We start from the raw sequence: 45,274 nt of genomic DNA on the forward strand, positions 1-45,274 counted from the left end.
GATTTCCAGACACGCTAAGTGTAGTAAGATTTTTTAACTCTGAGATTTCAGGTGGTAGCTCCTTCAGTTGATTATCGTGTATGTTAAGTTCCTTTAGATTTGTCAACTTTAAAATTTCAGGAGGAAAGGATGTGAGTTGATTTTTGTTCACCCAAAGTTCAGTAAGATTTTTCAACTCAACAATTTCAGGAGGAAGGGAAGTGAGTTGGTTTCCAGACACGTCAAGTGTAATAAGATTTCTTAACCTTGAGATTTCAGGCGGTATCGAGGTCAGTTGATTATCATGTATGTAAAGCTTAATGAGAACTGTCAACTTTAAAATTTCAGAAGGAAAGGATGTGAGTTGATTTTTAGACACCCGTAGTTTAGTAAGACTTTTCAATTCCGAAATTTTAGGAGGAAGATAAGTAATTTGATTTCTAGACATCCCAAGAAAAGTAAGATTTTTCAATTCTGAAATTTTAGGTGGCATCTCCTTTAGTTGATTTCCAGATACGCTAAATTCAGTAAGATTTTTTAACTCGGAGATATTAGGAGGAAGAAATGTAAGTTGATTATTATATACATAAAGTCTTTTAAGATATTTCAGCTCTGAGATTTCAGGCGGCAGCGAAGTCAATTGATTGTTATACAGGTAAAGTTTAGTAAGATTTTTCAACTCAAATATTTCAGGAGGAAGAAATGTAAGTTGATTTCCAGACACGCTAAGTGTAGTAAGATTTTTTAACTCGAAAATTTCAGGCGGTAGATTCTTCAGTTTATTCCTGGGTATATAAAGTGTAGTGAGATTTTTTAACTCTGATATTTCAGGAGGTAGCGACGTTAATTGATTACTAGATAGGTAAAGTTTGGTAAGATTTTTCAACTCAAATATTTCAGGCGGCAACGAAGTCAATTCTTTGGACGAAAGGTCTAGTGTAGTCGCGTTACTTTCTTTAGCTTTTAAAATCAGATCTTTGATTTCATTTAGTTTCATCTGAAGTCCCTGCCTAAAAAACAATCAAAAGTTCAATAAATCTTGAAACCTCAATCATTTAAATTATATCAGATAAAATAAAAACTGATTCAAAAAATAGGAGTCGTTGTCATCTAAATAACTTTCGATTTTAATCGATAGTTGGGGAAATAATCGGAAAATATTGGTAAAAAGTAAAAAACGAAATTTTGTTAATTTGGCGTTCCGAAAATGATCCCGAGCGTATGATCGAATTGTCATAGTTTTTCTATTTTACTCGAAAGCCCTATAATGCGTTGCATTTCATCAATCGTATTTATATTAGCAAAAGTCCTAAGTTCAGGATCAAGCCCTTTAATTTCCGAAACCTCAACAAAAACAACATCCTTCATCTCAAAAACCGGCGTCAGTACAGAACGTTTTCCTTTCTCAAAGGCTTTTTCAATTTCAGAAATCATTTTTTTCGAATAGACCGCATGCAGAGGCTCGAATTTTCGATCCTCCCATTTCGGAAGGGCAGCGTCATGCCCGCTTGCTTTCTCAAACAGCAGGTCTACAACTTCGGGGTTTACAAAAGGCATATCTCCGGCGCAGACAAAAGAATATTCTGCTCTGGATTCAAGCAGCCCCGCCCGGATGCCTTCAAGTGGGCCGGCGTCTTCCAGAGTATCAAAACAGAAACGGATTTCACGGGCAGGGAATTTTTTAAGCACAGGCCTGAACTTTTTTTCCTGGTTTTTGTCCCGGACCGAGAGAATAACCTCGCCCACAACCCGAAAAAGGCTTTCAAGCAGGCGCTCAAGAATTGTTTTTCCTTCAAATTCGAGAAGGGCTTTTTCGACCATGCCCATCCGCCTGCCCCTGCCACCCGCCAGCACGACTGCACTTCTGAGTTTTATTTGTTCTTTTTCTTGTTCTGTTTTTCCACCCATTTGATCATTTCCGGGACTTTATGGTTTAGATTTAACTTTCGTTTTTCCTTTCTGCTTACCTGCGTTTTTTTCTTTCGGCTTGTCTTTAGATTTCATGCCTGCTTTTTATCTTGCTCTTTATCGTGAACCCAGAATTCCTCTTTTTCCGTGAATTCCTTTTTCCAGATCGGAGCTTCAGACTTTATACGTTCTATAGCTTCGCTGAGAGCAGGGAAAAGTTCTGTCCTGTGCGCAGATGCGATAACAATGTATACTATATCTTCTCCGGCTTTGATAACGCCTGTTTTGTGGTGGATCAGGACTTCAAGGATGCCTTCTTTTTGTTTGAGTTCTTCCCGGATCAGATCAAGGACTTTTGAAGCTTTTGGCTCGTACTTTTCGAATTCGAGCCTGGAAGTTCTCTCTTCTTCGGCCAGCTCGCGAACGATGCCTGTAAAGGTGCCGATTGCGCCTGATTTTCGGATGACAGGGTTTTTTCTGGCTTTCTTTATAAGAGCTTCCAGTGTATAGCGGTCAGGCTGAGCAAGGGAGAGTCCTACAAGGGAAGCTGTAAGCTCTTCGTGCATATCAATGTCTGCCGGCAGCCTGAAAACAACGTTGGAAACGTTAGGAAGGTCACCAATCACAATTTTCGGAAGATTGCTTTCCTTAAACCCTTCTACCACAGCAAAATCGAGCCCCTGGTCGCAAAGCAGGTCAAGCGCGTCTTCAAGGTTCAAATTCCTGGAAAAGCTGACAACTTCAGTACCTATCGCTTCTGTGCCTGTTATTCCTATTACCATATCAGCCCCGGCATCAAAGTGCCTGCCTGTATCGGTCTCTGCTGGATTGAGACGCTGCTCACCCATATGTTTTATAGTGCCTACTGTCCCGAACCCGGAAAGATTCCGAACAAGGGCTGAAACTACGGATGTCTTACCCGATTTTTTATACCCGACAACTGAAATGACTTTCATCAAAGAGCGTTATGGACTTTCCGGTATAAGTAAGGGTCGGCACTTTTTATTTTTGAATTTTGTAGAAAGTTTTGTGGAGATTCAAATCTTAAAACTTCAAAATTATTCGGAAATAGTCAAATACGTTTAAAATTTGAGCTTCATAGCAAATTTCTTATTATATAAAATTTCCTGCGTAAGTTCATATTATATCAATCAAAAACAGAGGAATGTATCTAAGCTATGTTTTATGGTAAAAGGTAATAATATAAGAAGTCAGGGCGGGTTTCAAGTCCCACGCCCAAAACTTTTATTCAGATTTTATTCTTGCTTTTAAGGAGTATAATGCAAGAATCTGTTTTAAATCTCCTGTTTTTACTTCATGTCGTAAGATGTCTACTTTATTTTTTATTTAAAATTGATATTTTACTATTTATTTAAATATTCTTTATTTCACCGTAATATAGTTTGATATCTTTTTAGTGTTACTGCCTGCTGCATTTTTCACAGTTAAACTAACAGTGTACTTTCCTGCTTTTGTGTATTTATGTACAGGATTCTTGGCTGTTGAAGTACTTTTGTCACCAAAGTTCCAAGACCAGGAAGCAGGTGACTGTGTGCTTTTATCTGTGAATTTTACTGTTAAGGGTTTTTTCCCAGAGACCGGCGATGCATAAAAAGCAGCAACTGGAGGGTAAACCAGAGTACCCATATAAATATCTTCAGCTGTGCCAAACTCTTCTTCACGAGCATCCGCCCATACTATACGATTTCCATAGATCTTTGGGAACGCCGTATATGGTTTTTCATCAGGAATCCAAGTTTCAATGTTGTTGGAGAGATCATATATCCAGATATATGTACCATCCCAATCGGTATCAGCCGTCCCTACTATCTTGTCGCCGTAGATAGATACCTCAGATGTAAGTTCAGGGATCCAAGTCTCCTTGTGAGTGGAAAGATCGTACACACCAGTTTCGGCGGGGCAGGGATAAGCCGGGTCACTCATTGGATCATTCTTGCGAGCATCCGCCCAAACGATTCTATTTCCGTTGATAGCAGGATTAGACGCATTTCCGCTAGTGCTGATCTTAGTTTCTTTCTTAGTAGAGAAGTCGTATATGTAAATGTCAGAGCCCCATTCTCCTTCCTTGGTATTGCGGGAGTCTTGCCAAACTATCTTATTCTTATAGATATCAGGCATCTGTGCGGATTGATTTTTGGTAATCTGAGTCTTCTTCTTGCAAGAAAGATCATACATCCATATATTTCCATATTCATATGCAGAAGTCGAATCCTGCCACAGAATAATGTTATCGTAGACTTTAGGATTATACGCATTTCCACTAGTAGTAATCTGAGTTTGTTTTTTAGTGGAGACATCATACATGTAAATATCGGATTTTTCACTCCGAGTATCCGCCCACACAATCCTGTTTCTATGGATCGCAGGCGTGGATGCTTTTCCGCTAGTGCTGATCCTAGTCTCTTTCTTAGTACCAAAATCGTACATATAAATATCGTTCTTCTCATTGCGCCAATCTTCCCACACGATTCTACCCCCATAGATAGCAGGAGATCGCGCCGTTTTGCTCGTGGTGATTCGAGTTTCAATGATCTTTGGCTCAGCACTAGTTGTTACTTGTGTAACACCTGACTGGTCAATGCTCGGTTGTGCGACATTTTGAGGATCATTTCCAATGGATGCCGACGCTGTTGACGAAACAATAATTAAAAATAATATCAAAGCCGCTGATGCTAGTATTATTGAATTAAAATATTTCTTATTGTTCACTTATCTACCTTCTTAATTCTTTGTTATCATTTTAAGTTGCTAACATTGTAACTTGTTCCGATTTTTAAATTTTCTCTTTTGAATCACAAATTTATAATATTTAGATTATAGCTCTATTTTTATAAACTGTAAAAATAGGTGGTCCACCAAATTAGTTGGTATTTTCCGGATTATTCACACATTAGCATTCTGATCTTATTTTTTGCTTTATGTGCACTCAATTTCCTGTACACAGGTAAGCTTAGAAAACAGATGAAACTAAGCAAAAATACTCAAATATCAACCAGCTATTAATGCACCACCAACGTTTTGTGAAGATTCAAATATCGAGACTTCAATATTATCTAGTAAGAGTTAGATACCTTTAAAATCTTAGTTTTATAGCAAATTTGTTTTTATAGAATTTTCTACATGAGTTTACTGTCTGTTAATCGAAAAAAAGACAGAAAAAACGGGAAAGAAGGAAAGATGGGAAAAAGGGGGTTAATTATGGAAATTAATAATATCAGGATTCATGATATTCCTGAAGAGGAACGCCCAAGGGAAAGGCTTATTCGAAATGGGCCGGAATCGCTTTCTAACGCAGAACTGCTGGGAATAATCCTGAGGACAGGGTCAAAAGAAGAGAATGTTGTCAGCCTGTCAAACCGGATACTCTCAAAATATAGCATCAAGCAGCTCAGTCTTACAAATGTCTCAAGGCTTATGCAGGAAAATGGAGTTGGAAAGGCAAAAGCTGCCCAGATAGCTGCGGTTTTCGAACTTGCCCGCCGACTTGAGACTTTTGTGGAAGAGCCAAAAAGGAAAATCTGCTCCCCAAAAGATGTATACACGCTCATGTATCCTAAAATGCGTGAACAAAAAAAAGAAAAATTTATAACGCTTTGTCTTGATACAAAAAACCAGATCCTGAAAGAAGAAGTAGTATCTATCGGCAGCTTAAACGCGAGCATCGTTCATCCGCGTGAGGTTTTCAAGTCTGCTCTTATGGAATCATCAGCATCGGTAATTATGGTACATAATCACCCTTCAGGGGATCCAAGCCCAAGCCGAGAGGACATAATGGTCACCAAGAAAATAGTCGAAGGAGGAAAACTCCTTGGAATTGACGTGCTTGACCATATTATTATTGGAGATGGCAGATACGTAAGCCTCAAGGATGAAGGCTTTGTAAGGTAAAAATATGAATCCGAAACTCCTATAGAAGAGAACTTTTTATCTGAATATTCTTCTAAGAGTCATATCTGCCCGCTTAGAATAGTGTCTTTCAAGGATTACAGTCTTCTGTCGAATATGACTTTATTGACCAAAGCCTGCCGAAAATTTACTTTCAAGGATTATAGTCAAATATGATTAATAATTTGTATTCAGCCTGATCACCTGTAAAAATCCACTTTAATAACTTACTAAAATTACGATATCTATATATATCTATAAGAAATGGGCTTTTCGATCAAACAAATTTCCCTCCCTGTTTCTATTTCCCTTAAAAAGGAGGTTTTCTGAATTACAAAACATATAAACGCCTGTGCACTGGACAGCAGAGACATTAAGGAAGTAATCCTGGATGATCCCTATACTGTGCCTTATAAGGGTATTTACGCTATCTGTGACGCGGCAAATGAGTATGCGGAGATAATTGAGCACTCCAACTGTTATAGCGGGGCCTCTTGGTCCCTTTACCATTACGCAAAAGCACCCCTTGTCCTGAAAGCCCGTTCAACCGGAAATATGATCCGTTATTTCATGAAAACCGGGACTTCAGAGCTCGAACTTAAACCTTCCGTCGCAGCTGCAGGTATTGAGTCCGTGATCGTGCAGGGGGATGAAGTAGAAATCACCTATGCCGGGTTAGGAGGTGGAGGTGTGGGCGCAACACGGTGCAGGGCATTTGCAGACGGAATTCTTCGCTACAGGATTTCCGAGTCAGGAGGCGAGAAATGCGCAAGGGGGACGATTACAGTTCCACGCAGGAACCGTGTCCTCATAGGTATAGATGATACTGACTCAAAAGAAATCGGAGCTACCTGGACTCTGACTCACAATATTGCAAAAGAACTGGACTGCCAGGAAGCCGTTTATCTTTCCCATGCTCTTGTCCAGCTTTTTCCGGTTCCAGAAAAGACCCAGAACTGCATGTCCACAGTGCTTGAATTTGGCTGTGTAGATGAAAACGCAAAATCAAGGCTTGTAGACAATTTCAAAAAAGCACTTAAGAAATATACTGCTTCATCCCAAACCGGAATGGTTGTCCTTTCGGATTTCTATGCAAAAGGACTATACAAGTACAGCAACCGCTGTCGGACTGAAAGGATTTCGAAAGCCGAGGCTTTGCAATGTGCAATAGAAAACGGCGTGGAAGTCCTTCTTGACGGCAACGGAGTAATAGGTGCACTTGCCTCTCTCCCCTGGTTTGGAAGGCCTGAGGAGTCCATAATTTCTGGTACTGAGATCAAGCCTCTTGCCATGGATAAGACTAAAAGTAACATTTAAGAAAAAAGAGATCAGAAAGCAAGAACGCTGAAAAGAAGCTTCAAATTGAGATTTAAATTATTAGAATCTTTGGTTACATGGAATCTCAAGTTATAAGAAATTTTGAATTCAGCATCCTTCGAATTCCAGCAGCGTGGGATCACTTTGAAAGAAGAAAAAGAAGCATCAGAATGTACTGGGTTTGAAGCCCTTTATCTTGCAGCTCTTGACAGTGATGTCAGCTTCATAACAGGTGTTCCCGGATATCCTGTTACCTCGCTTATGGAACTTTTTTTGAGAAAACCCGCGGAAGAAGAGCTTTTAAATGCCTCAAAAGCGAAGACGCTTGTCTCCGGATCAGCAACTTCCAAGATAGTGCTAGATTATAGTGCCAGATGGCTCACAAACGAGAAAGTTGCCCTTGAAACAGCTCTAGGGGCATCGGTTTCGGGCAGAAGGGCACTTGTGCTTGTAAAGCATGTGGGAATGAATCTGCTTTCAGACCCTCTTATAACCTCGGTCACACATACCATAGGAGCCGGCCTTGTAATAATTGCAGGTGATGATCCTGGCGCAAAGGGCTCTCAGAATGAACAAGACTCCCGCTGGTATGGCCGAATAGCAGAAATAGCTGTATTTGATCCTGCCTCTCCCGATACGGCATACAGGGCTCTAAGACGAGCTTACGAGCTTTCGGAAGAGACAAAGACGCCTGTTATTCTGAGGGTCACTGCAGGCCTGGAAAGGAGTAAAGGAAATATAAAACGCCTTCCAGAGTCTTCAGCTCCTCATCCTGAGTTCGACCGTGCAATCTGGAAAAACCGGATGGTGGAAAAACACCGACTTTTTCACTCCAGAACCTACCCTCTGCTGGAAGAGGAAGCTGAAAACACTGACCTTAACGTGGTAAAGAAAAGGACAGCCGAGAATACAGGGTACGGATTAGATTCGAGATATGGACAGATAGGGATTATTTCCTCAGGTTTCACATCTTCGATCGTTGAAGAAATACTGAAAACGCAGGAAGAGTTCCGCGCTGAGGTTTTTTATCCTGTAATTTCTCACCTGTCCCTTGGCCTTGTAAACCCTCTTCCCCTCAAAAAGATAAAGACTTTTCTGAGATCTAACCAGAAGGTACTCGTCGCCGAAGAGTCCGAGCCTTTTATAGAAGAACAGATCAGGATCATAGGTAATGTTTATGGGAAAAAGACAGGGCACCTTCCATACGGGCAGGTCAGGCATGAAGATATTGAATTCGCCCTTGAACACCTTGAAGACGAAATTTTAGAACCTGCAGATACTACTTCTCTCAACGCCGCAAAGAAAAATAATAGGACCGGGATCTGCGACGATTGCGCGTATCTTCCCCTCTACCGCTTTCTCAGCACTCTTGATGTGCGGGTTGCCGGTGACATGGGCTGTTCCGTCCGGAGCGCACCTGATCCCCTTGCGGCAGTCGATGTTAGCTTTGCTCTTGGCTCGGCAATCTCTGTTGCATGTGGCTTTGAGAAAAAGGGCATAGCCGTAATCGGAGATTTCGCCCTGGCACATTCGGGCATTCTCGGGCTTCTAAGTGCGGCGACTACAGGCTGCAATGTGCTTGTGCTTGTACTCCAAAATGAGGTTGCAGCCATGACTGGCGGACAGTCAGTCCCTGATCTCAGGAAAGTGGTTGAGGCAATAACCCCTGACGTTTCAGTCTTCGATATTGATACTAATGAGAAAGAAGCGCCAGATGACACTGGAAATATGACAGATGTAACTGAGAAAGCGATGGATAAAACTGGAAATAAGAAGGAAGCAGGGCGTGAAATGGAAAAGCAAATATCAAATCCCAAACTTCCTGAATTGATCCAGGCAAAACTTGCGCTTCACGGGCTTTCCGTAATATTCATAAAAGGGAAGTGCAGGAAATATCGATCATAAAATCTTTCGTATTTTTATTTAAAGTTCCATATCCGTCGTTTCCAATGCCAAGGTCAAAAATATTTATAAACTTCTTATGAAGGTAGATCTGAAACTAAAACAGATTTATTTTCTATCGTTTTTACAATCGTTTTTGTCTTACAAAATATTAATATTCACACAGTGATATTTTTCTGGCTTGTATATCTCCTTCTAATTATATTAATATAACTTTTACTGGATTTATAAATAAAAAACATCATATCAAAAAATTGATAATGAAGAAAAATCAATTAAGTTTAGGGAAAATTGTTGGGCGCTTTTCGTCGCTTTAACAGAAACTTAGAATTAATACTCAAAAGGTGTGAGGGGGAAAAATTGGAGAGAAAATTTCAGATTTTACTGACAATCGGGGCTTTATTGCTGGTAATGGGCTTGCTCCTGAATTTTACCAAAGACCCGCTTATATGGGGAACAGGGACTGTAACTGCACTATTCATGATTCTGCTTTTCAGGCTAGATCCTCTAAGTCCGAACGATTAATACGAAAAAGAAGAAAGGAGAAAACGAAGGAGAAAAGGGAGAAATAAAGGCTCTCTTTTCTTTGCCTAAATCTCAAAAATTTAATTATCAAGATTACCGCATTTTATCCATTCTGGAATTTTTCTTACTTTTTACATTTTACAGTTAGCTTCTATTTTGTCTGATTTTGATCCACATAATAACGCTTATGAATTAATTAACTGATTCTAAATAATTTTAAATATTTTTGTTGATAACTATATAAGAAAGTTAACCTTTAAAAGTTTTGACCTCTCTGGTCCTTATACGCTCCTTCAATCGCAAAACGGGAAAATTCTGAATAAATAATGGGAAATCTGAATAAATAATAGAAATATCTGTATCAATAAAAATGAAAAGGTAAAAACCATTTTTCTCTCAAGCCTTTTTTAAAAGGCTTGAGAAATAAGGCGGAAAAAGTAAAATTTGCTTTTTCGCTCAAGCCTTTTTTAAAGAGGCTTGCAGTAAAAACCCACCTTCCGAGCAGGCAGGCTCCAGTTCAATATAGAATCCAAAGAGACCGGGATGAGATAATGAAGCATCGAACAAAGATAGTTGTAACTAGCTTAATTCTTTTAATTGTTTTAGCTTCCCTACTTACAGAAGGATGCCTGGAACAGAGTTCCGGGTTAAGCAGGGAAAACGGAACAGAAGTTAAAGGAGAAGTTGACACCCACGGACTCTCTCAAGGGGGCCACCTTAAAACCGAAGAAGTAACTCTTTCGGGTTCAAGGGCAGGAGCTTCCCCCATTGCAGGAAATTACACGCTTGAAGCTCTTGATGTTGAGTTAAAAGTGCCTTCTTATGAGCTGCCCTTACAAAGTAACGAAATTTCGAACTATGGAGACTTTTCCGAGAAAATTTTCCTAGATGACTCAGCTCTTAAAATGCTGGAAAGCAATGGTTTTGTAGTAATCGAAAATCCTTACGGTTCCGCCGAAGAAGACATAACTAGAATGTATTCGACCCTCAAAGACCAGGAGATCCCTATTTTCATTACCACGGATTCCCTGCTACATCTTTACCATATCCAGTTTGATGAGACTCTGCGCCAAATCGAAGAGCAGGAGTTTTACGATACTCTCTGGGAGACCGACCTTGCTCTGCTAAACGCTTCTATTGAGAAGTATAACAGCACCGTAGGGGAAGAACAGGAAGCTGCAAAAAGAAACGCGGCCTACTTTGCAGTTGCTTTAAGCCTTCTACAGCCGAAGTTCTCTGAAGATACAGCAAGACAGTACCAGTTCGAAATTCCAGAATTCGTAATAAAAGATGTTGAAGCTGAACTTGCCCTTATCGAAGCCCACCAGGGTTTTGAACTTTCTCCAATTTTCAAATATCAGGAAGACTATTCCCAGTATGCCCCGCGAGGCCACTATACTCGTTCCGAAAAACTGCAACACTATTTCAAGGCTTTTATGTGGCATGGCAGAATGAGCATGCTCTTGAAGGAGAAGCTGATTGAATCGGAAGATCCTACAAAGGATGCCCGCATCCAGACTATCCAGGCAAGCCTGATCGCTTCCCAGCTCCAGAGTGAGCCTGAACTTCTTGAGAAATGGGACCGGATCTACGAGGTTACAGCTTTTTACGTAGGTTTTTCAGACGACCTTGGGCCCTATGAATATATGGAAGCTTTGGATTCGGTCTTTGGCAATGGAAAAAGGGAATTTAAAAATACAACAATTGAAGAACTCAAAGTTAAGCTTGCAGAGTTCCAGGGCCCGAAAATTTATGGAGGTATCGGGAGATGTGCTGTTGAGCCGCCATTTACCCCTGAAAAGGCTGACGAATGTCTCGAAAATACCACTGGCTTCCGCTTTATGGGTCAGCGCTTTATTCCGGATTCCTATGTATTCTCAAACCTGGTCGGAGTTTATACTGGAAAATATACGGGGGAATTTACTGAAAATGAGAAACCCTTTACTCTCGTAATTTCAGAAGCCGGACCTGTTCGCGGTTTTCCGCGGGGACTTGATGCGATGGCTCTGCTGGGCTCGGAAAGGGCTGTTTACTGGCTCAACGAACTGAATGATTCCAATTACGAAGACTACGATGTTCAGTATGGAAAGATGGATTCAGAGTTCTCGAACTTTAGCGCGGCTGACTGGAACAGAAACCTCTACTGGTCCTGGCTTTATTCCCTTCAACCTCTCTTAAAAGACTACGGTTCAGGCTATCCGACCTTTATGCAGACTGATGCCTGGCAGGACAAGGAACTGAGCACGTCGCTGGCTTCTTGGACTGAACTAAGACACGATACTATTCTTTACGCCAAACAGAGCTACACAATGAATTTAACCGCTTTGGCACCTCCGGAAGAAAAATCGGTCGCTGGCTACGTAGAGCCTGTTCCTGACTTTTATGCCCGCTTGCTTGCCTTAACTAAAATGACAAATCAGGGCCTGGATGAAATGGGCGTGCTTGACCCAATTTCGAAATCAAGGCTCACAAACCTTGAAGAGGTTCTTTCCAGGCTTCAGGAGATCTCGGAGAAGGAACTCGAAAACAAAAAACTGACCGACGAAGATTACGAATTCATCAAAAATTTCGGAGACCAGCTTGAGGGCACCATAGGTGACGTTGATGAGAAAGCCAGAAAAACTACAGTCGTGGCTGATGTCCATACCGACGGCAACACAGAGACCGTGCTCGAAGAAGGTATCGGGTATGTTGACATGCTGGTGGTTGCATATAAACTTCCGGATGGAAGAATCCTTGTGGGAGCCGGGCCTGTTATGAGCCATTACGAGTTCAAACAGCCAATGGAAGCTCGCCTGACCGATGAAAAATGGAGAGAAATGCTTGAAACAAACCCGCCGGAAAGGAATGAGTGGGTTTCAACTTACAGGGCTTAGTTTCTGCTGAGTAAGATCAGATCGTAAAAAATTAGAAAACAACAGGAAATAAGAAGGAAATAAAAAGAATAGGAAACTGAATCAAAGCGTAAATAAAAAACGTAATGGGAATAGTAAGGAGTTTTCAAATAGAAAACTTCTCCTCTCTCTTTTCAGTTGTTTTACTTTCCTGTCTGACCTGAGTAATTAGCCTTTCAAGCTGGTCCCGTGAGATGCTTTTATGTTTTTCTTCAGTGCAGACCTTGACTTTCTCGATCAGGGCGCAAAGTTCCTCCCGCTCAAGACAGAAACCTATGCTATTAATAATGCCTTGGAGGGCTTTTGTGCCTGTGTGCTTTCCGACAACAAGGTTGCGCTTCCCACCTACCATTTCAGGGAGGAAGAGTTCATATGTACGCGGCTCTTCGAGGATTGCAGCAACGTGAATTCCGGATTCGTGGGTAAAGGCATTTTGCCCGACAACGGCTTTGTTTACCGAAGGCACAATACCTGAATATTCCGAGACCATTCTGGAAAGAGTAGTCAGCTTTGTCGTATCATAGCGATCTATGCCATACTGTATCCTGAGGGCTACCATTACTTCTTCAAGGGAAGCGTTTCCTGCCCTTTCTCCGATTGCGTTAACTGTAGTATGGAGTTGTTTTGCTCCGGCTTCGGCGGCTGCAAGGGTATTTGCAGTAGCCATTCCAAGGTCATCGTGGCAGTGGATACATATAGAGGTATTGACTTCTTTGAAAATTTCGCTAACAAGGTAATGGGTTGTAGTTGGGTTCAGGATACCTACAGTATCTGCAATGCTTACGTACTGCACCTTATATTCGTTTTCAACTTCCTTAAAAGCTTGCTTCAGGCGATCTATCGGGGTTCGACTTGCGTCCTCGGCTGCAAAACGTATTTTTAATCCATGGTCGGTTGCATATTCAATGGTTTCCTTGGCGCAGCCAAGCATCTCTTCAAAACTTCGGTGATACTTGTATTTGAGGTGCATGTCTGACATTGCGATGAAAATACTTACAATATCAACATCACATTCAAGGGCAGCGTCCACATCACCTTTTACTGCTCTTGAGAGGCAGCAGATTCTTGAATTAAAGCCCTGATTTGCAATTTCCTTCACGGTCTCTTTCTCATTTGCGGAAACCACCGGAAATCCGGCTTCTATAACCTCAACGCCCATCGAATCAAGCTCACTGGCCATTGCCAGCTTCTGTTCTTTCGTGAATACGACACCTGGGGTCTGTTCTCCATCGCGGAGTGTCACGTCACAGATTTCTATATCTAGGGGGCGATATTTGATAAAATCCATAAGTTTATTTCTAGAGTACTGCTCGTTCTCTGACATTATTACTACTTCCTGTGATTTTCAATTATTGTGAGGAATTTTCAATTATTGTTAATGATATTTGGGTAATTTTTTATGATATACAGGTCATCTACTTGAAAAATAACTCAAAGGCTTTAATAAGGAGGTATCAGGGTTCAAACGCCCATAAAAGTCAGAAAATCTTGTATCTCGTCAAAATTAAGCATAGCTTAACCTTCACATGTATAAATGTTTTCCTTGAAGGAAAATTGTTGCCGGTAGCAAGGCTTTCACAATTTCACGAAGGGTAATTTATTTTGAGAATATTTGACCTTATTTAGGATAGCTAAAATATTGATAAGATAAAGGACTCCAGAGATTCAAAAAATAGATTCTAACGGATTCAAACTTCAGGGATAATCGGGGTTATGAGAAAATCAAAAATTAGGCAAAGTTTTTTTCTCAGGCAAGTTTCCTCTGAACCCGTTCATAAAAACAGCTATCCGAAATCTTTACAAAACGTGCAGGATATTTGGATTTTTTAAGTTTGACGATATCATCAGGCTTGATCCTGTAGGATTTCTGTCCGTCAATTGCAATGACAGCTTCTTTTTTTGGAGCCGACAGCTTTATTGCAATCTCGCTATCAGACGGAATGACCCAAGGCCTTGAAGAAAGTTTAAAGGGAGCTATAGGGACAACCACGATAGCATTTACCCTGGGATGTATAATAGGGCCGCCTGCACTCATCGCATATGCGGTAGAGCCTGTAGGGGTTGCAAAAACCACACCATCTGCACGCATCGAGTCAAGAAGGCAATCTCCGACATAAACCTCAAACTGAATGATCTTCGCGGGCTTTGCAGACATTATCGCAATCTCATTCGTTGCGGTCTCAACCATCTCTCCGTTAAGGAAAACATCGACTCTCATTCTTTCGCTGTACGAAAAGCCGTAAAGCACTTCTTCTATGGTTTCAAGGGCGTCTTTGGGCTCGACATCTACAAGAAAGCCGAGCGTACCCATATTAATTCCAAGTATAGGAAGAGGATCTCTCATTTTGGCGATATTACGGAGGACTGTACCGTCGCCTCCTACACTAATAATGAGTTCCACTCCTTTTTCCCTCATTTTCTCAACCGGAATCCCTTCGATCCCGAGCGCTTCAGCTGTGGGAGTGGAAACATAAATTTTGACCTTCGAGCTGAAATGGGCCAGAATTTCCCGCACTATTTCAAGAACTTCAGGCCTATCACAGCGTGAAGAGATCCCTATTTTTTTAATTGCCAACTTCTCCTCCCGAAAGTAATTCTAAAAGCTTTTCGTGCACAAGTCCATTGGATGCAACCATTTCCACTCTGGCTGTAACATTATCCGGAAGTCTCAGAGAGTTCCCATACCCATCCGTGACAAGCCCTCCTGCTTCCTCCAGAATCAGTTGGCCTGCTGCAACATCCGTAACACGCAGAGCATTTCGAACATCTACAAGAGCATCAAGTCTTCCTGAGGCTACATAGCATAGTTCGAGAGCTACACTTCCAAACAGCCTTACCCTTCTGACGTTTTTGTATATCTTTCGGGTTCTCTCTATATTTTGCCGGTAACCGTACACACTTACACATAATTCTCTCAGATCTGTGTTAAGGGAAGGTTTGATGCTTTTTCCATTTAGGTAAGCCCCTTTTCCGGCTTCGGCATAATATTCCTCGCATAACGCAAGGTTACTTACATACCCAAACCTCAGGTCTGAAAGGTCAAAGGAGGTCACAGCAAGTGAAATGCTGTAGAAAGGAATCCCCACAGAGGAATTATAGGTTCCGTCAAGAGGATCAAGAACAATAGAGAACTCGGGAGAATCTCCTAAAATAAGCTCTCCTATCTCCTCGCTTATAATTCTCATTGATCTGCCATCAGCTTTAAGAACCTCTAAGATAGCGTCCTCTGCTGCACGATCTATTCTAGTAGTCGGAGTTCCGTCAGCTCCCATACAAACAAAGCTATACGCTGCATCAGTACTTGCAAGATCATAGATAGAGTCCGATGCGGCTTTGAAAGCCTCCCGAGATAATTTCAAAAAGCTTGAATCTGTTGAATCCATATCTGAGCCATTTTTTCCAGTTGAAAGTTCCAAGTTATATTCTCCTTACGCAAAACATAAGGATTTAGAGTTTCGATTATTGATTTTCGTAAGAAATTCAATGTGAAATATATAATGTGATATAGAACACTTGAGTTTAAAAAATATTGCTCCAGATATTCAGGTTAAATATCAGGAACAACTTAAAAGCCGGAGTCTATGGACACTTAGATTCCGGTACTATATTTATTTATTTATTTATTTATTTATTTATTTATTTATTTATTTATTTATTTATTTATTTATTTATTTATTTATTATACAGGCCAATAGCCTTATTTGTCTTTTCAATTGACTTTGAACCGTCGCTCTCAAGTTCCATCATGGCTCTTATAGCGTCCACGTTTTCCGGAACTACAATTGACTCCTGATGGACGGCCTGGAAGAAGTATAGTTCCTTTTCATTTACAGTAATGGAATCTGGCCAGATGCAGTTCTCCCACATATCATTTCTGGGGCGGCCCATATCCCGTGAAAATTCCATAATTTCGGCTGTCGACGATATGCCCTGTCCTACAAGACGGATTCTTGGCTGGGAACCAAAGATATTCTTAACGTCTTCTGCAGTGCAATCCTTATTAACTTCCATATTTACAGTATGTACGTGCATTAGCGTTGTTGGGATCTTCAGGGCTGCACTTGTAATATTGATCTGCGGAAGTACGCTTTTTACATCAGGTCCATGGTGGGAAGGAAGCTTGATAGGATCAGGCACGATTGCGTTAATTGGCCCTTTCTTTATATCGTTCGGATCGGCTGCCCTCCTTGCAAGCACTACTCTAACTTTTTTCACTCCCATTTCCTTGTCTATCGGGTAAATAGCCCGGCAAAGTGCTGTAGTATTGCATGAGACAACCCTTACTAGGTCACGACCCACAGCCTGATCGTAATTGCAAATAGCGTTAAAGGAGAAATCTGCAAGTGAATGATCTTCGCCGCCCTGCCAGATTGCTTTTACTCCGGCCTTTTCATACATAGGCTTGTTTCCTTCCCCGACTCCCCCGGGCGTACAGTCCACAACAAGATCAGCCTTTTCGACCATTTCTTCAATCGTTCCAGCTGCAGGTATTCCGGCTTTTTCAAAAGCCTCGAGATTTGCAGCTGGAGCGTATATGTTATATCCCAGCTGGTGAGCCACTGCAGCTTCGTAGTTTGGCTTTGTTTTGGAGACTCCGATAATTTCCATATCATCCTGAGCCCGTACGGCATCTGCAACTCTTTTTCCGATAGTTCCGTAACCATTTACTGCGATTTTTGCTTTAACCATTTATATCCTTCCTGTTTAATCCTCTTCTACCCAACTCGAGATATCGCCTAAATCACTGAAAATTTAAAAATTTTGCCGGAGATCATAATTCCGGACAGTGGATCATATAAGTTCAGAGTGTAGGCATAAATTTAAGATGTATCCACAGGTTATAACTTTTCTTATAATTTTTGTCGGTTTGTTGCAAACTGCCCGACACGTAATCCAAGATCCTGCTTTAGCAGACCTTCTTCGAATGTCTTGACTTAAATCTGAATCTGTATCTTGGAACACATGGAGTTATAGATAAAGTCAGATAAATGCTTTTCCCGAGAGTTCTTATTAATTAAGGAATCTAGAAGAGAGATCCAGATATTCGGGAGCTTACAGATCCTTTTTCTATGAGTTATGCCCGAAAACTGAGAAATGACAGAAAAAGCGGGAAGAATATAAAATTCAAAGAGATTAATGAAAAATAAAAAATTTTAATTTGCAAGGATAAGAGCTTCTCCCCGTGAGAAGTTAACTTCCTTGATTGAACCTTCTATAGTTATTTTGTCTCCGAGAATTCCGGTAAGCTGGATTGAATGGCCTTCAACCAGGATCCTAGCGACGGAATCCATAATTCTCTCACGCTTGTCTCCACGGAGTAAGAAAACATTGATTTCACACATCTTTTTTATTTCTCCTTTTGATTCATTCCGATTTATTCAATTTTGTTGATCTTATTCAGCAGAATACTTATCATGCTCAGCTAAAATATATTTTATTCAATGTATAACGTTTTTAATGTGTATTTTATGCACTGTATAACGTTTTACCACATGCATAAGTTGTTTTATGCTAATATCCATTAGTGAGCCTGATAGATAAGAAGCTTCCGAAAAATCCCTTTGAGGAAAAACTCAGGGATAGTTCATCAGTTTTGCAACAGATAACCCCTGCTCAAGCCCAAGATCTTCAGCAACACACTCACATTTTGTAAGAAGCATATACGCAATAGGCCCGAAATTATGCTCGGAGAGAGTTTCGTAATTAGCCATACCTTTGCTGATTATAAGGGTTGAATCCTTCATGGCTTTGAGCAGTTCGGCCGGAGCTTCCTCAACTAGGACGCCTACGGCATTTGAACCGGTAGTTAGGATTCTGTCGACTTTTTTATCAATTTCAAATTCTTTTATTTCTTCTAAAGTTACGTCTGTCAGAATTGGTCCGCCTCGGACTACGAGTGTGATCTTTCCACCGAGTTTTTTGATAATATCAAAAACGAGTGTATCAAAGAGAATTTCTCCGCAATTGTCGGCAATGTAAACAGTATCCTGTAGGAGTCCAAGCATTTTAGGCGTGTCATCTACATCAAGCCCGTGTTTGAAATATTTCCTAAAAGCAGCCTCAAATTTATCTTCACTGGCCTCAAAGCCCATAATTCCGAAATCAAAGTAATTAGCGACCACGGATGCCAGTACTGCCCGCCTAAAAAGCTCCCCGTTATCAGGAGAATTCTCATATATTTTCTCTTTTGCTACAGGCAGTACTTTCAGTGCGGCCTGGTTGATAAGTTTCTTTGTTACGTCATAAGGGTCATTGTCTTTCAGAACTTCATAGCATTTTCTGTGAACTTTGGTGGCTACGGAAGCAGATACTGCTTCAGGGTTATAATACTTTGTCACAACCTCAAGGCATTCCTTGATGGTCTTGCTTATAAGGTCTTCATCATCAGTAGAAAGCTTAGACTGAAAGTGTACTCTTGAAAGGAGACAATAGGTACAGCGTGGGTTCATTTTCATAGGAACATTTCCTGTTTTTTGATCAGAAAATAACTTTTGCCAGATTGCTATAGATATTTGCGGCAAATATGATAAGAGTTTACTCTTCCTGATAGAATGGATGTTTAAAAAGCTAACTGAAACTGGAAATATCAAAAGTTTAGAACAGATGGGCTATGTGTACTCTACAACCATTAACGAAATCAAATCAAAAATATGAAACTGGAAAGTAATACAGGATAGAGGGAAATATGAAAGTAATATCGGATACTTGAACAAGAGAGAAGTAATGCAAGGATACCCTGCAGAATATATCTATGGAAGGCAAATTCTTTATAGCTTGAAGTAAAAATAATTTATAATGATCCCGGCAGTCCGAGAATTCAGATCTTTTTCAGTTCTGTTTTTTCTTTTAGTATTTTTTGTCTTTCTCATTTTACCAGCCCCTGTCTCAGGACTGACCGAAGTGGAAGTAAATCCCGTTAACACGCCCCACGGGGCAGTCGTGCTGATCGTAGACGGTTTGAGTGCTCCTTTTATTTATCCTGAACTTACACCGCATGCACTGGATGGGACGCCCCTTGAAAAATCCAAACTTGAAAATCTACCGAAAATAAGTAAAGAAAGTGTTAGAATTCTGGAATTCCGCGCTCCTCAGACCTTTACCGAAGGAGGGCATTCAGTCCTCGTCACAGGAAATCCGGGTGCAGACAGTGAGCTTGTAAGTTTCAAAGACGCCACTATTTTCGATGTTCTTCACAGAAAAGGCTATCTTTGTATTGCGGTTATGGAAAAAGGGGATTCCTGGTCAATCCGCGCCAAGCAGGATGTCATTCTCAGGGATGAAAACAATTCGATAAAAAATATGAAAATCGTCCTTGAGCAAGCAGAGTCTTCCTCTGACAGTCTGGATGTACCTGAAGAGCTTTTACAGGTTATGGAAAAAGCGGCTGATAAAGCGCCCGGATATGTCTCATCAAAAGAGACCCGCGGAAAGTATAATGGATATAACAGATGGGGAGTCGAGACTGCTTGCGATATTGTAAAATATATGGCTAGAAACAGGCCGGAACAAAAATACCTGCTCACTGTCAATGTAGGAGCTGTAGATTCAAGCGGGCACCACAGGGATAATTATGGGTATATGGACTGCATCGAATGTCTTGATTCGGAAATTCTTCCGCTCTATAAGCTTTGCAAGGAAAATGACCTTGCTTTTGTATTTACAGCAGACCACGGAATGGGTTTTTCCAAAGACAATTCCAAAGGTGGGCATCAATCCGAAAAATTCACAGACACTGATGAAGCACAACTCGTTCCAATGATAGTGAATGCCGAGGATATTGAGAGAGGAATTCTCAGGGGAGAATACAACCAGGAAGATTTTGCTCCGACACTGCTTGGAATTCTTGATATTCCCGATAGACCTAGGTTTGCAGAAGGAAAACAGATCCTACTAACAGGCCATGCAAACCTGAAAGTGGAACTCCCTGAAAGGGGTTCCGCAGAACTCCGGAAAAACGGAAATGTTATAGCCTCCCTGAAAAACGATGACCAGTTTCTCTTCCTTGGGCTTGAGCCGGAAAGTACCTACATGATTAGGGCGTCGCTTGAATCCGGAAAACACCTTGAAGAGCAGGAAAAAAAGCTCACTCTTGAAACTGACTCTGTAGTGAAATTTACTGAAAAAGGGCAGAAAATCGGAGAAAACCGAGATAATAATCCGGAATCTGACCAAAACTCAGGAAAAAATTCAACTTCTGCGGCTGGTTTCTTGAAAAAGGACTCAAAAGCCTCTGATTTGAGCTTAAAGAATTTGATAGGATATTTTGTAATTGGATTGGTTAATCTTGTGGGGATTGTAATTATTGCGAAGATCTTGAAAAAAGGCTAAAGAAGTTCAAAAAGCTGAAGTGATTCCGAAAGCTGAAAAATAAGAATAGGAAAAACAAGGATATAACGAATCTAACGGATCTGATTATTTATAAGAATAAGAGTCGTATACATTTCCAAGGGCTTCTCTTAAAGTGACATCAACATCTTCCACATGGGCAAACATTGGCCCTTTCCTGAGTTCATTTATATAAAGCTCTACAGCTTCACGTCTGCCTTCGGCAATGACAAAAACCTTGCCATCCCTTAAATTTATGGGGTTAGAGTCTATACCCAGACGCTCGGCAGCGTTTCTTGCAAATCTTCGAAAGCCCACGCCCTGTACCCTTCCGGATACAAGGATTTCCGCCCGCACAATTTCTCCAGAGGTCACAAATGGCTATTTTGGAGAACCCTGATATATATTTATGGTTACTCTGAGTGTGAATATAGGGCTTTTGTCACCGAAACAAATACAGGTCGCTTGCAAGATAAATATAGAAATACCAATATCCTGCAAGCTCCTAGTCTTTCTTGATTCTTACGCTCTCTTTTTGTTACTTATGGATGGAGGAAAGAGACCACGGCCATTATTCCGTATGTCCCCAGAAGCTGTAATCCTTCAAACCAGTTGCTTTTGCCGTCTTCAATTATGGATTTGACCATTAAGACAGCGGAGACTATGGCGGCAAGTTCGAAGGTAGTGAAAATCAGGTTCATAGGGGTCTCGAAGAAGTAACTCATAAACACCAGAACCGGTACGACAAACATAGCGATTTGAGTTGTCGAGCCAATTGCGATCTGGAGCGCCAGATCCATCCGATTCTTAATGGCGATTGTGATGGCTGAGACGTGTTCCGCGGCGTTTCCAATAATTGCTACGAAAATCATACCTATGAACATTTCTGTCCAGCCAAGGCTTTCAGCCAGAGGTTCTATGGAGCCGACTAGAATTTCACTCATAACAGCAACTGTAACGGTTGAAGCCAGAAGCACCGCAACCGATTTTTTAACGCTCCACTTGGGATTGCACTCTGTTGTGTCAGCTGTGTATAAGTACTTGTGAGTATGAAGCGAGAAAAGTAAGCTTGCAAGATAAGACACTGCCATGATGACCGAAACTGCAATACTCAAAGTTTCTATTGTCGCAGCTGAAGGATTTTCAGAAGTCAGAACGAAAACCGCAGGCATGACTATAGCGGCAGTGGCAAGAAACAGAGTGGAGGCATTTGTCTTTGCTGCTGTGGAATTGAATTCCTGTTGATCTTTTCCGAGGCCTCCAAAGAAAAACGCCATTCCCAAAATCAAAAGCAGGTTTCCAATTATGGAGCCCGTAATGGATGCCTTTACCATTTCAGTAAGTCCTGCTTGCAGGGCAAAAATGCTTATGATTAATTCGGTTGCGTTACCGAAGGTGGCGTTTAATAACCCACCCAGAGCTGGACCGGTACGTGCCGAAATCTCCTCTGTTGATTCTCCTATATATTTCGCAAGTGGAATGATTGCAAGTGAAGCTAAGATAAAAATTGCTATGGGAGGAGCATGTATGTACTCTGCAAACAAACTTAACGGTACAAAGATAAGAAAGACTTTGAAAGCCTTTCCCAGTATTTTTGTTTTTTCCATTTTAACGAACCTTCTCTGCCACTTGGCAAAGTGTTACCACAAGGCAACTTCGAATACCGGCCATTTTCATCGTATTTGTCAAAGCAAGGTTGGGAGATATTTTTTATCCCTCAAGCCAAATAGAGAGGAGCGGGAACCGAAGGAGCTTCCTATAAAGTTATAGGATTATATATTATTTTTCACGTATGCTGCTTCTATTCTTTTCTAATAATCTCATAAGTTTATCTGAGAGTCTCTTACCCAATCAGTAAATCTTGACCTGGAGTTCGCCATACACGTTACGAATAGTCTTCAATGTTCCTTCTCATTCGCTAGATGAAGCGAATAATAAAGAGGTACCTGATCGAAAAGATACCAGGCATACCCTTATAGTCTCGGATGATGGAATTGGCATGCCAGAGAATATCGATTTTGAAAATTCAGAAACACTTGGCTTGCAGCTTGTAAATATTCTGGTAGATCAGTTGAATGGTGAGATCAAGCTAAAGAGAGATAAAGGAACCGAATTTGCCATAGGGCTTAGTGCAGAAGAAAAAGGAAATAACAAAAAAGACAGGCCAGAAGGGTACGCGTCTTCAGAAAATTATCACACGTGAGTAGCGGAGTTCAGATAAGCGGGCTTCAGACAGTATGAACCTAAAGAAAAGACAAAATGTAGATGCAAGTTATAGTTTCCTGAACTCAGCCTTATTAATCACACTTCTCCCTTACAACCATAACCGGAACCTTCAAGTGGCGGACCAGTTTTTCTGCAACGCTGCCAAGAAGCAGCTTGTTCAGTCCTGTTTTTCCATGAGTGCCCATAATAACAATATCCATTTTTTCCTCCTCGGCATACCGGATCAGCTCTTCTGAGGGATTGCCTTCAAGAAGGATGGGTTCTACATTGATTCCTTTCATCTCCCCCAGGCTTTTTATAGTATTTACAGCCTGCTGTCCCTGTTTTTCCCATGCCTCCCGTATCGGCTTCCAGTAAGGATCCACACTCATAGGAAAGGAATCCCCATTAATAGGAGCAAAGTAGTCCGTTGACACCACATAGACTGCATAGACCGTCCCCCCACTCAACCGGGCAAGCTCAATTCCTTTGTCAGCAACCAGCCTGGAGCAGGCCGAGCCGTCGGTTGCAATCATTATTTTCTTAAAATTAACAGTTTCCATATAGAACCCTATTAAAATACGTGGGTTTCCTAAATTAGATTTTTGGAATGCTGCAGGAAAATGCACAGATTTTCGGAAGCTTGGATTGAAGCAAAATAATCTATGCTCTCTATTCTCGAAAACCAAAAAGGAATATTTTTAAACACCAACTTGATATGATTTTACGGTGTTTGGCAGTTGGTCGACCAAGAGAAAATTCACAATCGATGTCTAAGTGATAATCCAAAAGAGCATATATATATATGCGTTAAAGATTAAAGAATTTCTTCTCATTCATACCAGATAAGCAACAGGCATGGAATGAATTAATTAGACTGACTGATGATGAAAACAGTTATGTGAAATCCTCTTCACATCATTCTCTTGGAATAGTTTCAATATTCATGGCTTCCTAGGCAGAAACAGATGAAGATTACAAAAAAGAATTAGAAAAGGCAATAGAAATTTTCGAAACTTCAGAAAAGGAAGCATCTTACTATAATCCTGCTAATTTTATCTTCCTTTTTATCGCTCATTCCATACAATAATTTTCAAAAAACAGGAAGCTAAAGAAGAAGTGAACAAATATCTGGAAGAAGCTAAATCTGCAATTGAAGGCTCAGAGAGCGAAAAACAGCTTTTTGAGGCTGTTCAAAACCTCGCAGATGCATTAAAAGAAATCCAGGATTTGGGAAATCTAGACTTGTCTGGGATGAAAGATGAGCTTAATCTCTATAGGAAATACTGTGATCATGCTGCAGAAATAATGAAATACACTGACGAAAGAATGCGAGTCAGATATCAAAGTCAACCTTTACTACCTCACACTGCGGCAGATTTTCAATATGCACACCTTCCATTGTTCCCGTTACCTCAAGATCATTAAATTCATTTGAACCGCAAAGTACGTCCTGATTCGGGTGCGTGCCAGGGGTGATATTGCAGCTTAGAACAGTTTTTTCCCCAACCGACACTACGATTGGAAGCCTTGGGGATGCAGGATGGTTCTTTGGAAGAACTATTAATGGGGACCTGATTTCCCGAATCATGAAGAGAACACATTTAAGCCCTTTTTCAGTATTCTCATTCACAGACAGCGCGGAAGCAACAATCAGGTCATGGGGTTCCAGTCCGAGCACAATTTCTTCGTTTTCAGTCTCTAGAAAGAACTGTCCACGCGGACCTACTTTCACAATCGCCACAGTTCCTGCAGTGCCGCGCAGAAGAAGCATTTCACTCTCTTTCAGTGGAATGTCTTTAGAAGAAGTCGATTTCATGTTAAAAATAAGTATCTAAAAAATTTATTTCGTTATCAGGATTCTTCTACATTTTTAGACTGACAGGAAGGACATGTTACATTCTTTCCAATGCCCTTGAATCTATTTCCACAGTTCTTGCATACATAATCTTTAACCGGCAGCTTTCCTTCCATATCGATGTCAAATGAGTCTCCAACACTACACATAATTATTACCTCCTGGTTTTATCAAGTGGCTTACTAATAATTATATTGCCCACATATTATTACTCACACTTCTCCAATTAATACCTTTCCATATTTATTCTCTGGGTACTTTCTGATCGCAGTTTTCTCATCAGGACAATAATTTCCACAAAAACATCTAGTCTCTTCAACAATTATCCATTTTACTTTCTAACTAATTTACATTATCCTGAATGGTTTTTGACATATTGTGAAATGTCATTAACTGGTCAATGTAGTTTTCCTTCTTTTGATTTTTGCCATATTTGAAATCCTCCATAGTAAGATAGGTAAAGAAATCCTATTATGCTGCTGATTCCATAAGAAATAAAACGCTCTAAAAAAACGAAACTGCTTGCAGATGCAAGGGACAAACCAAAATACAGAAGCAAAGAGATCAGGCCTCCTTCAATTATTCCAAGACCCCCTGGAGTTAATGGTAGGGCCCCTAGCAGGAAGGACACAATTGAAACTGTTACAATCAGACTTAAAGAGAGGTCAATATTCAGAGCTAAAGCAACCAGTTTAAGACGTATTATATCAAGAACCCATACGCCACAAGATAGAAGAAGAACAGGGATAAAGGCTTGTTTAAATTGTTTCCAGTTTTTCTGTACACTCTGAAAGAGGGAATTTAATTTCATTCGATTGAACCATATTGCTATTCCTACTACCAGGAAGACTATGAAGAACAGATGGATAGATCTTAACGTTAAACGATCTATTGCAGGCAGGAATCTTATATCTAAAGAAGGGAATGAATATAGAATATAAATCGAGAAAAAAAGAACAGGAATTGCTTCAACCAATCTTTCAAAGAAGATTGTCTTAAAAGCGTTGGTATAGCTTATCCCGAAAAGTTTGTTGGCCCAGAGGATTCTGAAGGATTCTCCTCCTGCCATGTTCCCTCCAGGGGTGATATTATTTATGAATACTGCTCCGAAATAAATAGGAACAAGGCTTGTTGCTTTTAGATTGTAACCAATACAGTAGAGGACCTGCTGCCAGCGTACTGAAAATAAGTACACGCTCAACATATATACTAAGACTGCCAGAACAACATACCGTATCCGGGTTTCCCTAAGTGTTCTCAATATTTCTTCCAGAACAGGTATGATTTCTATCCAGTAACTGCGGACGAGAAACACACTAGCTGAGAGCAATAAAAGGGTCACGATAATTTGTATTAAAGTTCTTATGTTCAAGAGTGTACCTCACAAGGGTTCAGAGCCACTTTGGCAGGTCTTCACTCCATCATGTGCCTTTTGGGTCACGTTTACTCTGAATATATGCAATAATGCCTGGAATTAATAAAGCAATAATTACTCCAACTGTTAAAAAGCTGAAGTTATTCTTTACAACTATCAAATTCCCAAAAAAGTATCCTCCAAAAAGGAACGACATTACCCATAAAACTCCCCCAATGATATTGTAGACAATGAATGTCGAATAGGGCATTGTTCCAATTCCTGCTACAAACGGCGCAAAGGTACGGATAACGGGGATAAAGCGAGCTAGAATTATTGCTTTCACCCCATACTTTTCAAAAAATAAATGTGTACGGTCAAGTTGTTCCTTTTTAATAAACCGTATATTTTCATTACTTATTACTCTATTTCCTAAGAATTGACCTGTATGATAATTGACAGTATCTCCTGCAACGGCTGCAAGACATAATACAACTAATAAAGTAAATAAGTTGAATGAGCCACTGGCAGCCAGAGCTCCGGTTGCAAAAATGAGAGAATCACCCGGTAAGAAAGGAGTTATCACCAGACCTGTTTCACAAAAAATAATAGCGAATAACAGTAAATATGTTAATAAACCGTACTCGTTTGTTATTTCGCTTATATGAGCGTCCAGATGCAAAAATAAATCGATGAGATAGCTTTGATCTACCATGTTGATGCTCTATAATTTACGTTTCTTATATATTGGCTAAAATAATTCTTCAGCTTTATATCTTTCCTTGCTTATCATAACTACTGTTTATGCCTGTTAACTGCTGAATCAAAAAAATGGAGGTGGAAGTAAATCTTCCTCTTCTCACCTATGCATTTCATAATACACAGGTAAGCTTAGAAAACAGCCATTAAGCAAAAATACTCAAAGGCAAAATATCAACTAGTAACGAATTCACGACCAAAACAGTATCAGGAACCGAAATACTTGAAGAGCTGATTCTAAAAATTAAAATTGCTTTTCTAAAATAATTAAAGATTGAAAGGAGTTGAAGATCGAACAGCTTCAATTATTGAATCTGCCTTTAGGTTCTCAAGTGCAAGATATCTGGCTCCAAGAGCACTGGAAATTTCCTGAGCAAGCCCGAACTTAATCATGCTGCTTTCCGTATCAATAACTGCCGATTGTATGCATTCCTTTCGGAACATAGAAGCTATTGTTTTCGTCTCCTGGATAGGAGATTCTCCATTCATACTGACATTTGCCCTTCCGTCAGAGATCAAAACCATAAAAGGACAGGTATCAGGATCGCGGCGGAGTTCTGCCTGTATGGTTTCATAGCCTTTCATCAGCCCATGGGAAAGGGGAGTCTTTCCTCCAGTTGGCAGCTCCTCCAGATACTTTTGTGCCATTTCTACACTGGAGGTTGGCGGAAGCACTAGCTCTGCCCCTGCGCCCTTAAAAGCAATAAGTCCGACCTTGTCACGCTTCTGGTAGGCGTCCATCAGCATTGAAAGTACTGCACCTTTAGAGGCTACCATTCGCTGCTGAGCCCCCATAGAACCACTGGCATCCACAATGAAGAGTACAAGGTTGCCTATCTTTTTCTCTCGGATTTTTTTTCGAAAATCCGAGTCGTGAATTGTTATGGAGTTTCCGTTTTTTTCCCTTATAAGCTGGTAAGGCGCAGCTGCCCTCAGGGTGGCATCAAAAGCAAGATCCGTGGTTTTTTCCTCGGGAATCTTGCTCTTTATATACCTGCCCTGTTTGGATTTTGTCAGGGTTTTGCTACGCCGACCTGATCCCTTTCGCTTATTTCTACGAAAATCGGGTGACAACTGCTTTATCTGATAACTTTCCCCTGTTGCAAAAATTGTTTCTGAGGAAGCATCGGGCTGTTCTCTGGTGCTATCCTGTGAGGAATCCGACTTCTGATCTTCGGGCTGGGCCTGTGCTTTCTCTGAATGCTCGTTATGCTCTTTTTTTTGCGGTTTGCTTTTGTTTTTTTCCTTTTCTTTTTCTTTTTGCTTTTGCTTTTCTCTCTGTTTTTCGAGGCTCTCATTCAGTTTATCCTGCTTGTCAGAAGGGTTATCAAAAGGCTTTCTGCGCATACGGTGAGGGAGGACTAATTCCGCAGCTTCTTTTACATCCTCTTCAAGCACCTCAGTCCTCCCGTTGAAAGCCGCAAGCGTGATTGAGGTTTTCATCATTGTAATGTCGGCTCTGTGCCCATCGACCCCCATATCAACACAGATTTGGCTGATTAATTCAAGCATGTCATCTGAGATCCTCACTTCAGAAAGTAATTTCTGAGCCAGAAGAATCTGTCCGCACAGTTCGGACTCTGTGGCCTGCCAGTCTGCTGCAAAAGCTTCAGGATCATTCTCATAGCTGAGCCTGTATTTAATAAGTTCCACTCGTCTGGCTACATCCATAATTCCCTTTATATCTACGCATAAACCGAAACGATCAAGCAACTGGGGTCGAAGCTCCCCTTCTTCAGGGTTCATGGTGCCTACAAGCACAAAATTCGCAGGGTGGGAAAAGGAAATTCCCTCTCTTTCAACAGTGTTTACTCCCATTGCTGCAGAGTCGAGGAGCACATCTACAAGATGGTCATCCAGAAGATTAATCTCATCCACGTACAGAATACCCCTGTGCGCATGGGCAAGTACACCAGGCTCAAAGCGTTTTTCTCCCTTCTTGATTGCATGCTCGATATCAAGAGTTCCTACAACCCGATCTTCGGTAGCACTTACAGGTAGATCCACAACTTTCATTTTCTCAAAAGAGATTTTGAGAGTTCCTAATTTCACTCTTTCCAGGCATTCTTCACACATTGTATTTGTATCATGAGGATTACAGCGGAATTTACAGCCTTCAACTACCTCGATTTCAGGCAGGAGATTGGCAAGAGCCCGGACTGCCGTTGACTTGGCAGTGCCCTTTTCACCTCTAATCAGAACCCCTCCTACTTTCGGATTTATAGCGTTCAGGATCAGAGCTTTCTTCATTTTTTCCTGTCCGACTATTGCAGTAAAAGGGTAAATAGTAAGTTTATGGTTTCTCATAATTTAACCTCAGTATATCTTTCAGTTTCCGAGAAGGTATTCCTCAACACTCATAACCGGAATAGTCCACTGAGTGGTTGTAGGAAGAATAGAATCCACTTTTTCCACCTTATTCATGAATGGGAAAAAAGTAACATTGAGATTCCCTCCTGTCTTCTTTTCAAAAGAGCCAAGGTGAATTTCTTCTGTGACCTCGAGATTAGAACCAAAGTTGAGAGCATTTTCATTTTCAAGCCGGATATTAGGGGAGGTTTCAACAACCGTAAGTGCTCCGAACATTTTTCCGAGCTTTATTTCAAGAGGGCTTTCAGAAAAGTGTAGAGGATATTTTAGAGCTACACCTGAGTTTTCTTTTCCTTCCAGGACCTTATCCACATATACGGAAAAGAGGGGAATTTCAATACCATTAATGGTTTTGTTATACAGGAGAGTATGTGTACCAAGATCAGCCGAATTTCCTGGAGAGATTATGCTTGAGTGAACCGCAACATTGTTTCTCAAAACCGTCAGGTATACTTTATCTGATTCTATACCATCTACTTTCAGGGTGTACCCTTCTCCAAGATCCCATTCTTCACCGGAGTAGAGACGTCTGTCATTGTCATCATCCATGAGGATGTTAACAATTCCCTGCTCGTTTCCAAGCCATGCATACTTCTCTCCATCCCACCCAAGCGCAGAATATCCGCCATCAAAAGCGTTTTCTCCATAATCCTTCATCTCCGGGTTTTGGTATGGAATCCTGACAGGTGAAGATTCATAAACCAGACCGCCTTTCGGAATCCAGTCCTTTTCGGCATCAAGGTTAAGTTCAAGTCTTTCTGTACTGAAATCGTCTTCAAGATCATAATAGAGCATACCAAAAGAATCAGCTGTCCAGACGCAGGAATCTGGAGAAGAGTCCGAACGATCTACAGTTAAAGATGTGCCTTTTATCTGATATGACTTGATAACATCTTTAGTCATATTGTAAGAACATACCCTATAGACATTATCAGCTACTCTGAAATCGATCAAATTTTCAAGAATTGTTACATAATCTCCAGGGCTCATTCGGATAGGCACTCTATTTTTAAATTCGATCTTTTCACTTGTAGCCTCAGTGACCTCAAAATTTCCATACTTGTCCCCAACGTTGATTTCGATAGGTGCAGTCGAATACTGGTTTACGCTTGTAAGACTTACAATTGGATCCTTACTGTCAAGGACCTGTTTAAGAGTTCCTTCTAGAATCACATACTCGGTGCCGTTTATTTTATCTGTGAAATTAAATTTTGAGCCTTCATTAAGGGATTTGCTGGTAACAGGAAGAGAATCTTTCTGAAGCTCAAGAAGAGCAGAATCATTGTTTATTCCCTGCAGCACCAGCTTGTAACCGTTCCCGAGATCGTAATCATTTCCCCGCTGAAGATCCCGACTTCCGAAACTTATCAGATTTTCACTGATCAATCCATCTTCAAAGACCCTGTATTTCTTTCCGAAAAAGCCAGTTGAACCAGAGGTGATTTTTGAAGTATACGTTGCATCCCCGGTCTTGATAAGCCCGTCTTCGGAGAAATAAAGTTCCAGTGACTCATAGTATGTGCCAGTAGAGGTCGAATAGTAAAATCCGGGACAATTTTCCCCATTGAGTATTGTATGCTCTCCGGCTGTAATATTTATTAAGGGCCCTCGCTGTTCAATAGCACCTTCCACAGGAGTGATAGCAATTATGAGCATTGAAATAAGCAAAATAATATAAAAATTGATAGAAATTCTGATTTTTTTATCACTAATAGTCATAAAAGTTAAAAATATTGTAGCAATATATATTAATTTCGTTTTTTGAAATATATATCCAATTAATATATTTTTAAAAAGGCCTTGAAATCGGAGTGAACACAAAGTAAATAAGGTTGATTCCCTATAATACGAGGTCAAAATAAGGTAAATAATTGGCACTATTGATGATGAAATTTGGAAAAATACCTCAAAACGAACTAATTTTGGAAATGAAAATAGAAGGAGATAAACTTATTATCAAAAAGAAATTTGCTTAGATATAGTAGCCATAATTTTTATTTTATTATTACTATATGTGATTAATAAAGAATATTTTCGAAATATTTATTAATCACCTCTTATATGGGTCAATTATGATTTCCAGAAAGACTATACTATTCGGATTTATAGTCCTGAGCCTCACAGGCTTGATAATTTATTCTCAAACCGTGCCAGAGAAAAAAACTGTGTATCAGGAAAACTTTGAAAATTGTAATTTTGAAGGAGAGCTTCTTGAATGCAAAGACGGGGCACTGTATCTTGATACAACAAATTCAGCACAGACAGGAGAAGGGATCTGGAGTAAAAATGTGAGTGTATCTCCAGGAAAAATTTCCTGGAACTGGAACGGACAGGATCTGGATAAATTCAGTCTCTGGTTAAAAGTGACCTTCAGTGATCACAAATCCATTTATTATGTTGCAGCAGGGAGCATGAATCCTCAATCTGAAGGCGAATATTATCGAGATCAGGAAAACAGACGGCGCTTTTCACCATCTGTTGTAATCTCAGGAATTCCGATGAATACAGTTGAAAGAGATCTCGTTGAAGATTATGAAAAATACTGCGGGCCTGCTGAAAATATAAAGATTGAAAAAATGAGTGCAGGTTTTGGAGACAACAGTACGCAACATCAGAATATTTTGAGGATCTCAGACCTGAAGATATACGGGCAATGATAAAAGGCAATCAAAGGAGCCTGAAAAGGAGTATGAAAATGAAGAAGAGTAGTTTTGTGCTGGTAATTATATTTTCATTTATTTTTCTGGTCTGTTCGGGATGTACATCTTCACATATCGTAGCCTCCGATGAAAAGGAGGATAACAGTAGTGGTGAGATCTCAAAAAGTGAAGAGGTTCAGGCAGGCAATAGCGAGAGTGATCAGGCAAGCAATTCCCTGAGCCAGGAGAATATAACTTCCTCTGAGAAAGCTTCTCCTTACCGTTACTGGGAGTATGAACTTGGAGATATAAGCCCGGAAAATCTCAGTGAAGGAAGATCGAGTATCCAGGACTGTGTGGCGTATTCACATGATGGAAAGTATGTAGCTGTCGGGACCGGAAAAAACCTGGCAGTTATTGATGTGTCAGGCAAAAATCCGTTATGGGAAAAGACCTTAAGCGGAAATGTTTCAGATATTTCGTTCTCGAAAGATGGGAAGTATCTCCTTGTAGGGGAAAGGAGTACCGATGGATACATCTATTCCCTGGATGCTGGCACAGGGACTGAAATTCACAGCTATAGAAGCGCCGATGACTTGGGAACCAGTGAAAACCCAAAATACCAGCCTTGCACATACAAAATAACGGCTGCTGATAATGCTGTGTACATTGCAGCAGGCAGATACTGGAAAGAATCCGGATATGGGCTGGCTTCAAGGGTGTACAGGTTCAACCAGGATGGCACTCTTTCCTGGAAACTGCCGGCAAGTGAAAATTATGCCCGGAGTGTAAACTGGATTGATTCAAGCCAGGACGGAAAAAATGTGGTTTTTTCAACCGGGGATTGGACAAATTCCCTTGAACTTGATGCCGTCGTCTACTCCGTGGATGACAGCGGAAATCTCCGCTGGAAATATGAAATTCCACCTCTTAAGCCTTACTTTGTTTCTGCAGCCATTTGGCACGGGCTTGATGTCTCAGATGATGGGTTCATGGTAACTGCCTATACAGGGGATGGAAGAAAATACCTGTTTTATGATTGCGAGATGATAAAACCCGGAGACGGGAGAACATCATGGGACATGAAAAACCCAGGAAACGACTGGAGGACATCATGGGAAACCGAGGAATGGCAATCCAATGTGACAGTTCCAGAAGAGATAGAGGGAAGTTACATCTATACCTATGGGGAAGAAGCAAAAATCTCCAGTAAAAATGAAACACTTTACCTTACAGGAGCCACACTTCCTGCGTATTATCCCGGCGACATATCGATAGTACATCCCCTTGAGAATACTCTTGTATCAAGTGATGTTGAGAAAGGAGACACTTCCTGGACTTATTCCCTTGGAGGACGCTGTGCAGGGATTTTCTTTTCTCCAGACACCAGATTCTTTGTCCTGCCAGTAAGGAAAGATTCGTCCTCAGGTAATACTCAGGTTCATGGAATTCATGTTTTTGACAACCAGAAATCCGGAAACGGAAATTCAAGGTTAATTTGGAAATATAACACCGAGGGCGTTATTGTAGATGCTGCGATTTCTTCCGACTGCACAGTTGCTGCAGTTGAAGCCCCTCTTAAGCTTGGAGATGGGGATGTAATTGGAAAACACAGGTTAATAATTGTCAGGTGAGAAAATGAAATGGAAAATTTTGATAGTCCTACTTATTTTGACTTTAATCACTTCCGGGTGCACTGAAAAAAGCAGGGAGTCCGAGAACAGTACAGTTGCTCAGGCTTCCGAAGGTGTCCAGGGCATAGAGGAAAGTAGTAATTCGAAGGTTGGAGTACCCATAGATTCCATAGTATTTTCCAGGACCGGAGCCCTGATTACTTTAAAAGAAGAGGAAGACATATCACAGGTAAAAATTTCTTCTACCAATAGCTCGACAGAGTCGATAGATATTGAAAAAAAAGATAGCCAGGTCTTTGCAGCTTTTGACTGGGAACCTAAGAATCAATATAAATTTGAAGTAATCACAGGGGACGGGGCAAAAAGCGCTCTGGAAGTGTATGCTCCTGAAAAACCTGCTTTGAAAGAGGAGTACGCTATAGAACTTGAGGATGTAACTCCCGGACCTATCGATAAAACCTCAGCAAATGTCGAAGGTGTGACAAAATTCTCTCCTGACAGCAAATACCTTGCCATCGGAACTCATGGAGGTTCCCTGAAACTTATAGAACTTGCAACAGGTGAAAAGGTCTGGGAAAAACAGCTTGTTGAAGGCATAGCTGATGCAAGAATTGCGGATATAGAATTTTCAAAGGACGGTAAAAACCTGATTGTGGGAGAAGAGAGCCCTGATGCTTTTATCTATTGTTTTGATTTAAATGGGGCGGAAATCTGGAAATTTGGAGCAGGACAAGACCTAGGCTCAGACCTTGACCATTTGCCAGCCATGAAAAAAATGAAATTGGATTCAAAAGGGAATATCTATGTTGCTGCCAGCCGAGCCTGCGGCTACATAGGAGAGAAATATAAGTACCTGGGCAGGATTTACTCTTTTGACCCCGAAGGCAAGATGCGTTGGAAATTCCCTGAATCCGAACTTATGGACATTGGAGTTACCTGGATTGATACTACCCCTGACGGAAAATACGCTGTCTTCGGCACTACCTCTTTCACAGAAGGAAATAAATGGAAAGATGGGACAGCGCATGTTCTGGACGGAAATACCGGAAAAGAGGACTGGAACTACTCAATCCCACCTCTTGAACCCTTCTTCGACTATTCTGCAATCTGGTACAGTACCCAGATTACTCCTGACGGGGAAAAACTGATAACAATGGCCAGTGATGGACGAGCCTTTTTATTTGACAATTCCGAGATCATGGAAACGGGTGTCCCGGAAGCAAAATGGCAGGCAAATATTTCAACCCCGATTTTAGTAAGCGGAGTCCCCATTTACGGCAGTTCGAATTATGCCTATATTATCAACAATACCTTTATTTTCTCAATAGGCAGCACCTTCTCCAAAGATAAGAACAATGAGGCTCCTATAGAACATCCCAATGGGAACAGTCTCTTTGCCTATGATACTGACGGAAACCTGCTGTGGAAATGGAGACTTGACGGCTATGCAGGGGAATGTGCACTGAATGATAAGTATCTCGTTATTCCCATAGCCCAGAACCTGGTAACCGAGGACAGAAATGTCCACGGAGTGTATGTTTTTGACATATCAAAAAGCGGAGGCTCAAACTCCAAACTTGTCCAGAGCTATAATACCGAAGGGCTTACGGTATCTGCGGATATCTCCGCGGATGGCAGGTACATTGCAGCCTTGGAAGTTCCTGCAAGGCTTGATGACGGCACTGTACTCGGAGATTATAAAGTGCATATTCTTACATGAGAGGGGAAAAACATGAAAATTGTTTCAATAACCTGGAACTCCTACATTCCCGCTCTCCTCAAAGCAGCCAACAATCTTGGCATAGAACTTGAAGCCCACTACTCAAAGCTTCTGGAAGAGAATCCCGAAGAAGCCGAGAAAGTGCTTCTTGCATGCGAACATGCTGATGCCGTCTTTATATACTATATCTCAAATCCTTTCTGGGAAGAGTTCTATGAAAAGCTTGAGCCATTAAAAGCGAGGATACCTGTAATCTGTGTAGGAAGTGACCCCTCAGCATTTGCCCTCTCGTCAGTGAAACTTGAGATTGCAGCTACTTGTTTTTCTTACATAATTTATGGAGGGCAGGAAAACTTTTCCAATATGTTGCGCTACCTCTTAAAGGAAGTTCTGGGATTTGAGCTTGAAGCAAAGCCTCCGGAAAAGATCCCATGGGATGGAATATACCACCCGGATGCAAAGGAGACCTTCTCAAACTTTAGAGAGTATATCAACTGGTACGGGTCTTTGAGAGAGAAAACCGTGGGTCTGCTTATCTCCAGGACTTCCTGGGTAAACAATGAACTTGAGATAGAGAAGGCTTTGATAAAAAAGCTCGAAAACCTCAACCTATCAGTTGTCCCTGTTTTTGCATATCCTTTAAAAGACGAAGAACTTGGTAGCAGGGGCATGAATGAGGTCATAGGGGACTATTTCATAGAAAACAGCAGGCCCATTATAGATTGCCTTGTAAAACTCTCTCCTTTCTTTATTGCAAGCAACAAAACCGAAAAGAGAGATATCTCCTGCGCAGCAAACGGCATAGAAGTCCTGAAAAAGCTTGACGTCCCTGTTTTCCAGCCTGTAATTTCGCATTATATGACTGTTGAACAATGGCAAGAATCAATGGGACTAAACACGGAAATTGGATGGAGTGTGGCTCTCCCTGAGTTTGAGGGCGGAATTGAGCCCATCATAATAGGAGCAGGCAAAAAAGAAGGAAATTACATGGGGCGTTTTCCCATCGAAGATCGCTGCTCAAAACTTGCGTCCAGAATAATGAAATGGACCGAACTCAGGAAAAAGCCGGTCAACCAGAGAAAAGTTGCCTTTATCCTACACAACAGGCCCTGTACAGGAGTTGAAGGTTCGGTAGGGGATGCTGCAAATCTTGATTCTCTCGAAAGCGTGGCAAGAATACTGAACAGGATGCAGGAAGCGGGTTATGCCGTCAATCCTCCTGAAGACGGAAAAGAACTTATTGAAACCATCCTCAAGAGAAAAGCAATTTCCGAATTCAGATGGACTCCCATTAACGAGATAGTGAAAAATGGCGGGGTTCTAGCTTTTGTAGAAAAAGAAGAATATGAGAAGTTTTTCAACACCTTGAGCCCGAAGGTAAGGCAAAGAGTGATTGAAAGTTGGGGAAGCCCTCCCGGAGAAGAAGTAGATGGCATTCCTGCTGCCATGGTCTATGATAACAAGATCGTTGTGACAGGAGTGCAGTATGGAAACACTGTGGTCTGCGTGCAGCCAAAGCGAGGATGTGCAGGGGCAAAGTGTGACGGAAAAGTCTGTAAGATCCTGCACGACCCTGAGGTTCCGCCAACCCACCAGTACCTTGCGACCTACAGGTATCTTGAAAACACTTTTGGAGCCGATGTACTCGTACATGTGGGAACCCACGGGAATCTTGAGTTCTTGCCCGGGAAAGGAGTTGGGCTTTCAGGAGACTGCTATCCTGACATAAGTATAGGGACAATCCCTCATCTGTATATTTATAATTCTGACAATCCCCCTGAAGGCACGATTGCCAAACGCCGAAGCCTTGCTTGCCTGATAGACCATATGCAGACTGTAATGACCTCAGGAGGGCTTTATGAAAACCTGGCTGAACTTGACAGGCTGCTTGGGGAATATGAACAGGTGAAACACGACAAGGGACGGGAGCATGCCTTGAAGCACCTGATTCTTGACGAGATCAAAAAATCGAATTTTGATTTCGAAATAAAAGCCGATCACCAGACTCCTTTTGAAGAAATAATAAGAAGAGCGCATGAGGCTCTTGGAAAAATAAGGAACAGCCAGATCCATAATGGGATGCATATCTTCGGACAGCTTCCTGAAGGCGAGAAAAAAATTGAATTCATAAACTCGATTTTAAGGTACGATGACCAGGGAAGTGTGGGAAACAAAGTCTCGATTAGAAGATTGATTGCCGAACTTCTGGAACTTGACCTTGATGAACTGATCTCTGACCAGAGCCGGATTTCCAAGAACGGGAAATCAAATGGACAGAGGCTTGAAGAAATTGATTCTTTTTCTAAAGATTTTATAAGGATGTTTATAAATAATCCTGAAAAAGAGCCAGCCTGGATAATTAAAGAAATTTTTAAAGAAGGAAGTTTTGTAGAGCAGAATATCAAAGAAAAAAGTTTCAAAGAGCAGAATGTCAAAGATCTGAGTATAAATTCCGCATTTCTTCAGGATGCTGCCTCAATCTGCAATAGAATCCTTGACCTTGAATCCAGAATAGACAATTCCCTGGAAATTGAAGCTCTTCTTCACGGCTTTGATGGAGGATACATCCCTGCCGGCCCTTCAGGTCTTATCATGCGCGGAAGAGATGATGTATTGCCAACAGGCAGGAATTTCTATTCCCTTGACCCAAAAAAGCTTCCTACAAAAGCTGCCTGGAGAGTTGGACAGCAGCTCTCAGGAGTTCTGATTGACAAGCACATCAAAGACGAAGGCCGGTATCCTGAGAATGTGGGATTTTACTGGATGGCAAACGATGTAATGTGGGCGGATGGAGAGGGCATGGCTCAGATTATGAGCCTGCTCGGGGTTGAACCGATCTGGCTCAGTAACGGACACCTGAAAGGGTTTTCTGTGATTCCCCTTGAAGAATTGGGCAGGCCCAGAATAGACGTTACTATCAGAATTTCCGGAATTCTGAGGGATAATTTTCCAAACTGCCTTGAGGTTATAGATGAAGCAATTCAGACCGTGGCTTCTCTTAACGAATCTGAGGAGATGAATTATCCAAGAAAACACAGCCTTCGGATGATTGAAGCAGGAGCGGATTCCAGGGATGCCACTTTAAGGATCTTTTCAAGCAGGCCCGGGACTTATTCGGCCGGGGTTCAGCTTGCAGTCTATGCAAGTGCCTGGAAAGATGAAAAAGACCTGGCAGACATCTTCCTTTACTGGAATGGGTATGCCTACGGAAAGGATGTAAAAGGCAAGGAAGCCCACACACAGCTTGCTTCAAGCCTTAAGACTGTTGATGCCACCTTTAATAAAGTGGTAAGTGACGAGTACGACCTTTTAGGATGCTGCTGTTACTTTGGGGTGCACGGGGGTCTTACAGCCGCAGCCAAACAGGCTTCTGGAAAAGAGGTAAGGGTTTACTTTGGAGACACGAGAGAGCCTCAACACGTTGAAGTTCGGGACATGGCTGACGAATTGCGCAGGGTGGTAAGAGCCAGGCTTTTAAATCCTAAGTGGATTGAAGGCATGAAACAGCACGGATATAAAGGCGCACAGGACATCTCGAAAAGAGTAGGAAGGATCTATGGCTGGGAGGCCTCCACCCAGGAAGTGGATGACTGGATTTTTGATGATATCACAAAGGCCTTCGTGCTTGATGAAGAAATGCGCCGCTTCTTTGAAGAGAACAATCCCTATGCCCTGGAGGAAATGTCCAGACGGCTTCTGGAAGCACAGTCAAGAGGGCTCTGGAACCCTGATCCCAAACTCTTAGAAGAGCTGAAAAAATCCTACCTCGAGATCGAGAGCTGGATGGAGGAACTGGCCGGAGAAGGAGAATTTCAGGGTGGGGCTGTTGACATAGTTGGTTTTGAAGATGTCCCTGACTGGAATGCGAAAATGCAGGAAATCCGAAAAATCCTCAAATAAGAAAAAAGGTAGCGGAATGAAGAACCTGGCTTTTCTCCCCTTTGCACTTCTCTTCCTCGCACTTGGGCTGATAGTACAGCCCGCAGCTGCACAGCCTCAGCAGGAGGACTTCAAACCTGAAGATATGACCACGTTTATAATTCAGGTTCCGCATGGTGTAGAAGAGAATGGAATTGCAGTCGGGGGAAGTACCCTCTCTGCATACCTTTTTTTTGAAAGCTATTATGACGGCAATATGAATGTGACAATGGAATTTGGTTTACCTGAGGGTTTTGTGCTTCATGAGCCTTCGGTTCATACATTTTCGCTTCAGACCGAGTATGATGACTGGTACAGGCTTGTTGAGTTTTATATACCTCCGGATACGCCCTGTGGAACCTACACCATAACTTCAAAAGCGGTCATTGAGGTAGAGGGCACAAAACATACTATTGTGCGTACAACCCAGCTTAAAGTTGCTTTAAAAGAAGAAGTCGCAGATGAGGTCTCAGTATCCCAAATCATAATACCGTCAGATGAAGACGGATATGGAGATCCAAGCCATCCCTCCAACACTCTGGTTGTCCAGGAAACTTCCCCTGCACTCAAAAAGTTGCTGAAGGTTACAGACCTCAAGACAGAAAAAGAAGATCTCATTTCAACCTTCATGGGGATAGAGCTTACCAATACCGGAAATAGTACAATTCCTGTCATGGTCACATATGATATTCTTGACACAAAAACCGGGGAGCCTGTAAAAGCATTTAAACCTGATATTATGGGAATGAACGCAGACACAGTGTGTTATGCCACTGTAACCCTTTCTCCAGGCTCAAATTCGCTGATAAGCCTTCCTTTATATATATCTCAGGATGCGTTGGGAGGAGACTACCTTCTCAGGGTTAAAGTAAAACTCACAGGCAGCGACTGGATTGCAGTAACAAAAGATCAGAAAATTACTGCAATCTCAAGGCGATGGGGACCTATAGTAACTACATTTACTGCCTCTTTACTCGGACTTACTGCTCTGGGCTTTTTTTTCTCAAGACCCGGAAAAATAATGGACAGGTTTAAAACCCGCAACCTTGTGCTGATTGCCCTTTTTGGCACGGTTTCCTTTACAGTGATAAACCTGCCAATGACCATTCTGTGGGAATTATCCCATGCAATCTTCGGGCCATTCAGTTTCTTGTTCACAGGCCTCTTCAATGAGATTCTCCTTTACATGCTGATTGCCTCTCTTGTGGTTCTGATCCCAAAACCCGGGGTTATAAGCCTTTTTATGATGGTCAGGTTTTTACTTGGGGGTTTCATAACAGGGAGTTTCACTCCTATAACATTCATAACGCTGTCCGTCAACGCAATAATGCTGGAGCTTATGTTGTATGCTGGAGGTATAACCGGTAAAAATCCAGCTCCAGATAACAGGTTCAGAATGGGGATTCTTTGCGGATTTGCTGACATGGTCGGTGGCTATGTGTCCTTCAGTGTTTGGATGGTCCTCTACAGACTTTTCTACAGCGACTGGTACATAACCGCAAATATCTTGATCGACGGATTCCTCTACACCTTCATAGGAACCTGGTTTGGAATAAGCCTTGGAAATAGACTGAAAAAGGTGGCAGAATGACGCGAACTTTGGTCAGCTTTTCCTTTGGAAAGGCTTGCGCCGTTACTCGGGGTTTTCGCTCAAGCCCAACCGTTGCGCCGGTTGATCACGCCGTCACGTCGTTTTCGCTCAAGCCTTTTTTAAAAAGGCTTGCGGGCAAGCAGTTTTTTCAAAAAGGTTGTGATGGGGAATGATACAAATAAAAGATCTTTGGTACACTTATCCAGGAAGATCGGAGCCGACTTTAAAGGGAATCAACCTTAGAGTCGAAAAAGGAGAATTTGTTCTACTCACAGGGCCTACGGGGTGTGGAAAAAGCACTTTATTAAAAACATTAAATGGGATAATTCCTCACGAATCCGGAGGGACATTTTCAGGTAGTGTGAAAGTCAAAGGGCTGGAAACCACCGACTCAAACCAGATGGAAATCTCGAAAGAAGTAGGCCTTGTGTTTCAGAACCCAGATGACCAGATCTTTTCTACAACCGTTGAAGACGAAGTAGCCTTTGGGCCTGAAAATCTCTGCTTTGAGCAAAAAGAAATCGATAAAAAGGTAGAAGAAGCCCTGCAAATCGTAGGGATGTCCAGCCACAGGCTGGCTTCCACGAATTCACTTTCCGGGGGACAGAAACAGAGAATCTGCATTGCAAGTATGCTTGCAATGACGCCTGAAGTACTTGCCATGGATGAACCTGTAAGTCAGATGGATCCTATGGGCACGCACGATGTCCTGAATACGGTAAGAGAACTCAACAGGAAACTGAAAACGACTATCCTGCTGGTTGAGCATAGACTGCACGAGCTTGCACCCTTTGTAGACAGAATTGTCATAATGGACGACGGAAAAATAGTCTTTGATCAACCTGCCTCAAAAGCTTTTGATCATATTGAGGTTTTTTACAGGCTTGGGCTTCGAATTCCTGAACCCGTCGAACTCTGCCACAGCCTTGGGATCAAAGCCAGCCCATTGAGTGTCAGCGGAGCTCTTGCCGTACTGAACAGTGAAAATTTTAAAGAAAATACCAGGATCTCTCAACTCCTTTCGAATCCAGAAGGAAATCCATATGCCAAAAACAGTTCAAGGAAAGATTCCATTGAAAATGATTCCATTGAAAACAATACTTCTGAAAACAATTCTTCTATTATTTCCATTCAGGACCTATGGTCAGGATACGAGAAAAATAAGATGGTACTGAAAGGGATAAATCTGGAAATCTATAAAGGTGAGAGAGTTGCGGTTATGGGCACGAATGGTTCGGGAAAATCAACTCTGCTTTTACACCTTGCAGCCATTCTCAAACCAGATAAAGGAAGTGTGAAGGTTTTTGGGGAGGATACAAGGTCCAAGAATCCATACTCCTTTGCAGGTAAGGTCGGATTTGTATTCCAGAACCCTGACCTCATGCTCTTCTGTGATTCAGCTGAGGAAGAAACAAGGTTTGGACCTGTTCAGTTAAAATACAGCAATATTGAGGAAAGGGTAAGGGACTCTCTTGAAGCTATGTCAATTCTGCATCTCAAGCATGACCTTCCTCAGGCCCTGAGCCGGGGGCAGAGACTAAGAACTGCCGTTGCCTCGGTGCTGTCAATAAACCCCGAACTCATTCTTCTCGATGAACCCACAACAGGGCAGGATAGAGTGAATATAGAACAGATGATGGATTTTTTCAAAAATAACAATTCGACCCTGGTTTTCTGTACACATGATATAGAGGTAGCCATGTCCTATGCTACAAGAATCCTGGTGATGAATGAGGGACAGATAATAGCAGACGGGAAAGGAAAAGAAGTTATAAAAGACACTGAAAGCCTCAGGAAAGCCTCGCTTACCCAGCCCCCGGTTGTTGAGATTGCCAATCAGCTTGGAGTAAACGCATTTTCAGTTAAAGAACTTGTTAAAACGCTGACCTCCAGAAGTGTTGAAAGGATAAAGTGCTGAAAGAATAAAGTGCTGAAAGAATAAAGTGCTGAAAGAATAAAGTGTTGAAAGGATAAAGTGCTGAAGGAATAAGTTGTTGAAGGAATAAAGTGCTGAAAGAATAAAGTGTTAAGGGGATATGCCGGATGATAGGTGCAAGATCAATTGCAGAACCTACAATTAAAGATACGGTTATTCACAGGATGGATCCAAGGGCTAAGATCCTTATTCTGATTTCCACAGTTTTTGTTGCTGTGGCCCTGGATAACCAGAAAACGATGTTTTTGTTGTTTCTGATTGTACTCTCAGGATTCGTACTTGCAAGAATGCCGGCAATAAAAATTAAGACCCTGGTGTTACTGCTCGTACTTTTGATATGGGGGACTATTTACTCACAGGCTCTCTTTTATTCTCAACTCCCGAGAACTGTAATTTTTACCATAATAAATCCTGATTTCCCGATCCTGGGCTGGCTGACAGGCGGCGGGCTGTTCGTATACGAAGAGGGACTCCATCACGGCGCAATTCAGGGTCTGAGATCGGCTTCAATCCTTTCTCTCGGACTGTTGATGTGCTGGACCACGGACTCAAGAGATATGTTAAACGGTCTGGTAGGGCTTAGGGTTCCTTACAGCGTAGCGTTTATGGTGATCACAGCAGTTAGATTTTTACCAATAATAATCACCGAAGTAACTACCGTGATAACAGTCCAGCGGCTCAGGGGATTTAATCCGAAAAAGTTCGGATCAGGAATCATAAAAACATTACTCAATATATTGACTCCGACTCTTGCAAACTGTGTAAGGAGAACCGGAACCCTTGCAGTTTCAGTTCAGAGTAGGGCTTTTCGGGCAAATCCCGACCGAACCTCTCTCAAAAAGCTGGAGTTTTCAAACCTTGATAAGATAGTGGTTGCAGTCTGTGTTTCTGCAGCCATAGGTGTTGTGATCATAAAGCTTGTTTACAATATGTATACAAGCGGAATTTATTATACTTCAGGTTTAAGACCTGTTTATGCAATTGCAGGAGGATACCTGTGATAGAAATACGAAAATTATCCCGATCCTTTGGAAACCTAGTTGCTGTGGATAATCTGGATCTTGATGTTGAAAACGAGATTTTCGGCCTTCTTGGCCCCAATGGGGCAGGAAAAAGTACGACCGTTATGATGCTTACAACTCTACTAAAACCCAGCAGTGGCACTGCAAAAGTCTGCGGGTATGATATCGTAAAAGAGTCCAAAAAAGTAAGGTCAAAGATAAGCTATGTTCCTCAGGATATGGCAGTTGACCGAAAACTCACAGGCAGGGAAAATGTACAGCTTTATGCAAAACTGTATGGTATCCCTGACAGAAATTCAAAGGTGGAAGAAGTGCTTGAAATGATGGGGCTTTCAGACCGTGCGAATGATCTTGTTGCAACCTATTCGGGAGGAATGCGCCGGCGTCTTGAACTTTCTCAGGCCCTTGTGCATGAGCCTGAAGTTCTGTTTCTTGACGAACCCACCCTTGGACTAGATGTGAGTGGCAGAAAGAAGATCTGGGAGCACATCAGAATGCTTAAGGCCGAAGGAATGACCATCTTCATGACAACACATTACCTTGAAGAGGCTGAAAAATATTGTAACAGGGTTGCCATTATTGATAAAGGAAGAATTGCAGTTGTTGGCTCTCCTGAAAACCTAGTAAGCGCCATAGGGAAAGATGCCTCCCTTAATGACGTTTTTCTTGAGAACGTTAAAACCCCTGAAGAACAGGCAGGGTTTAATTCAACCCAGTTTAGAAACCTTCTGAGGCGAAGATAATGAGAGCAGTCTTCTATTATTTTGAAAGGGACCTTGTAAAATGGTTAAGAGGAAAGGTAACCGTTATTTCCTCACTAGTAATGCCTGCAGCTTGGCTGGTATTTGTCGGGCTGGCCCTGCCCACAAAGTTTACTGATAATTATCTTGAGTTTATCACGCCTGGCATCCTTGTTATGACCATGCTCTTTTCCTCCCTGCAGGGTGGGTCTCTTATGATTTTTGATAAAATACTGGGATTTCTTAATAAGTTCTTGGCCATGCCTTCTCCAAGAGAAAGTATACTGTACGGAAAAATTCTTTTTATCAGTGTCAGAGGCATGATGCAGGCAACAGTGATTTTCCTGATGGCTACAGTTTTCGGAGTAAGAATCCTGAACCCAGTACATATATTCCTGATATATCTTACACTGTTCATGTTTTCGGTATTTTTCTCTGCTCTCTCTACTATGATAGGGTTGTATTTAAGTGACCATGACAGCTATTCGGCTGTTAACAGCATGATCAGTATGCCTTTATTCTTCACCAGCAGTGCGCTTATGCCCTATGATGTCATGCCCTCCTGGTTAAGGATATTGGCAAAGCTCAATCCGGTAAGTTATGCAATAGACAGCATAAGAACTATTTTTGAAGGAGGGATACCTGTTCAGGGGCTCGTAGGTCTTGCTATAGGAGCCGGGATTATGGTGCTTCTAGGGACGTATCAGTTCAGGAAGGCCTTTGTCTGAAACTTAGAGGATTATCAATAGAATTATAGTCTTCAACGCAACTT

General features: G+C 41.6%; 35 protein-coding genes. 16 read left to right on the forward strand and 19 right to left on the reverse strand.

Features of this window, described 5'->3' with window-relative positions:
• The 4 genes from BP549_RS02655 to BP549_RS02670 all read right to left on the reverse strand — a co-directional run.
• The coding region (locus tag BP549_RS02655) for a leucine-rich repeat domain-containing protein (RefSeq protein WP_292377908.1) at positions 1-976 on the reverse strand (976 nt) is incomplete at its 3' end.
• A 236-nt stretch (positions 977-1,212) separates the two neighbouring features.
• Positions 1,213-1,887 carry a molybdenum cofactor guanylyltransferase gene (locus BP549_RS02660; RefSeq protein WP_292377910.1) on the reverse strand — a complete coding sequence of 225 codons (675 nt, stop codon included), beginning with the start codon at positions 1,885-1,887 and terminating at the stop codon, positions 1,213-1,215.
• 92 nt (positions 1,888-1,979) lie between these two features.
• Entirely contained in the window at positions 1,980-2,843 is an 864-nt protein-coding gene (locus BP549_RS02665) for a molybdopterin synthase (RefSeq protein WP_292377913.1), read from the reverse strand.
• A 427-nt stretch (positions 2,844-3,270) separates the two neighbouring features.
• On the reverse strand, positions 3,271-4,617 hold the full coding sequence (locus tag BP549_RS02670; protein WP_292377915.1) for a PKD domain-containing protein: 1,347 nt from the start codon (positions 4,615-4,617) through the stop codon (positions 3,271-3,273).
• A 489-nt stretch (positions 4,618-5,106) separates the two neighbouring features.
• Between BP549_RS02670 and radC the strand changes: the two genes are divergently transcribed.
• The 5 genes from radC to BP549_RS02695 all read left to right on the forward strand — a co-directional run bounded on the left by radC (position 5,107) and on the right by BP549_RS02695 (position 12,413).
• The gene (radC, locus tag BP549_RS02675) at positions 5,107-5,796 is read left to right on the forward strand and encodes a RadC family protein (RefSeq protein WP_292377917.1); all 690 of its coding nucleotides are present in this window, start codon (positions 5,107-5,109) and stop codon (positions 5,794-5,796) included.
• Between the two features lie 402 nt (positions 5,797-6,198).
• On the forward strand, positions 6,199-7,110 hold the full coding sequence (gene mmp11 / locus BP549_RS02680; protein ID WP_292377919.1) for a methanogenesis marker protein 11: 912 nt from the start codon (positions 6,199-6,201) through the stop codon (positions 7,108-7,110).
• A gap of 144 nt (positions 7,111-7,254) precedes the next feature.
• Positions 7,255-9,015, forward strand: coding sequence for an indolepyruvate ferredoxin oxidoreductase subunit alpha (locus BP549_RS02685; RefSeq protein WP_292377922.1), 1,761 nt, complete (start codon positions 7,255-7,257; stop codon positions 9,013-9,015).
• A gap of 357 nt (positions 9,016-9,372) precedes the next feature.
• Entirely contained in the window at positions 9,373-9,537 is a 165-nt protein-coding gene (locus tag BP549_RS02690; protein WP_292372610.1) for a hypothetical protein, read from the forward strand.
• A gap of 551 nt (positions 9,538-10,088) precedes the next feature.
• Positions 10,089-12,413 (forward strand): DUF3160 domain-containing protein, encoded by a 2,325-nt coding sequence (locus BP549_RS02695; protein ID WP_292377967.1) that lies wholly within the window; start codon positions 10,089-10,091, stop codon positions 12,411-12,413.
• A 124-nt stretch (positions 12,414-12,537) separates the two neighbouring features.
• Here BP549_RS02695 and BP549_RS02700 read toward each other — a convergent pair whose 3' ends face one another.
• From BP549_RS02700 to BP549_RS02725, 6 genes are all read right to left on the reverse strand, one after another.
• Complete coding sequence (locus BP549_RS02700; RefSeq protein WP_292377923.1) at positions 12,538-13,755, reverse strand: homocitrate synthase family protein; 1,218 nt, start codon at positions 13,753-13,755, stop codon at positions 12,538-12,540.
• 423 nt (positions 13,756-14,178) lie between these two features.
• Positions 14,179-15,006: an NAD(+)/NADH kinase gene (locus BP549_RS02705; protein WP_292377927.1), complete on the reverse strand. Its 828-nt coding sequence runs from the start codon at positions 15,004-15,006 to the stop codon at positions 14,179-14,181.
• Positions 14,996-15,814 carry a bifunctional fructose-bisphosphatase/inositol-phosphate phosphatase gene (locus BP549_RS02710; RefSeq protein ID WP_292377970.1) on the reverse strand — a complete coding sequence of 273 codons (819 nt, stop codon included), beginning with the start codon at positions 15,812-15,814 and terminating at the stop codon, positions 14,996-14,998. Before BP549_RS02710 ends, BP549_RS02705 begins: the two co-directional genes overlap by 11 nt.
• Before the next feature lie 289 nt (positions 15,815-16,103).
• Positions 16,104-17,120 carry a type II glyceraldehyde-3-phosphate dehydrogenase gene (locus BP549_RS02715; RefSeq protein WP_292377930.1) on the reverse strand — a complete coding sequence of 339 codons (1,017 nt, stop codon included), beginning with the start codon at positions 17,118-17,120 and terminating at the stop codon, positions 16,104-16,106.
• 464 nt (positions 17,121-17,584) lie between these two features.
• Entirely contained in the window at positions 17,585-17,773 is a 189-nt protein-coding gene (locus BP549_RS02720; RefSeq protein WP_292372765.1) for a CooT family nickel-binding protein, read from the reverse strand.
• A 231-nt stretch (positions 17,774-18,004) separates the two neighbouring features.
• A complete protein-coding gene (locus tag BP549_RS02725) occupies positions 18,005-18,886 on the reverse strand; it encodes a damage-control phosphatase ARMT1 family protein (RefSeq protein ID WP_292377932.1) in 882 nt (293 codons plus the stop codon).
• A gap of 445 nt (positions 18,887-19,331) precedes the next feature.
• Between BP549_RS02725 and BP549_RS02730 the strand changes: the two genes are divergently transcribed.
• Positions 19,332-20,759, forward strand: coding sequence for a sulfatase-like hydrolase/transferase (locus tag BP549_RS02730; RefSeq protein ID WP_292377934.1), 1,428 nt, complete (start codon positions 19,332-19,334; stop codon positions 20,757-20,759).
• Between the two features lie 84 nt (positions 20,760-20,843).
• Here BP549_RS02730 and BP549_RS02735 read toward each other — a convergent pair whose 3' ends face one another.
• A complete protein-coding gene (locus BP549_RS02735; protein WP_292377936.1) occupies positions 20,844-21,131 on the reverse strand; it encodes an acylphosphatase in 288 nt (95 codons plus the stop codon).
• A 167-nt stretch (positions 21,132-21,298) separates the two neighbouring features.
• Positions 21,299-22,363, reverse strand: coding sequence for a calcium/proton exchanger (gene cax / locus BP549_RS02740; protein WP_292372772.1), 1,065 nt, complete (start codon positions 22,361-22,363; stop codon positions 21,299-21,301).
• A gap of 254 nt (positions 22,364-22,617) precedes the next feature.
• On the opposite strand from cax, the gene BP549_RS02745 reads away from it, so the two are divergent.
• Positions 22,618-22,959: an ATP-binding protein gene (locus tag BP549_RS02745; RefSeq protein WP_292377939.1), complete on the forward strand. Its 342-nt coding sequence runs from the start codon at positions 22,618-22,620 to the stop codon at positions 22,957-22,959.
• A gap of 94 nt (positions 22,960-23,053) precedes the next feature.
• Here the strand turns inward: BP549_RS02745 and BP549_RS02750 are convergent, their stop codons facing one another.
• The 7 genes from BP549_RS02750 to BP549_RS02780 all read right to left on the reverse strand — a co-directional run bounded on the left by BP549_RS02750 (position 23,054) and on the right by BP549_RS02780 (position 30,958).
• Positions 23,054-23,524: a universal stress protein gene (locus tag BP549_RS02750; protein WP_292377941.1), complete on the reverse strand. Its 471-nt coding sequence runs from the start codon at positions 23,522-23,524 to the stop codon at positions 23,054-23,056.
• A 773-nt stretch (positions 23,525-24,297) separates the two neighbouring features.
• Positions 24,298-24,780, reverse strand: a complete 483-nt coding sequence (locus tag BP549_RS02755) for a hypothetical protein (RefSeq protein ID WP_292377942.1) — start codon at positions 24,778-24,780, stop codon at positions 24,298-24,300.
• A 35-nt stretch (positions 24,781-24,815) separates the two neighbouring features.
• Positions 24,816-24,968 (reverse strand): hypothetical protein, encoded by a 153-nt coding sequence (locus tag BP549_RS02760; RefSeq protein WP_292372780.1) that lies wholly within the window; start codon positions 24,966-24,968, stop codon positions 24,816-24,818.
• Between the two features lie 248 nt (positions 24,969-25,216).
• A complete protein-coding gene (locus BP549_RS02765) occupies positions 25,217-26,161 on the reverse strand; it encodes a lysylphosphatidylglycerol synthase transmembrane domain-containing protein (protein ID WP_349680997.1) in 945 nt (314 codons plus the stop codon).
• Between the two features lie 79 nt (positions 26,162-26,240).
• Positions 26,241-26,888, reverse strand: a complete 648-nt coding sequence (locus BP549_RS02770; protein ID WP_292372781.1) for a DedA family protein — start codon at positions 26,886-26,888, stop codon at positions 26,241-26,243.
• 311 nt (positions 26,889-27,199) lie between these two features.
• Positions 27,200-29,239 carry a putative cobaltochelatase gene (locus BP549_RS02775; protein WP_292377945.1) on the reverse strand — a complete coding sequence of 680 codons (2,040 nt, stop codon included), beginning with the start codon at positions 29,237-29,239 and terminating at the stop codon, positions 27,200-27,202.
• Positions 29,240-29,260: 21 nt separating this feature from the next.
• Positions 29,261-30,958 carry an S-layer protein domain-containing protein gene (locus BP549_RS02780; RefSeq protein WP_292377947.1) on the reverse strand — a complete coding sequence of 566 codons (1,698 nt, stop codon included), beginning with the start codon at positions 30,956-30,958 and terminating at the stop codon, positions 29,261-29,263.
• Positions 30,959-31,374: 416 nt separating this feature from the next.
• Here BP549_RS02780 and BP549_RS02785 point away from each other — a divergent pair, with 416 nt between their 5' ends.
• The 9 genes from BP549_RS02785 (at position 31,375) to BP549_RS02825 (ending at position 45,230) form a co-directional block, all read left to right on the forward strand.
• Positions 31,375-31,959: a hypothetical protein gene (locus tag BP549_RS02785; protein ID WP_292377949.1), complete on the forward strand. Its 585-nt coding sequence runs from the start codon at positions 31,375-31,377 to the stop codon at positions 31,957-31,959.
• Between the two features lie 38 nt (positions 31,960-31,997).
• On the forward strand, positions 31,998-33,575 hold the full coding sequence (locus BP549_RS02790; protein WP_292377951.1) for a WD40 repeat domain-containing protein: 1,578 nt from the start codon (positions 31,998-32,000) through the stop codon (positions 33,573-33,575).
• Positions 33,576-33,612: 37 nt separating this feature from the next.
• Entirely contained in the window at positions 33,613-35,295 is a 1,683-nt protein-coding gene (locus BP549_RS02795) for a PQQ-binding-like beta-propeller repeat protein (RefSeq protein WP_292377952.1), read from the forward strand.
• A gap of 12 nt (positions 35,296-35,307) precedes the next feature.
• On the forward strand, positions 35,308-39,195 hold the full coding sequence (cobN, locus tag BP549_RS02800) for a cobaltochelatase subunit CobN (RefSeq protein WP_292377953.1): 3,888 nt from the start codon (positions 35,308-35,310) through the stop codon (positions 39,193-39,195).
• Complete coding sequence (locus BP549_RS02805; protein WP_292377956.1) at positions 39,131-40,804, forward strand: hypothetical protein; 1,674 nt, start codon at positions 39,131-39,133, stop codon at positions 40,802-40,804. The genes cobN and BP549_RS02805 overlap by 65 nt, the downstream gene beginning before the upstream one ends.
• A gap of 169 nt (positions 40,805-40,973) precedes the next feature.
• On the forward strand, positions 40,974-42,722 hold the full coding sequence (locus tag BP549_RS02810; RefSeq protein ID WP_292377959.1) for an ABC transporter ATP-binding protein: 1,749 nt from the start codon (positions 40,974-40,976) through the stop codon (positions 42,720-42,722).
• A 125-nt stretch (positions 42,723-42,847) separates the two neighbouring features.
• Positions 42,848-43,741, forward strand: coding sequence for an energy-coupling factor transporter transmembrane component T family protein (locus BP549_RS02815; RefSeq protein WP_292377962.1), 894 nt, complete (start codon positions 42,848-42,850; stop codon positions 43,739-43,741).
• Positions 43,738-44,505 (forward strand): ABC transporter ATP-binding protein, encoded by a 768-nt coding sequence (locus BP549_RS02820; RefSeq protein WP_292377965.1) that lies wholly within the window; start codon positions 43,738-43,740, stop codon positions 44,503-44,505. Before BP549_RS02815 ends, BP549_RS02820 begins: the two co-directional genes overlap by 4 nt.
• Positions 44,505-45,230, forward strand: coding sequence for an ABC transporter permease (locus tag BP549_RS02825; protein WP_292372803.1), 726 nt, complete (start codon positions 44,505-44,507; stop codon positions 45,228-45,230). Before BP549_RS02820 ends, BP549_RS02825 begins: the two co-directional genes overlap by 1 nt.
• The last annotated feature ends 44 nt before the right edge of the window (positions 45,231-45,274 follow it).

The sequence above is a fragment of the Methanosarcina sp. UBA289 genome, from assembly GCA_002496565.1.
Classification (GTDB): Archaea; Halobacteriota; Methanosarcinia; order Methanosarcinales; family Methanosarcinaceae; genus Methanosarcina.

Excerpts from the sequence above, each read along its gene's own strand:
- BP549_RS02660 (WP_292377910.1), bottom strand. The coding sequence starts at position 1,887 with ATGGGTGGAAAAACAGAACAAGAAAAAGAACAAATAAAACTCAGAAGT.
- BP549_RS02665 (WP_292377913.1), bottom strand. The coding sequence starts at position 2,843 with ATGAAAGTCATTTCAGTTGTCGGGTATAAAAAATCGGGTAAGACATCC.
- radC (WP_292377917.1), top strand. The coding sequence starts at position 5,107 with ATGGAAATTAATAATATCAGGATTCATGATATTCCTGAAGAGGAACGC.
- BP549_RS02695 (WP_292377967.1), top strand. The coding sequence starts at position 10,089 with ATGAAGCATCGAACAAAGATAGTTGTAACTAGCTTAATTCTTTTAATT.
- BP549_RS02700 (WP_292377923.1), bottom strand. The coding sequence starts at position 13,755 with ATGTCAGAGAACGAGCAGTACTCTAGAAATAAACTTATGGATTTTATC.
- BP549_RS02710 (WP_292377970.1), bottom strand. The coding sequence starts at position 15,814 with ATGGATTCAACAGATTCAAGCTTTTTGAAATTATCTCGGGAGGCTTTC.
- BP549_RS02715 (WP_292377930.1), bottom strand. The coding sequence starts at position 17,120 with ATGGTTAAAGCAAAAATCGCAGTAAATGGTTACGGAACTATCGGAAAA.
- BP549_RS02720 (WP_292372765.1), bottom strand. The coding sequence starts at position 17,773 with ATGTGTGAAATCAATGTTTTCTTACTCCGTGGAGACAAGCGTGAGAGA.
- BP549_RS02725 (WP_292377932.1), bottom strand. The coding sequence starts at position 18,886 with ATGAAAATGAACCCACGCTGTACCTATTGTCTCCTTTCAAGAGTACAC.
- cax (WP_292372772.1), bottom strand. The coding sequence starts at position 22,363 with ATGGAAAAAACAAAAATACTGGGAAAGGCTTTCAAAGTCTTTCTTATC.
- BP549_RS02750 (WP_292377941.1), bottom strand. The coding sequence starts at position 23,524 with ATGGAAACTGTTAATTTTAAGAAAATAATGATTGCAACCGACGGCTCG.
- BP549_RS02755 (WP_292377942.1), bottom strand. The coding sequence starts at position 24,780 with ATGAAATCGACTTCTTCTAAAGACATTCCACTGAAAGAGAGTGAAATG.
- BP549_RS02760 (WP_292372780.1), bottom strand. The coding sequence starts at position 24,968 with ATGTGTAGTGTTGGAGACTCATTTGACATCGATATGGAAGGAAAGCTG.
- BP549_RS02770 (WP_292372781.1), bottom strand. The coding sequence starts at position 26,888 with ATGGTAGATCAAAGCTATCTCATCGATTTATTTTTGCATCTGGACGCT.
- BP549_RS02775 (WP_292377945.1), bottom strand. The coding sequence starts at position 29,239 with ATGAGAAACCATAAACTTACTATTTACCCTTTTACTGCAATAGTCGGA.
- BP549_RS02780 (WP_292377947.1), bottom strand. The coding sequence starts at position 30,958 with ATGCTCATAATTGCTATCACTCCTGTGGAAGGTGCTATTGAACAGCGA.
- BP549_RS02785 (WP_292377949.1), top strand. The coding sequence starts at position 31,375 with ATGATTTCCAGAAAGACTATACTATTCGGATTTATAGTCCTGAGCCTC.
- BP549_RS02790 (WP_292377951.1), top strand. The coding sequence starts at position 31,998 with ATGAAGAAGAGTAGTTTTGTGCTGGTAATTATATTTTCATTTATTTTT.
- cobN (WP_292377953.1), top strand. The coding sequence starts at position 35,308 with ATGAAAATTGTTTCAATAACCTGGAACTCCTACATTCCCGCTCTCCTC.
- BP549_RS02810 (WP_292377959.1), top strand. The coding sequence starts at position 40,974 with ATGATACAAATAAAAGATCTTTGGTACACTTATCCAGGAAGATCGGAG.
- BP549_RS02815 (WP_292377962.1), top strand. The coding sequence starts at position 42,848 with ATGATAGGTGCAAGATCAATTGCAGAACCTACAATTAAAGATACGGTT.
- BP549_RS02825 (WP_292372803.1), top strand. The coding sequence starts at position 44,505 with ATGAGAGCAGTCTTCTATTATTTTGAAAGGGACCTTGTAAAATGGTTA.